Source organism: Hahella sp. CCB-MM4 (genome assembly GCF_002260525.1).
GTDB lineage: Bacteria > Pseudomonadota > Gammaproteobacteria > Pseudomonadales > Oleiphilaceae > Hahella.
The window spans coordinates 1-48,972 of sequence record NZ_MRYI01000028.1; the positions used below are offsets into that span (position 1 = coordinate 1).

The 48,972-nt window shown below is 51.9% G+C and carries 42 protein-coding genes and 1 pseudogene; 23 read left to right on the forward strand and 20 right to left on the reverse strand.

The features are described from left to right. Both BTA51_RS27635 and BTA51_RS27645 read right to left on the reverse strand, forming a co-directional pair. Positions 1-116, reverse strand: a pseudogene (locus BTA51_RS27635) (hypothetical protein); the annotation flags it as partial. 499 nt (positions 117-615) lie between these two features. Then, positions 616-1,740 (reverse strand): hybrid-cluster NAD(P)-dependent oxidoreductase, encoded by a 1,125-nt coding sequence (locus tag BTA51_RS27645; RefSeq protein ID WP_094712324.1) that lies wholly within the window; start codon positions 1,738-1,740, stop codon positions 616-618. 346 nt (positions 1,741-2,086) lie between these two features. Here BTA51_RS27645 and BTA51_RS27650 point away from each other — a divergent pair, with 346 nt between their 5' ends. From BTA51_RS27650 to BTA51_RS27665, 4 genes are all read left to right on the forward strand, one after another. Then, complete coding sequence (locus BTA51_RS27650) at positions 2,087-3,403, forward strand: SRPBCC family protein (protein WP_094712325.1); 1,317 nt, start codon at positions 2,087-2,089, stop codon at positions 3,401-3,403. A 188-nt stretch (positions 3,404-3,591) separates the two neighbouring features. Continuing rightward, on the forward strand, positions 3,592-4,140 hold the full coding sequence (locus BTA51_RS27655; protein WP_094712326.1) for a cysteine hydrolase family protein: 549 nt from the start codon (positions 3,592-3,594) through the stop codon (positions 4,138-4,140). Between the two features lie 175 nt (positions 4,141-4,315). After that, positions 4,316-5,302: a GlxA family transcriptional regulator gene (locus BTA51_RS27660; protein ID WP_246841219.1), complete on the forward strand. Its 987-nt coding sequence runs from the start codon at positions 4,316-4,318 to the stop codon at positions 5,300-5,302. A 110-nt stretch (positions 5,303-5,412) separates the two neighbouring features. After that, positions 5,413-7,167: a GGDEF domain-containing protein gene (locus tag BTA51_RS27665; RefSeq protein WP_168188323.1), complete on the forward strand. Its 1,755-nt coding sequence runs from the start codon at positions 5,413-5,415 to the stop codon at positions 7,165-7,167. An 86-nt stretch (positions 7,168-7,253) separates the two neighbouring features. On the opposite strand, the gene BTA51_RS27670 is transcribed toward BTA51_RS27665, so the two are convergent. The 9 genes from BTA51_RS27670 to BTA51_RS27710 all read right to left on the reverse strand — a co-directional run bounded on the left by BTA51_RS27670 (position 7,254) and on the right by BTA51_RS27710 (position 18,980). Next, positions 7,254-7,496 (reverse strand): hypothetical protein, encoded by a 243-nt coding sequence (locus BTA51_RS27670; RefSeq protein WP_094712328.1) that lies wholly within the window; start codon positions 7,494-7,496, stop codon positions 7,254-7,256. A gap of 93 nt (positions 7,497-7,589) precedes the next feature. Further along, the gene (locus BTA51_RS27675) at positions 7,590-9,191 is read right to left on the reverse strand and encodes a BCCT family transporter (RefSeq protein WP_094712329.1); all 1,602 of its coding nucleotides are present in this window, start codon (positions 9,189-9,191) and stop codon (positions 7,590-7,592) included. 395 nt (positions 9,192-9,586) lie between these two features. Next, entirely contained in the window at positions 9,587-10,393 is an 807-nt protein-coding gene (locus tag BTA51_RS27680; protein WP_094712330.1) for an electron transfer flavoprotein subunit beta, read from the reverse strand. Further along, positions 10,383-11,699 carry an electron transfer flavoprotein subunit alpha/FixB family protein gene (locus BTA51_RS27685; RefSeq protein WP_094712331.1) on the reverse strand — a complete coding sequence of 439 codons (1,317 nt, stop codon included), beginning with the start codon at positions 11,697-11,699 and terminating at the stop codon, positions 10,383-10,385. The genes BTA51_RS27680 and BTA51_RS27685 overlap by 11 nt, the downstream gene beginning before the upstream one ends. Next, positions 11,699-13,594, reverse strand: coding sequence for a (Fe-S)-binding protein (locus BTA51_RS27690; RefSeq protein WP_094712366.1), 1,896 nt, complete (start codon positions 13,592-13,594; stop codon positions 11,699-11,701). The genes BTA51_RS27685 and BTA51_RS27690 overlap by 1 nt, the downstream gene beginning before the upstream one ends. Positions 13,595-13,643: 49 nt before the next feature. After that, a complete protein-coding gene (dgcA, locus tag BTA51_RS27695) occupies positions 13,644-15,707 on the reverse strand; it encodes a dimethylglycine demethylation protein DgcA (protein ID WP_094712332.1) in 2,064 nt (687 codons plus the stop codon). Positions 15,708-15,807: 100 nt separating this feature from the next. Beyond that, the gene (locus tag BTA51_RS27700) at positions 15,808-16,344 is read right to left on the reverse strand and encodes a 4-vinyl reductase (protein WP_094712333.1); all 537 of its coding nucleotides are present in this window, start codon (positions 16,342-16,344) and stop codon (positions 15,808-15,810) included. 60 nt (positions 16,345-16,404) lie between these two features. Then, on the reverse strand, positions 16,405-17,382 hold the full coding sequence (locus BTA51_RS27705; protein WP_094712367.1) for a dipeptidase: 978 nt from the start codon (positions 17,380-17,382) through the stop codon (positions 16,405-16,407). Between the two features lie 407 nt (positions 17,383-17,789). Next, positions 17,790-18,980: a GlxA family transcriptional regulator gene (locus BTA51_RS27710; RefSeq protein WP_094712334.1), complete on the reverse strand. Its 1,191-nt coding sequence runs from the start codon at positions 18,978-18,980 to the stop codon at positions 17,790-17,792. A 741-nt stretch (positions 18,981-19,721) separates the two neighbouring features. Between BTA51_RS27710 and fdhA the strand changes: the two genes are divergently transcribed. From fdhA to BTA51_RS27750, 6 genes are all read left to right on the forward strand, one after another. Beyond that, entirely contained in the window at positions 19,722-20,921 is a 1,200-nt protein-coding gene (fdhA, locus tag BTA51_RS27720; RefSeq protein WP_094712336.1) for a formaldehyde dehydrogenase, glutathione-independent, read from the forward strand. Between the two features lie 156 nt (positions 20,922-21,077). Next, positions 21,078-21,638 carry a formate dehydrogenase subunit gamma gene (locus tag BTA51_RS27730; protein WP_094712338.1) on the forward strand — a complete coding sequence of 187 codons (561 nt, stop codon included), beginning with the start codon at positions 21,078-21,080 and terminating at the stop codon, positions 21,636-21,638. Then, positions 21,635-23,245 (forward strand): NADH-quinone oxidoreductase subunit NuoF, encoded by a 1,611-nt coding sequence (locus BTA51_RS27735; protein WP_094712339.1) that lies wholly within the window; start codon positions 21,635-21,637, stop codon positions 23,243-23,245. The genes BTA51_RS27730 and BTA51_RS27735 overlap by 4 nt, the downstream gene beginning before the upstream one ends. Continuing rightward, positions 23,238-26,123, forward strand: coding sequence for a formate dehydrogenase subunit alpha (fdhF, locus tag BTA51_RS27740; RefSeq protein ID WP_094712340.1), 2,886 nt, complete (start codon positions 23,238-23,240; stop codon positions 26,121-26,123). The genes BTA51_RS27735 and fdhF overlap by 8 nt, the downstream gene beginning before the upstream one ends. A 91-nt stretch (positions 26,124-26,214) precedes the next feature. Beyond that, entirely contained in the window at positions 26,215-27,057 is an 843-nt protein-coding gene (gene fdhD, locus BTA51_RS27745; protein ID WP_094712341.1) for a formate dehydrogenase accessory sulfurtransferase FdhD, read from the forward strand. Positions 27,058-27,127: 70 nt separating this feature from the next. Beyond that, positions 27,128-27,343, forward strand: a complete 216-nt coding sequence (locus tag BTA51_RS27750; protein WP_094712342.1) for a formate dehydrogenase subunit delta — start codon at positions 27,128-27,130, stop codon at positions 27,341-27,343. A 261-nt stretch (positions 27,344-27,604) separates the two neighbouring features. Here BTA51_RS27750 and BTA51_RS27755 read toward each other — a convergent pair whose 3' ends face one another. From BTA51_RS27755 to BTA51_RS27775, 5 genes are all read right to left on the reverse strand, one after another. After that, complete coding sequence (locus tag BTA51_RS27755; protein WP_094712343.1) at positions 27,605-28,855, reverse strand: valine--pyruvate transaminase; 1,251 nt, start codon at positions 28,853-28,855, stop codon at positions 27,605-27,607. A gap of 37 nt (positions 28,856-28,892) precedes the next feature. Beyond that, a complete protein-coding gene (gene lpdA / locus BTA51_RS27760) occupies positions 28,893-30,311 on the reverse strand; it encodes a dihydrolipoyl dehydrogenase (RefSeq protein WP_094712344.1) in 1,419 nt (472 codons plus the stop codon). Between the two features lie 156 nt (positions 30,312-30,467). Further along, positions 30,468-31,817, reverse strand: coding sequence for a dihydrolipoamide acetyltransferase family protein (locus BTA51_RS27765; protein ID WP_094712345.1), 1,350 nt, complete (start codon positions 31,815-31,817; stop codon positions 30,468-30,470). Beyond that, entirely contained in the window at positions 31,817-32,839 is a 1,023-nt protein-coding gene (locus BTA51_RS27770) for an alpha-ketoacid dehydrogenase subunit beta (protein WP_094712346.1), read from the reverse strand. Before BTA51_RS27770 ends, BTA51_RS27765 begins: the two co-directional genes overlap by 1 nt. 3 nt (positions 32,840-32,842) lie before the next feature. Further along, entirely contained in the window at positions 32,843-34,147 is a 1,305-nt protein-coding gene (locus tag BTA51_RS27775; protein WP_094712347.1) for a thiamine pyrophosphate-dependent enzyme, read from the reverse strand. 284 nt (positions 34,148-34,431) lie between these two features. On the opposite strand from BTA51_RS27775, the gene BTA51_RS27780 reads away from it, so the two are divergent. Both BTA51_RS27780 and BTA51_RS27785 read left to right on the forward strand, forming a co-directional pair. After that, the gene (locus tag BTA51_RS27780) at positions 34,432-34,905 is read left to right on the forward strand and encodes an Lrp/AsnC family transcriptional regulator (RefSeq protein WP_094712348.1); all 474 of its coding nucleotides are present in this window, start codon (positions 34,432-34,434) and stop codon (positions 34,903-34,905) included. Positions 34,906-35,016: 111 nt separating this feature from the next. Continuing rightward, a complete protein-coding gene (locus tag BTA51_RS27785; protein ID WP_094712349.1) occupies positions 35,017-35,874 on the forward strand; it encodes a GNAT family N-acetyltransferase in 858 nt (285 codons plus the stop codon). A gap of 123 nt (positions 35,875-35,997) precedes the next feature. Here the strand turns inward: BTA51_RS27785 and rimK are convergent, their stop codons facing one another. Then, positions 35,998-36,909 carry a 30S ribosomal protein S6--L-glutamate ligase gene (gene rimK, locus BTA51_RS27790; RefSeq protein ID WP_094712350.1) on the reverse strand — a complete coding sequence of 304 codons (912 nt, stop codon included), beginning with the start codon at positions 36,907-36,909 and terminating at the stop codon, positions 35,998-36,000. Positions 36,910-37,245: 336 nt separating this feature from the next. Here rimK and BTA51_RS27795 point away from each other — a divergent pair, with 336 nt between their 5' ends. The 11 genes from BTA51_RS27795 (at position 37,246) to BTA51_RS27850 (ending at position 46,550) form a co-directional block, all read left to right on the forward strand. Then, a complete protein-coding gene (locus BTA51_RS27795) occupies positions 37,246-37,746 on the forward strand; it encodes a DUF3750 domain-containing protein (protein ID WP_246841220.1) in 501 nt (166 codons plus the stop codon). 27 nt (positions 37,747-37,773) lie between these two features. After that, on the forward strand, positions 37,774-38,499 hold the full coding sequence (locus tag BTA51_RS27800) for a type 1 glutamine amidotransferase (RefSeq protein ID WP_094712352.1): 726 nt from the start codon (positions 37,774-37,776) through the stop codon (positions 38,497-38,499). A gap of 183 nt (positions 38,500-38,682) precedes the next feature. Then, positions 38,683-39,822 carry a VanZ family protein gene (locus tag BTA51_RS27805; protein WP_094712353.1) on the forward strand — a complete coding sequence of 380 codons (1,140 nt, stop codon included), beginning with the start codon at positions 38,683-38,685 and terminating at the stop codon, positions 39,820-39,822. 399 nt (positions 39,823-40,221) lie between these two features. Then, on the forward strand, positions 40,222-41,598 hold the full coding sequence (gene atpD, locus BTA51_RS27815) for a F0F1 ATP synthase subunit beta (RefSeq protein ID WP_094712355.1): 1,377 nt from the start codon (positions 40,222-40,224) through the stop codon (positions 41,596-41,598). 5 nt (positions 41,599-41,603) lie between these two features. Continuing rightward, a complete protein-coding gene (locus tag BTA51_RS27820) occupies positions 41,604-42,011 on the forward strand; it encodes a hypothetical protein (RefSeq protein ID WP_094712368.1) in 408 nt (135 codons plus the stop codon). A gap of 13 nt (positions 42,012-42,024) precedes the next feature. Beyond that, entirely contained in the window at positions 42,025-42,291 is a 267-nt protein-coding gene (locus BTA51_RS27825) for an AtpZ/AtpI family protein (RefSeq protein ID WP_094712356.1), read from the forward strand. A 3-nt stretch (positions 42,292-42,294) separates the two neighbouring features. Further along, on the forward strand, positions 42,295-42,972 hold the full coding sequence (locus BTA51_RS27830; protein WP_094712357.1) for a F0F1 ATP synthase subunit A: 678 nt from the start codon (positions 42,295-42,297) through the stop codon (positions 42,970-42,972). A gap of 65 nt (positions 42,973-43,037) precedes the next feature. Next, positions 43,038-43,307 (forward strand): ATP synthase F0 subunit C, encoded by a 270-nt coding sequence (gene atpE / locus BTA51_RS27835; protein WP_094712358.1) that lies wholly within the window; start codon positions 43,038-43,040, stop codon positions 43,305-43,307. 144 nt (positions 43,308-43,451) lie between these two features. After that, on the forward strand, positions 43,452-44,207 hold the full coding sequence (locus BTA51_RS27840) for a F0F1 ATP synthase subunit delta (protein WP_094712359.1): 756 nt from the start codon (positions 43,452-43,454) through the stop codon (positions 44,205-44,207). Between the two features lie 11 nt (positions 44,208-44,218). After that, complete coding sequence (locus BTA51_RS27845) at positions 44,219-45,742, forward strand: F0F1 ATP synthase subunit alpha (RefSeq protein WP_094712360.1); 1,524 nt, start codon at positions 44,219-44,221, stop codon at positions 45,740-45,742. Continuing rightward, on the forward strand, positions 45,735-46,550 hold the full coding sequence (locus BTA51_RS27850; RefSeq protein ID WP_094712361.1) for a FoF1 ATP synthase subunit gamma: 816 nt from the start codon (positions 45,735-45,737) through the stop codon (positions 46,548-46,550). Before BTA51_RS27845 ends, BTA51_RS27850 begins: the two co-directional genes overlap by 8 nt. A 96-nt stretch (positions 46,551-46,646) precedes the next feature. On the opposite strand, the gene BTA51_RS27855 is transcribed toward BTA51_RS27850, so the two are convergent. The 3 genes from BTA51_RS27855 to BTA51_RS27865 all read right to left on the reverse strand — a co-directional run bounded on the left by BTA51_RS27855 (position 46,647) and on the right by BTA51_RS27865 (position 48,704). Further along, on the reverse strand, positions 46,647-47,219 hold the full coding sequence (locus BTA51_RS27855; protein ID WP_246841221.1) for an NnrU family protein: 573 nt from the start codon (positions 47,217-47,219) through the stop codon (positions 46,647-46,649). 342 nt (positions 47,220-47,561) lie between these two features. Next, positions 47,562-47,873 (reverse strand): hypothetical protein, encoded by a 312-nt coding sequence (locus BTA51_RS27860; protein WP_094712363.1) that lies wholly within the window; start codon positions 47,871-47,873, stop codon positions 47,562-47,564. 57 nt (positions 47,874-47,930) lie between these two features. Next, on the reverse strand, positions 47,931-48,704 hold the full coding sequence (locus tag BTA51_RS27865; RefSeq protein ID WP_094712364.1) for a DUF6602 domain-containing protein: 774 nt from the start codon (positions 48,702-48,704) through the stop codon (positions 47,931-47,933). Between the last annotated feature and the right edge of the window lie 268 nt (positions 48,705-48,972).

The window sequence follows — 48,972 nt, forward strand, 5'->3', positions numbered from 1 at the left end:
GCATGATTTTCCACGACCACGGTGAAACCCAGTTTTATCAACTCCTTGACCGAATCGGGACTGGCCGCGACTCGTTTTTCGTGAGGTTTATGTTCCTTGGGGATACCGATTTGCATAATCGCTCCTCGTTGTTGTTATTGCACGCTCCATTTCATTGAACCATTTCCGATTGGCGGTTACTTTATCATTAGCGTCCAAATTAACCGGAAAAGGGGCAATAGACGAATTTTGCGTATGATGTTTTTAGATGTTGAGGATATATACTGCGCTCAAAAAGGCAACAGTTCGATAGGACAAAAGCACGGTGATGGAGGGCAGGACTTATGCTTTCGTATAAACCAGACGTTATGTCTTCATATATATGAGGTCAGAATATATATGAGCGTAGAGTGTTTATCGGGTATGAGGTGTAAACAAGGAGGCAGCACTTTCGATAGGGAGATGATGTTGGCCGGGGCACTAATATTGGATAGGAAGCTTATATTGGATAGGACGCTTATATTGGATAAGTACTAATGTGGCAATGCTTTGTTGCCGGATAAAACAGGAAGATTAAAAAGGGCAGACCTGATTGTCTGCCCGGTGAGAATTAGACGGTGGATAATAGATGAGCGGTCAGCTTTCCACCGACACATTTGTGCGGGGGATGCTGCAACAGGAAAGAATATAGCCTTCCTCGATGTCCTCATCGGTAATCCCGCCGTTATGTTGCATTTCCACTTCACCGGAGGTTTTCATCACTTTACAGGTGCCGCAGATACCCACGCCGCAGGCCTTGGGAATGTTAAGACCGAGCCGGGATGCCGCCGCGTGAACCGTTTCCCCCGGTGTCGCCTGAATACTCATGCCGGAAGACAGAAACTCCACGGTGTACATATCGGCATCTTTGATCTCTTCGGCTTCCTTGACGGCAATTTCCGCCTGTTCCAGAGCATCCTGGGTAATTTGATCCGGAGTTGCACCAAAGGATTCCTCGTGATATCTGCTCATGTCATAGCCGTTGGCTTTGAGCAGTTCCCTGACCGCCCGCATGTAGGGAGTGGGGCCACAGCAGAAAATACGTCTGGTCAGGAAGTCGGGCACAATCATGTCAAGTTTGGATTGATCCAGATAGCCTCGATAACCCGGCCAGGCATGCCCGATTTCAGTTCTTTCACAGATCACATGAAGGGCGAAGTTAGGTACCCGGGAGGACATATGCCAGAGTTCGCGTTCAAAGATAATGTCCTTGGGTGACCGGGCACTGTGGACAAAGACCATGTCCACATCCGCGTTGGTATCAAAATACCAGCGGGCCATGGACATCACCGGTGTAACCCCGACACCGCCGGAAAGGAACAGAACTTTCTCATCTGGAAAGTCAATACAGTTAAAGTTGCCCACAGGGCCGTGCACAGCCAGTTCGTCCTGAACTTTGAGATTGTCGTGCAACCAGTTGGATACCCGTCCTCCCGGAACCCGCTTTACAGTAATGGAAAAGCTGTATGGAACGGAGGGAGAACTGGATATGGTGTAGGAACGCATCACCTGTTCGCCTTCAATATCCAGTTCTAGAGTCACGAACTGGCCGGGCTTGAAGAAGAACATGACGGACTGTTCGGCATTGAAGCAGAAGGTTTTGACATCCCAGGTTTCCTGGATCACCCGCACACAGCGGACGACGTGGCGCCCATTGGCCCAGACCCGAGTGTTAACGTCATTAAAGTATTGGGTATGGCTGTCTTGTATTTCACTGCTCATGAGTGTCTCCAGGGTGTTCAAAGCTTCATTAGAAGCTGGGAAAATAGATATCCATAGAATCTTTGAGATTTGTCGCCATTTTTGGCCAAAAAACGTCGATTAAATTAGCCATTTGCGACATGAACTTGTTCGTCTTATCCAATGCCAGTGCTGACGAGGGCTTAGAGAGCCATTTTAGTCGAAAAATTATCCGGCTTTGTCGTATTTGGATAACCGTTCACGACAAACCTCTTCGAAAATAGACTCACAGTTGCCGTCCTGGAGAGATTGGATCACCAAGGGAGCAGGCTGCAACCTACAACAATATAGTGAATACAGAGATATCGGCCTGTTTTGAGGAAATATGATGAACGAAAACGATTTGCTCAACTTGAAATATAACTCATACGAGCAAGCCCGGTTGGAAATGACTCGTTTGTTAAAAGAGAGACCCCGTAACTATTCGTTGCCCCAGGCTCTCTATAACGATCCATTCATGTTCCGTGTGGATATGGAAGAGGTCTTTCAGAAAGAATGGCTGTTTGTGGCAATGACCTGTGAGGTTCCCTCTAAAGGTGACTATATCACCGTGGAAATCGGTCAGAACCCGGTGTTGATCGTTCGGGACGGGGAAGGGAATATCAATGCCTACCATAATGTCTGCCGTCATCGCGGTTCGCGCATCTGTACCAAACATCGGGGCAAGGTGGCCAACCTGACTTGCCCATATCACCAGTGGACCTACGACCTGAAAGGAAATCTGCTGTTTGCCGGCACGGAAATGGGGGATTCGTTTGATAAATCCGCACATGGCCTGAAAAAAGCGCACTGCAAAAACGCCGGGGGCTTCATTTTCGTTAGTCTGGCCGCGGACGAACCGACCAATATTGATCCGTTCCTGGACGATCTGGCGCGCTACATGGAACCGTACGATATGGAAAATACCAAGGTGGCGGCAGAGTCCACCCTGGAAGAAAACGCCAACTGGAAACTGGTTATCGAAAACAACCGTGAGTGTTACCACTGCGCAGGCTCTCACCCTGAGCTGTTGAGAACGCTTCTGGAATGGGATGATACCAATGATCCGCGGGCAACCCCGGAGTTTCTGGAGCACTATGCCCAGCAGGCAGCGGCCTGGGATGCCGAAGGCATTCCCCACGAGCATGTGTCCCACGGCTACAGGAACCGTATCGTTCGTATGCCACTGAAAAAAGGCACCGAAGTGATGACCATGGACGGAAAGAACGGCTGCTCCAAAACCATGGGTCGTATTCAGAACCGTGAATTGGGCTCCATGCGGATTCTGCATCTGCCTAACTCCTGGAACCATATGCAGAGCGACCACGTGATCGTGTTCCGGGTATTGCCGATCTCTGCGCAGAAAACCCTGGTGACCACCAAATGGCTGGTACACAAGGATGCCGTGGAAGGTCAGGATTACGATCCCAAGCGCCTGTCTGAGGTCTGGGATGCCACCAACCGGCAGGATCGGGATCTGGCCGAGCAGAACCAGTTGGGTATCAATTCGGTGGGTTATGAACCGGGCCCGTATTCCGAAACCTTTGAATTCGGCGTTATCAACTTCCTGGACTGGTACTCGGATACCGTACTGAATAACACCAATCAGTTGGAAGCGATGAATAACTCCTACGATGATGACAACGCGGCTGTTGTCGCTGAGTAAATCTCATTTGTAACCCAGGGACATTTCCGGCCATGGACGGCTTTAACTCCTGAACGCACTGCAACACCATTCCCTTTTGCTGGTTCATGATGTCCTGATCTGTCCTGTTTGTGTCCTCGTCTTACCTTATTCTCTTGCCCTCCACGTCATAAAGTAACTCCTGTCTTAAACACACACGGGAGATAAACATGAGCAAGACAGCTTTGATCGTTATCGATGTCCAGGAATCATTCAAGCATGCTCCATACTGGGACGATACGGAATTCGCCGGCTACGCTGAAAGGCAGAATAAGTTGATAAGCGCAGCCAGAAGCAAAGGCTGGCCAGTCGTTTTCATTCTGCATAATGCGAAATCGGGTGTATTCTCTCCAGAGTCCGGATATGTCCGTTTAATGGACTTTGTTGACGCCAGAGAGGATGATCCAGTCTTTAACAAGTGGGCACATAATGCAGTTCTCAAAACTGGTTTGCAGGAATGGCTGCAGGAACAGGGGATTGAAAAGATCGTGGTCAGCGGCATCAGGACTGAGCAATGCTGTGAGAGCACCACGCGGCTGGCCAGTGATCTGGGGTATAAAATGGAATTTGTATTGGATGCCACGCTGACGTTCCCTATGGTACACCCTTTAACAGGAGAGACGGTGTCACCCGAGCAGATCAGGAAACATACCGCTTTGGTATTGGAGAAACGTTTTGCCTCAATAAAATTTGTTGAAGACTATTTAGTTAAGAGCTAATTCGGAAATCGAATGGCGTTACCCCGGATATCGGGGTAATTCCCGTTTTTCAGACTCAATAGCGGCGGCTGTTAATCAATTAGTGGTTGTGAATCAATAAGCGGCTTTAATCAATAAGCCGCTCTTAATCAACAAATAGATGACCTATGACTAGCTCACCAATTAAAAGCAAACAATGATCGATGAAATCATGAATACACCGGTTCAGATTTATATGTTGGTTTTGCCCCGGGTTCATTTATTGGACCTGGCTGCGCCCGCACAGATTTTTGCCCATGAAGCGCTACAGGGGCAGGCAGAGCTGCATTACATATCTCCATCGGAACAGCAGGGTTCCCATCAGGGCCTGAAACTGGCCGACCTGGAACCTCTTCCTGAGCAACTCCCGGAGAACAGCTGGCTTCTGTTGATCGGGACCAGCCGGCTTTCCCAGCATATTTCGGAGCCGGAATACCAGAAGGCGATTTCCTGGTTACACCGGACAGGAGAAAGTGCCGCTCTGGTGGCGGGGATCTGCTCAGGAACCCTGTTGGCCGCCAGGGCCGGGTTGTTGGAGGGCAAGCGTTGCACCACGCATCATGAACTGATTGAAATTCTCCGGGAGATGGCACCTAGAGCAAAGGTGCAGGAAGACTGTATCTTTATTCGGGATGAGAGGGTCTGGTCCAGCGCCGGGATCACGACAGGCCTGGATTTGTGCCTGCAATTGGTCTCGGATTTCTGGGGGCATGACAAGGCTCTGTCCATTGCCCGGGGGTTGGTTCTTTACCAACGCCGGTCAGGTCATGAACAGCAGCTGAGCTTCTGGCTTAACCACCGAAACCATATCCACTCCAGGGTTCATAAAGTGCAGGATATGATCATGTCTGCCCCGGGACACACCTGGACTTTGAGCGAACTCGCAGCGAAGGTGCACCTGAGTGAGCGCCACCTGAGCAGACTGTTTTCCCAGGCCACAGGCCATAATCTCCAGGACTACCTGCAGCAGGCAAGGGTGGAGCTGGCACGTCAGTTACTTGAACAGACCCGGCTGAGCCTGGATGAAATTGCAGAACGTTGCGGATTTCAGGCAGAGCGAAGCTTAAGACGGACCTGGTCCCGATGGATGCCGGACACACCTTCGACCTATAGGAGAAGCAATATGGACGCCGCCATTCAATAGGGCGGGCGTCCATAGGGTGACTGGTTGTCACAAAAGTGTAGTAATAGTCCGCTTTAATAAAGAATCTGTTATTTCACGAGACTCTTTGTCAATCACCCATGTCATCCCTGATGGTTCAGTCCATACAAACGGAATTGGATGGAATCATTACGCAGAAAGGTATCCGCACTGTCTTCCAGCCCATTATCGACTTTAACGCCGGTAAGGTATGGGGTTATGAAGCCTTATCCAGGGGGCCTGCCGACAGTTGTCTGCAGTCACCGTTAGCATTATTTGATCTGGCAGCTCAGTCAGGGCGTCTATGGGATCTGGAGCGCCTGTGTGCAAAAGCGGCAGCTAGCAACTTTTCACGCCAGCGTCTTCCCGGGCGACTCTTCGTCAATGTCTCCTATGAAAGCCTGCTGAAGGCGGTGTCGATCAACGGACGTTTACTGGCGGCCTTGCAGGACTTTAACCTGAAGCCCCAGGATGTGGTGATTGAAATAACCGAGCGATCCCCGACGCCGGATCTGAATGCCCTGATCGAAGCATCTCGTTATCTACATAAGCAGGGATTTTCCATTGCCATTGATGATCTTGGGGCAGGGTATTCAACATTGCGTTTATGGTCTGAGCTGAAGCCGGATTATGTGAAGATCGACCGCCATTTCATTAGCGACATTGACACCGATAACATCAAATCGGAATTTGTCCGCTCCATTATCGAAATCGCCCGCTCCATGGACTCCAAGGTCATCGCCGAAGGTATTGAAACCATTGGTGAGAAAAAGCTGATCAGCGCCATGGGGATTCATTTGATGCAGGGGTACTACTTTCAGAGACCCCAGGCAGAGCCTCCGAGTCTGGACATCACTCCCATTGTTCGATCAGGATCGGATAAAGAGCAATATTTGGCACGGAATCTGGTCAGTACCAACGACTGTGTGGTCCCGGATGAGCCTATTACCAAGGTTGCCAAACGATTCCAGAGCAACAGCTCGGTCAACTCCATTGCTGTGGTGGAAAATGGTAAGGCGATAGGTATCGTGCATCGCAAAACCTTGTTGGCAACACTCAGCAAACCATTTGCACTGGATCTGTATGCCAGAAAGCCCATCGTATCGCTGATTGACGAAAACGTCTTGAAGGTCGATGTGAAGCTGCGACTTGAGCAGGTGAGCCGTATGGTGACTCACCGGGCGAGGTTCAAGGCGGAAGAAGACTTTATTATCTCGGAAGACGGTCAGTTTGTCGGTATCGGGCAGGTCATTGATCTGCTCCGGCAAATTACTGAACTGCAGGTCAAAACCGCCCGCCATGCCAATCCTCTGACCATGCTTCCCGGAAATGTGCCCATTGGTGATTGTGTTGATGATCTGCTCTGCAGTGGTCAGGCGTTTACCATCGTGTATTTTGATCTGGATAACTTCAAACCCTTTAACGACATGTATGGATATGCCAAGGGAGATGAGGTTCTGGTCTGGTTTTCCGGACTTCTGAAAAAATATTGTGGCTCAGGTAATAACTTTATCGGGCATGTGGGCGGGGACGATTTTATTGCCGTTGTTTCCGACGCCAGCTATAGGGAAATCCTGAAGCCTCTTCTGGTGGAGTTCGATCAGCAGATTGAACAGTTTTATAACCCGGAGGATATAGAGGCTGGGGGCATTGAGACGGAAGACCGACTAGGCGAGCGTCGCTTCTTTAACCTGATGAGCCTATCGGGCGGGGCGCTATACGTGAGGCCGGGGGACTATCTCCACTTCAAGGAAGTGTCGTACCAGCTGGGTAAAGTAAAAAAACAGGCAAAGAGCTTCGATAAGACAGCCATCGTCTTTGATACGGGTGAAACCCTGTTTATCGAAGATCTCAGCAGACAAGGCTGATGATCTTTCCTTCGTTACCTGCTATCAGTGTCTATTAAAAGTACTGATGACAAGTGCCAGGATGATTGCTTATGTCTCCGGGTGGATCACCTGCGCGTTAACAGACTCTCAAGGGCCGATTTCACCGCCGGTAACAGAAGTTCCGGTTTACTCATCAGCTGTTGTGCCATCCGGTCAACATCGCGGCGTTTATCGGCTGGTTGAGTCTGTAACCAGCTCAGCGTGGTTTCAACCGCCTGACGCGGGTCGGAGCCTTGGGCAATGGGGGCTCCAATTTGAAGAAGGTAGTTGCACAGATCTTCCTGGTCTACAAGGTCAGCTATCATCATATCGTCGGTTCCTACCTGAAAAGCCGGCCCCAAAGGGACCGGCTTTAAACTACATCATCGTTTCAGAATATACGGATATATTCAGGAGGCCGATCAGGCTCCCTGATACACCGGTATTGTACGGTAATCCTTGTGGAGGCCTTTATACAGGCCTACGCACATTACCAATAGTACTATCGTGAAAGGCAAGCCAACGGTAACGGCTCCGGCCTGCAGTGCTCCCAAAGCATCAGCACCGCCGCCGAACAGCAGGGTACCGGCGATAACGCCTTCCATTACAGCCCAGAACACGCGCTGTGGAACCGGGGCATCTTCCTTGCCGCCGGCAGTAATACCGTCAATAACCAGGGACCCTGAGTCTGAAGAAGTAACAAAGAAAACCAGAACCAGAATGATGGCCATTGTGGACATAAAGCCCGACAGAGGCAGATTTTCCAGCATGTGGAACATAGTCAGGGATACATCACCAACGCCTTTGGTCAGCTCGCCGACATTTGCTTGAATCTGATCAAGCGCATTACCGCCGAAGGCTGCCATCCAGATACCACAGATCAGGGTAGGGATCAGCAGAACCGCAATCATGAATTCCCTGACAGTACGGCCTTTGGACACTCTCGCGATGAACATGCCCACGAATGGCGACCAGGAGATCCACCATGCCCAGTAGAACACAGTCCAGCCGTGGTACCAGGTTTCGTCTTCGCGGCCGATCCAGTTACTCAACGGAATGATATTCTCAACGTAGGATCCCAGCAGTGTGGCAAAGTTGGAAAGGAAACCGGTCAGTGAGCCGGCCAGAATCACGAATGCCAGAACGATAATGGCGATGGCCATGTTGATGTTGCTGAGCACTTTCACCCCGCCGTCGAGCCCGCGTACCACTGAAATCAGGGCAACGGAGGTGACCAGGATGATGATGGCAATCTGCAGGCTGATGCCTGATTCAAAGCCGTAGAGGAAGCTTAGTCCACTTGATGCCTGTTGTGCGCCGAAGCCCAGTGAAGTCGCCAGACCGAAAATAGTCGCAACAACAGCCACGATATCGATCACATGACCGATCGGTCCCCACACGCGATTACCCAGAATAGGGAAGAATGCGGAACGGATGGTCAGCGGCAGACCTTTGTTGTAGGTGAAGAAGGCCAGGGCCAGAGCGACAACTCCGTACATTGCCCAGGGGTGGAGCCCCCAGTGGAACATGGTGGCTCCCAAAGCCAGGGACTTGCCTTCAGGCGTATTGGCCGCCACATTCAGGGGAGTGCCGTACCAGTTGGTGTAATAGGCCACTGGCTCTGCAACACTCCAGAACATCAGGCCAATTCCCATGCCGGCTGCAAATAACATGGCAAACCAGGAGGCACGGGAGAACTCTGGTTTGGCATCCTGCCCGCCAAGTCTGATTTTTCCAACGGGGAGGAAAATTAATGCGAAACAAAAGATCACGAAAATATTACCGGCAATCATGAACAGCCAGTCGAAGTTATCAATAGACCAGGTTCTTGCACCCGTCAGCATTTCCTTGGCTTCTGCCGGAAACATCAGGGTTCCGATGACAAACAGTAATATTAGGAGGGCACTTATCCCAAAAACGGGATTGTGAACATCCAACCCCATAATCTGAACGTTATCCTGACCGGCTTTATAATCGATGTCGTATTCATCGATCCCGGCAGATAACCGTGGATTCTCATTCATCTAATCATTCCTCGCAGAGTTGTTTGATTGTGAATTTTCTTGTAATTGCACGGTTTCCAGGGCCGTCGGGTGAAATGACAGCCCCTTAGAGCCTGTTGACCCTAAAATCCAGTATCCGGTAGATAAGATGATAGTGTTTCTCTGCAAACGACATGTGGTCATGAAAAGCTATCTCTAAGCGTCACTTGTCATAAGGCGACGGAAAAGTCGTTTAAAGGCAATAGGCCTATAAAATACATTAAGTAGTAATTCTAATATATTGAAAATAAAGAATAAAAAAAGCCGGATTAAAATCCGGCTAATGGGGACTTGAGGGTTGTACCTTTATCGTAAGGTCATTCTCAAGTGCGAAGTCGAGTGGCTGCAGCAATGGGCGGACCAGGTGAACTGCCTGACTATTTAATAACGCCCTCGCTGACCAGCAGATCAAGGATTGCCTGGGCTTTTTCCCGGTCACTTTCGTCTTTCAGGATTCGGCCGCCTTCTCCCTGGGGTTTGGCGGTGGCTGCCTTAAACCGGTCGGCAGCCGTTTTCGCTTTCTTGATATTCAGCCGTTTGGGCCGTTTCCGGGCAGGGGATTCCTCCCAGGCCGCTTTCTCCTCATCCTGTTGCTCAACTGATGCCTCTAAATCGAGACTACCCCGTCGGCTGGGGCCAAATGCAATCTGGCGTGGAGCCTGGGCGGCTTGATCGACGGTTGCAATAAATGGCACGGTGACTTTCAGTTTCCTTCTCTGGCCACGTGGTAGCGCCTGTAAGACTTCCGCTTCTCTTTCATTAATGCTGAGAACCTCGGCAACAGCCGGTACCAGCGGCAGACCAAGACGGTCGGCCAGCAGGTAGGGCAACATGCCGGACGCTTCACCGCTTTCCGCCCGCATGCCAGCCAGGATGATGTCGGCACTGTGGTCTCTGAAATGACTCACCAGGGCAGGCAGGGCGTCTGATCCTGTCGGCTGTCTGAGGACGGTCATGGATGTCATTCCCATGCCGAGGTACTGTCTGAGAGCCTGTTCCAGATCTTCCTGGGAACCGGTTTCGCCGGCGTGAACCAGATTCAGTTTGTTACCGCAAAGACCGATACCCATTTCGACGGCACGGGCGTCCTGATCGGCTCGCCTGGCACGGCCTGATTTGGGATGCTGGCCAATGGAGACCAAGGCGGCAACTTTAAGGTTGGCAGATACGGCTTCAGGCAACACAGCGGGCCTCCTTGTCTTGCTTCTCTTGATTGGAAACAGAGTCAGGTTCTTTGGTCTGCGATAGGGTGGATGATCCGGTCTGGCGAGCTTTGTATAGCTGGAGAAGTTCGCCCAGGATATCCTGGCTGCGGCCGATGACCGTCAGGTCGGCACGTTTGACCATGTCACAACCCGGATCGGTATTGATGGCAACGACTTTTTCGCATTGACCGATGCCTTGCAGGTGCTGGATAGCTCCGGAGATTCCCACGGCAATATAAACGCGGGCCGTGACCCAGGTACCAGTGGCACCGACCTGTCGGAAGCGCGGCATAAAGCCGTCGTCCACCGCCACCCGGCTGGCCCCTTCGGTTGCGCCGAGAGAGGTCGCGACCTCATGAAACTGATCCCAGTCTCTGACCCCGTTACCGGCAGAAAGAATAAATTCGGCTTCCGCCAACGGTATCTGTGAAGGATCGACGTCCACTGCACCAAGGTCCTGAATGCGGCTCTCGGCTTGTGTGATCAGCTCTATTTCCAGCGACAGAACTTCATGGCGGGTTTCGTCTATCGGCATGGCACATTCTTCTGCCAACAGAATGAGTCTTGGAGTATTGCGACGAATATCAATTCGGTCGGAACCTCCACGGCAGACAGTATTGTCTTTATCGACCTGCCAGGCATGGTTGGCAGGGCGTTCACCGATCCTGGCAGACAGGCGGCAACCGAGGTCTGTGCCCCCGTGAATGCTGTCAGGAAACAGCCAGTACAGGGGAGACAGCGCTGATTCAACACTTTGCAGTGCCGCCAGTTTTAACTCTGGGCAATAACCCTGGTAGCTGAGAGTGTCGTCACCGTTAAAGTGAATCAGGCGGTCAACACCGGCTTTATCAAAACCTTCCTCGCGGTGGTCTCCAAATACCACCGCAACCACGGCGGCTTCGGAAGAGGCGGATTTCGCCAGCAGATGAGCCTGCCCGAGCACATCTTTGTCATGACTGGTCAGACGGCCACCCACCATATCCAGTACACAGACGATAAAGTGTGCAGGGCTCTCCACTTTATGGAGCGGCAGTAACGGTTCGGAGGCTGTCGCTCCGGAAGCTCCTCGTTGCAGGCGCGCCGCACCGGGAGCGTTATTACCAGTCCGGTCCTTACGTTTGAGGCCGTTAGGGCCCATGAAATAGCCGGCACGGGGGTCCTTCCGCAACAGTCCGGTGGGGCCGCGTTGTTCAGTCGACCCGCCGACCAGGGATTGATGCAGCGGATGCAACCGGTTCCTGGCGATGCGTTCTATCCTGGGGTCTCTTCTGATCAGGCTCGACATCAGTGTACCTCCTCAATCAGGACTTCTGACACCAACTCGGCGATATCCTTGATCTCCGGCCTGGGTTCCACGACACCTTCGAGCATGGCGGTACATTGCTGGCAGCCGACAGCGACCACTTCCGCACCAACCGCCTTGGCATCTTCCATCCGCATATCGGCGATACGGCGTTCACCGGGAATATCGGTAATCGGAGCACCGCCTCCGCCACCGCAGCAGCGAGACCGGAAACCGGAGCGTTCCATTTCTTTCAATTCAATGCCCAGAACCTTGAGCAGTTCCCGTGGGGAGTCGTATTCACCATTATATCTACCCAGGTAGCAGGGGTCGTGATAGGTCACATTGCTGCCTTTGAACTGGTCCAGACGCAACTTGCCCTGTTTTACCAGTTCATTGATAAACGTGGTGTGGTGAAGCACTTCATAGCGGCCGCCGAAATCACCGTATTCATTTTTAAGAACATGGAAGGCATGGGGGTCTGTGGTGACAATGCGTTTGAACTTGTATTGGCTTAACACGCTGATATTGTGTTTGGCCAATGCCTGAAAGGTGGCATCGTCTCCAAGACGCCGCGCGACATCGCCGGAATCTCTTTCTTCGTCACCCAGGACGGCAAAATTGACGTTAGCCGCTTTCAGTATTTTGACGAAGGCTCTCAAGATACGCTGACTACGCATGTCGAAGGCGCCGTCACTGACCCAGAACAAGACTTCTGCTTCCTTCACCTCGGCCATGGCCGGTAGATTCTGGTCGGCTGCCCAGTTCATCCGGCTTTGCGGATCAAACCCGTTAGGGTTGTCGGTGGCAATCAGGTTTTCCAGTACTTCGGCGCCTTTGTTCGGTGTTTCGCCTTTTTCCAGGGTGAGAAAGCGACGCATGTCGACAATGGCATCCACATGCTCAATCATCATCGGACATTCTTCAACGCAGGCACGGCAGGTGGTACATGACCACAGCGTATCCGCTTTCACTAGACCATCGGTGATGATTTTTCCAGGAGCGCCCTGAGCCTGTCCAACGTCGATACCCGGATAAGGGGAACCGGCATATTTGGCATCTGTCCCACCGGCAAGTCCAACCACCATGTCCTGAATCAGTTTCTTCGGATTCAGTGGCTGACCGGCAGCAAATGCCGGGCACACAGCTTCACAACGACCGCACTGAACGCAGGCGTCGAAGCCCAGTAACTGGTTCCACTTGAAGTCAGCGGGTTTCGCCACTCCCAGTGAATCAGTCGCAAGGTTTACGGGTTTCAAGCCGGTTGAACGACCGCCGTTGAAACGTTCAGGGCGACGGTGGAACGCCAGGTGAAGGGCACCGGCAAAGGCGTGCTTCATAGGGCCGCCCCAGGTCATTCCGAACACCATTTCTCCCAACCCGTAAATGATGCCGGCTGTCAGCAGTATGGCCAGAACCCAGCCGCCAAAGTTCTCCGGCAGGATACCGGCGGCGGGCAGGGTAATAATGAAAAATGTCGCGGCAAATACCAGCAGACTCTTCGGCAGGCGCATCCAGGGGCCTTTGGAGAGCCTTGCAGGAGGTTGGGTGCGGCGTTTGAAAACAAACAATGCACCGGTGAACATGAGTGCCGTTGCTGCCAGCAATGCCCAGGAAAGAATCTGGTGGTGCAGGCCGAACAGGTGAACCAGCACAATCAAAACCAGGGACAATACGAATCCACCCGCTGTGGCGACGTGGGTATTGGACATATACTTGTCCCTTGCCACCACATGGTGAAGATCGACCAGGTAGCGTCGGGGCATGGCCATCAGGCCCGCAAAAATATTTACGGGCGCGGCCTGGCCGGCGCGCCAAAGGCTGATTCGCCTCAGTGCGCCTATGGCCATCAGTCCCAGCGCGATGGCCAGGAGTAGGGGGAGTAACCAGTCAAGGATCATGTCTGTTCCTTCCGCTCGGTTGTCGCAGTCATCTTATTCGTTGGCTTCACAGATCCTTGCACAGACGCATGGCGTCATAGATCGCGGCGTGAGTGTTGCGCTGGGATACGCAGTCCCCCAGGCGCCACAGAATCATGCCGTTGCCAGCTTCGGAAAGAATGGGCTGCGGTTTACAGTCGAACAGGGCTTCCACATCTATCTGGCCTTTGTTGACGGATTCCGCCTTCAGCTCATAGTAGAGTGCTTCATTGGGACGCGTGCCGTTTTCCACCACGATCTGGTCAACCACACGCTCCTCTTTCTGGCCGGTATATTCGTTCTCAAGCACGGCGACCACTTTGTCACCCTCGCGATAGACCTTCTCCAGCATGAAGTCGGACGTCATGATGACGTCTTTTTCGTACAGGCTCCGGTAGTAGGTGGGGAAGGTGGTTCCGCCAATACCGACGCCGGGTTTGATATCGTCAGTCACCAGTTCAACCAGTGAGCCTTTGGAGGCCAGGTAGTCTGCTGCAGACATACCGGAGAACTCACAGATGGTGTCATAGATCAGTACATTCTTGCCTGGTTCCACCGTGCCGTTGAGGATGTCCCAGGAGGATACGACCAGACCTTCTTCAGCACCCCATTCAGGATTCTGCTCCATGAAGGGTTGTCCGCCGGTGGCCAGGATACAGACATCCGGACGAATATCGCGGATCATATCCGCATTGGCGGCTGTTCCCAGGCGTAATTCAACGCCCAGGCGTGCCAGTTCCAATGCAAACCAGCGGGTAATACCGGCAATCTGGTCGCGCTGGGGAGCTTTCGCAGCGATGGTTATCTGCCCGCCCAGTTCTTCAGCCTTTTCCACCAGGATGACTTCATGCCCACGCTCGGCGGCGACACGTGCGGCCTCCATTCCTCCAGGGCCTCCACCGATCACCAGGACCTTGCGCTTGGGACCTTCGGTCTTCTCAATGATATGAGGGATGCCCATATATTCGCGGGATGTGGCGGCATTCTGAATACACAGAACGTCCAGTCCCTGATACTGGCGGTCAATACAATAGTTGGCTCCGACGCACTGGCGGATCTGATCCACCTGATTCATCTTGATCTTGGCAATAATGTGGGGATCAGCGATGTGCGCACGGGTCATGCCCACGAAATCGACGTAACCGGCTTCCAGAATACGCTGGGCCTGGTTGGGGTCTTTAATGTTCTGGGCGTGAATCACCGGAACATCCACCACTTCCTTGATTCCCGCAGCCAGGTGCAGGAACGGCTCAGGCGGATAGGTCATGTTGGGTATAACGTTGGCCAGAGTGTTATGGGTGTCACAGCCGGAGCCGACCACGCCGAAAAAGTCCACCATGCCGGTATCGTTGTAGTATTTAGCGATTTGCTTCATATCGTCATGTGACAGGCCGTCCGGGTGGAATTCGTCACCACAGATACGCATGCCCACGACAAAATCGGGGCCGACTTCTTCGCGGACAGCCTTGAGCACTTCCATTCCGAAGCGCATACGGTTCTCGAAGGTGCCGCCCCATTCATCCGTACGCTTATTGACGCGGGGAGACCAGAACTGGTCAATCATGTGCTGGTGAACGGCTGACAGTTCAACACCGTCAAGCCCGCCGGCTTTGGCCCGTGCCGCTGCCTTGGCGAAGTCACCGATAACACGCCAGATTTCTTCTTCCTCGATGGTTTTACAGGTCGCACGGTGCACCGGCTCACGAATGCCGGAAGGCGACATCAGGTTCGGCCAGTTCTCACCATCCCAACGGGAGCGGCGCCCCATATGGGTGATCTGGATCATGATTTTTCCGCCATGCTTGTGCACGGCATCTGCAAGATTCTGGAAGTGGGGAATAATCCTGTCGGTGGACAGATTTACCGATTTCCACCAGCTCTGAGGACTATCGATAGCCACCACACTGGAGCCGCCACAGATACACAGACCACAGCCGCCCTTGGCCTTTTCTTCGTAGTATTTGACATAGCGATCCGTTGTCATGCCTCCATCGGTGGCATAGACCTCGGCATGAGCGGTACTGACCACACGGTTACGAATCGTCAGCTTGTTGATATTGAGAGGGCGGAAGAGTGCTTCAAATTGGGACATGTGTTACCCCATCCATTCTTATCTTGCGTTTACCTGTGACGTGATGTTCACGCCGGCCATCTATCGAGTTCGGGCGGACATTCGAGCCCGCCCCAAGGTGTTATGCCGTTATTGGCGCGACTTCGAATACTCCGTATTCCACACCTTCTTCAGCAGCGCACTGGGTCTGTTCTGCTTTGGTCTTTACCGAATAACCGAGTGATTCGGCTATCTGGTCCATGGCACCGGCAAACCAGCCGGTGAACATGTAGTCGACCTTGCGATTGACCTTGCCATACTGGTAAACAAACGCTGAATGATCCAGGCGAACCCGGGCATAGCCCTCGCGAATGTTCAGGTTCTCAATAGTAAAAATGCCCCAGCCGCGCTGGGAAAGGCGTTTCATGTAATGTTCAAATACAGCATCACCGCTTAGACCGTGGGCTTCCGCTTCTTTTTCACACCAATACCAGGCAGATTTGTATCCCGCCTTGTAGAGGATTTCAGCGTAACGATCCGCCCCCAGTTCTTCTTCAATGGCCATGTGGTTATTGACGAAAAAGTGTCTGGGCACGTAAAGCATCGGCAGTGCATCAGTCATCCAGACGCCGGTGTTGTCGTCTACCAGGATCGGCATTTCAGGAGCATGACTTCCCATCTTGTTATTCACCTATCTTATTTATTTTGTACTTGAATCTTTTTCAGCAGGTTGCCCGGGTTATTCGCCCCAGACGTCCCCCAATACCCTTAACCAGTTCTCGCCCATGATTTTGCGTACCGCTGTCTCAGAGAAACCGCGTCTTAGCAGGGCTTCGGTCAGGTTAGGGAACTCGCCTACGGTACGGATTCCTTCAGGGTTGATGATCTTGCCGAAGCTGGTCAGTCGGCGGGCGTAGCCTTTATCGTGAGTCAGCCACTCGAAAAATTGTTTATCGTGACCCTGGGTGAAATCAGTACCGATACCCACCTGATCCTCACCGGCGATATTCACGATGTATTCGATGGCTTCCACATAGTCCTCAATAGAGGAGTTGATGCCGTTTTTCAGGAATGGGGCGAACATGGTGACGCCGATGAAGCCGCCGTGATCGGCAATGAATTTCAGCTCTTCATCGGATTTATTACGTGGATGATCCTTCAGGCCGGAAGGCAGGCAGTGGGAATAGCAAACAGGCTTTTTGGATTCCAGAATCACTTCTTCTGACGTTTTGCTGCCGACATGGGACAGGTCACACATCACTCCGACACGGTTCATTTCGGCTACGATTTCACGGCCGAATCCGGACAAGCCGCCGTCGCGTTCATAACAGCCGGTGCCAATCAGGTTCTGGGTGTTGTAGCACATCTGCACCACACCAACGCCCAGGTCTTTGAAGACTTGCACGTAGCCAAGCTGGTCTTCGTAGGCATGTGCATTCTGGAAGCCCATCATGATGCCTGTTTTGCCTTCAGCTTTGGCCCGACGAATATCAGCAGTGGTATGGACTTTGGTCACCAGATCGCTGTTGGCTTCGATCAGGTTGTTCATTTCCACGATGTTATTGACCGTGTTCTGAAAGCCTTCCCAAACAGAGACGGTACAGTTTGCCGCTGTGAGTCCGCCTTTCTTCATATCTTCAAACAGCTCCCGGTTCCATTTGGCGATAATCAATCCATCGATCACTATGGCGTCCTGGTGCAACTCTGCTGCGTTCATCTGCTCACCTTTACCTGTTAATCCGCGTTCATTCATGAAAATGAAAGCTTTTGGCATTCATTAATGAGGTGAGTATATCGGGCATGTTTTTGCCTAAATTCACTGGAAACGACAGCACCGATACCAAAATCGGCAAGAATCGAATAGTTTTGGCAAATGTTCGAAACATCCCGGATATAAAGGCGGGAAGCGGAAGACGAAAGGAAGAAAAGCGCTTTGAAAAAACAAAAAAAAGCGGGCTGTTAAGCCCGCACTTATAAGGGAACGATCATTCGGTTACATGGCTGTTTAGTTGAATCGCTATTTGGTTGTATAGATTCAATTTCACAGCTATCGGGTTATGCAGCGTTGAACTACTGCATGCTTCTTGTGAATTACTGTTCTTGTAAATCACGGTTACTAGTGAATCATGGTTGCTCGGTCAGCACCGCCACATCGGCCGTAATCACGGTCGTGGTGGGAGGTGTATAGCGCAGCGGGGCAGCCATGAAATTGACGGCGCCGTAGCTTGGTTCCGCTTTTGCGGCCCGTAGTGCCATGGATGATCTTGAAGGCGATGCCGGATTGACATCGTATCCGCTCATATTCGCTGCGGCGGTATCCACCTGCTTCAGTGACCATACGGCTGCCCGCTCTTCTTTCGGGGAAATGCCGATATATTTGCGATAGCAGCGACTGAAATGGGGTGGAGACACAAAGCCGCACATGGCGGAAATTTCGATAATGGATCGGGTGGTCTGCTTTAGCAGCTGGCGTGCCCGGTCCAGTCTCAGTTTCAGATAATACCTGGAAGGAGTGCAGCCGAGATGCTTGAGGAAAAGCCGCTCAAGTTGCCGCCTGGAAACGCCGACAAATGTGGCCAGCTCTTCAAGCTCGATGGGCTCTTCGATATTGTTTTCCATCAGCTCGGTGATTTCGGCCAGTTTGGGTTGAGCCGGGGTCAGCAATCGACGCAGAGGAACTCTTTGCTGCTCACTGTCGGAGCGCACTCTGTCGCATACGAACATGTCGCAGATTGCGCCGGTGAGGGCTTTGCCGTGTTGGCGCGTGACCATGCTCAGCATCATATCCAGCGGAGCTCCGCCACCGGTACAGGTCATGCGGTCCCGGTCCAGGGTATAGAGGCGATTGGTGCAGTTCACCTTCGGAAATTGTTCCTGCAGAGCAGCAAGGCACTCCCAGTGAGCGCTGCAGGAATAGCCGTTCAGCAGGCCGGCACTGGCCAGAACATAGGCACCGGTACAGACCGCACCGAGCATGACATGTCTGCGTGCCTGGGACTGTAGCCAGTTGACCTCTTTCTGGTTAAAGCTGCGGGTGATGTCGACACCGCCGACAACGATCACCACATCATAGTTTTCCTTGGTGGTGATGGCGGCATCTGCGCCGATGGAGATGCCGTCGCTGGCGCTGACGGGGTTGCCGTCGGCTGAAAGCAGCTGCCAGGTGTACAGTTCGTTTCCGGAAAGCTGATTGGCCATTCTGAGTGGCTCAATGGCGGAAGCCAGGGCAATCAGGGTAAAGTTGTCGATCAGTAGGAATCCAATGCGATAGGGCTTGGGACCATCTTGTCTGGTGTGAGAAGAATATTCATTCATGGATACTAACTCCTCCGCCTTATTTCTAAGGCTGCATAACAGGCTTAATGAATTAAGCTACGCTGTTCGCCAATGGAGGGGGCTTTGCACGATCAGACCATATACATATAGATCACATACATATATGGTAAGACACAGCATCGTTACCCCAGTTTATTTTTGTTTTCTCTCGGTATCCTTCATATAGAGAATCACAAATATGTTGTCAGCTGCCTTTTCCCACTAGGTTTACTACGTTGTCAGACGCGATATACCGTGTCCCTAAAAGGCCCCTGCGACATACTCTCTATCGATGAATCGTCATGAGGTGATGTGATATTACAACTCGCCCTATTTGCAGAATTGTCTGAAAACGACATCTGTTACCTCAAATCCGGTCCGATAACGACCATAATATCCACGATGCGACATTGGTAAAACCCTAAAATTGTATCAAAAGGATATTTTCCCTTCGCTGATAGCTGAATCTGCCTAAAGCCTTGCTGGTTAAAGAAAAAATCGACCAATTTGATTAGGGTTCTAAGTATTTTTAGGGGGGTGTTTTGCTCCGATGTGAACAATAAATGATCAGATGTTGCGTGGCGACCCCTTGTCGTCGACAGGTTCATATTGAGGTTGAACATGTCGCTATCAAGCATGTTGGTGTGGATGGCTACCGATAGAGTAGAAATACGGTTTATCTGATGTTCTAGGGACATCTTTTAAGCAGCAAACCCACAGACAAAATAAAAAGGAAAAGGTATGAGCAGCCATCATTCCAATCGCGGGGTCGTCTACCAGGGGCCCGGTCAAGTCGCTGTAGAGTCCATTGATTTTCCAAAACTGGCGCTGGGTAATCGCAAATGCGACCACGGCGTTATCCTTCGAGTGATCAGTACGAATATTTGCGGCTCCGACCAGCACATGGTGCGGGGGCGTACAACAGCACCTCAGGGGCTTGTTCTGGGGCATGAAATCACCGGCCAGATTATCGAATGCGGGCGGGATGTGGAATTCCTGAAGCCGGGCGATGTGGTCTCGGTTCCTTTCAACATTGCTTGCGGACGCTGTCGCAACTGTAAGGAAGGGAAAACCGGTATTTGCCTTAATGTGAATCCGGCTCGCCCTGGTGCCGCGTATGGATATGTAGATATGGGCGGATGGGTCGGTGGTCAGGCCGAGTATGTCATGGTGCCTTATGCCGATTTCAACCTGTTGAAGTTCCCGGATCCGGATCAGGCCATTGAGAAGATCAGGGATCTGACTCTGTTGTCGGATATCTTCCCAACCGGCTTCCACGGATGTGTTACCGCCGGAGTCGGACCCGGAACCACGGTGTATATCGCCGGTGCAGGCCCTGTAGGTCTGGCTGCTGCGGCTTCTGCTCATTTGTTGGGGGCAGCCTGCGTGATCGTGGGTGACATGATTCCAGAACGTCTGGATCAGGCACGAAGCTTTGGCTGCGAAACAATTGACCTCCGTGACGAGGGAGAATTGTCTGAAAGAATTGCACAGATCGTCGGTGAACCGGAAGTGGATTGCTTTGTCGACTGTGTCGGCTTTGAAGCCCGTTGTCATGGTTGTCACCACGATGTGGAGCAGCCGGCAGTGGTGTTGAACTCAGCCATGCAATTGACTCGTGCCGGCGGTCAGATCGGTATTCCGGGTCTTTACGTGACAGAAGATCCCGGTGCCGTGGATGATGCGGCCAAAGTCGGAGCGCTAAGCATGAGGTTCGGTCTGGGTTGGGCGAAATCCCACTCTTTCCACACCGGTCAGTGTCCGGTCATGAAGTACCACAGGCAACTGATGCAGGCGATTCTGTTCGACAAAATCCAGATCGCCAAAGCCGTCAACGTGCAGTTGATTACTTTGGACCAGGCTCCTGGTGGCTATGCTGATTTTGATGGAGGCGCGGCGAAGAAATTCGTCATTGATCCACATGGAATGGTGGCTGCATAAGCTATATAAGCGATCCGCTTTCGAAACCATTGATGGTTTCATCTCTACAGGGAAATGTTTTCGCCACCGCCCGGTATCGGGTGGTGGCGTTGTGTCCCTGGCGGTAAAAAAGAAGTTGGTAAAAAAGAAGTTTATTGTCATCCCTGGAATCACGCCATGACCAAGCTTTCCACCTCATCAAAAGCCCGGGAACCGGATTTTTTCAAGCCAGGCATATCGGACTCCGCTGAGATCATTACCGGGATCCTGATGAAGCTCAAACATAAACCCGGTGCCTTGTTACCCATATTGCACGCCATCCAGGATCAGCTTGGTTACATACCGGCGGAATCAGTTCCCCAGATTGCCGAGGCATTGGGGCAGACTCGCGCGGAAATACACGGTGTCATCAGTTTTTATCATGAATTTCGTTCAAAGCCCGGAGGGACACATCACGTCCAGATATGCCGGGCAGAAGCCTGCCAGGCTCGTGGAAGTCGCGAGCTGGAGGCACATGCCAAGAAAGTGCTTGGCGTTGAGTACCACAACACCACAGCAGACCAGGAAATCACCCTTGAGCCGGTGTACTGCCTGGGGAACTGTGCCTGTGGACCGAGTGTCCGGGTGGACAACAAAATATTCGGCAGAGTCACCCCGGCAAGGTTTGACCGTATGGTGGATGAGCTGACGACTTCCGCCGTCAATATTGTCGGGCTGGAAAAGGCGGGGGGCTCATGATGAGCAAAGTGTTTATTCCCAGAGATACCACCTCCCTGTCGTTGGGAGCTGAAGATGTGGTATTGGCTTTGAACCATGCTCTGCAAGAGCGGGGAGAAGAGGCAGAGATTGTCAGAAATGGTTCCCGGGGCATGTTTTGGCTGGAGCCGATGATCGAAGTGGAAACCGATCAAGGGCGTGTTGCCTATGGCCCTGTACAGCCGGAAGACATCGAATCGCTGCTGGAGAGTGGGTTGCTGCAGGGAAATGCCGGGCACCCGCTATATCTCGGTAAGACAGAAGAGATACCGTATCTGAAAAAACAGCAGAGACTGACTTTTGCCAGGGTGGGGGTGACCGACCCGGTGTCCATTGAGGACTATCTGAAGCTTGATGGATTCGAGGGCCTGAGGAAAGCCCTGGCATTGTCATCCCAGAACATCGTTGACGAGATTAAAGCTTCGGGTCTGCGTGGACGCGGCGGGGCTGCATTCCCGGCGGGCATCAAATGGCAGACGGTGTTGGATGCCAGCCGGGATAATCCCGGCAATCGCTACAGTGGCGAGAAATATATTGTCTGTAACGCCGACGAAGGCGACTCCGGAACCTTTGCCGACCGCATGGTGATGGAAGCCGATCCCTACATGTTGATAGAAGGGATGGTGATCGCCGGACTGGCGGTGGGGGCCGAGACTGGATTTATCTATCTCCGGTCAGAATATCCGGTGGCCCACCAGATCCTTGATGAAGCGATTACCCGTGCTATGAATGCCGGTTATCTGGGGAACGACATTTTAGGTTCCGGAAAGAATTTTCAACTGGAAGTACGCTTGGGGGCTGGCGCCTACATTTGCGGCGAAGAGACGTCACTTCTTGACAGTCTCGAAGGCAAGCGGGGCATGGTGCGGGCGAAACCGCCATTGCCTGCGATTAAAGGACTGTTTGGCCAGCCCACCATTGTGAACAACGTACTCACCCTGGCGGCAGTCCCTTTTATTCTTGATAAAGGGGCACAGGCTTATGCTGACTATGGAATGGGAAGGTCCCGAGGGACATTGCCGTTTCAGTTGGCGGGTAACATTCAGCAAGGCGGCCTGGTGGAGCTGGCCTTTGGTCCGACGTTACGACAGTTATTGGAAGAGTTTGGTCAGGGCACGGCCAATGGGCGTCCCATGAAAGCGGTTCAGGTGGGAGGTCCGTTGGGTGCCTACATGCCAGAAGCGCAATGGGATACACCGCTGGATTACGAAGCTTTTGCAGAAGTGGGAGCGGTACTTGGACACGGTGGTATTGTCGTATTTGATGATCAGGTGGACATGGCCGAGCAGGCCAGATTTGCCATGGAATTCTGTGTCGAGGAATCCTGTGGCAAATGTACACCCTGCCGTATTGGTTCTACCCGAGGCGTGGAAGTAATCGATCGAATCGTGTCTGACGAAAATCGTGAAGCAAATATGCAATTGCTGGAAGAACTATGCGACACCATGGAACTCGGATCACTTTGTGCCATGGGGGGAATGACTCCCAATCCGGTTCGCAGCGCGGTCAAGTTTTTCCCGGAAGACTTTCATAACCGGAAGACTTTCATAAACAGCCCGGGCGCAGTTGAGGGGACGAAAAATGATTGAGTATTATCAGCCTCAAGCCGGTCAGAACCCGGTCTTTGCGGATTTGGACCTGGGGACCCCGGCAGTCGACAGTGACACAAATGTGACCATGTCCATTGATGGTATTGAGGTTTCCGTTCCTGCAGGCACCTCGGTTCTACGTGCTGCCGCACTGGCAGGGATCAGGATTCCCAAACTCTGCGCCAGTGACAATCTGGAATCCTTCGGTTCATGCCGTCTTTGTGCGGTTCAGATAGAAGGGCGTCGTGGTCTTCCCGCCTCCTGTACCACACCGGCAGAAGAAGGGATGAAAGTCACCACCCAGAACACGAAGCTGGCCACGCTTCGCCGTAATATCATGGAGTTGTACATTTCCGATCATCCCCTGGACTGTCTGACCTGTCCCGCCAACGGTAACTGCGAATTGCAGGATATGGCCGGCGTGGTAGGCCTTCGGGAGGTTCGTTACGGTTTTACCGGCGATAATCATCTTGAGGCGGAAAAAGACCACAGCAATCCATATTTCAGTTTTGATCCCAGTAAGTGCATCGTTTGTTCCCGGTGTGTCAGGGCATGTGAAGAAGTGCAGGGAACTTTCGCATTGACGATCCAGGGCCGCGGATTCGAGTCAAAAGTCTCGGCTGGTCAGGATGAAGGTTTTCTGGATTCAGAATGTGTTTCCTGTGGCGCCTGTGTTCAGACCTGTCCTACCTCGACGCTCATGGAGAAGAGCATTATTGACGAAGGACAACCGGATCACAGTGTGGTGACCACCTGTGCCTACTGCGGTGTCGGCTGTTCCTTCAAGGCCGAGATGAAAGGCAATCAACTGGTGCGCATGACGCCTTATAAAGGTGGTGCGGCCAACCACGGACATTCCTGCGTCAAAGGGCGCTTTGCTTTCGGTTATGCGACACATAAAGACCGCCTGACCACGCCGATGATTCGTGACAGCATCGACCAGCCCTGGCAGCAGGTCAGTTGGGACGAAGCCATTCAGTTTGCGGCAAAAAGAATCAAAGAAATCCAGGCCAAGTACGGCAAAGACAGTGTGGGAGGTATCACATCGTCACGCTGTACCAACGAAGAATCCTATCTGGTACAGAAACTGGTCAGAACGGCGTTTGGTAACAACAATACCGATACCTGTGCCAGAGTCTGTCACTCGCCAACCGGTTACGGCCTGAAAACCACGCTGGGCGAGTCTGCCGGTACCCAGACGTTTGATTCGGTGATGCAGTCAGATGTGATCATGGTCATCGGAGCCAACCCGACTGATGCTCACCCGGTCTTCGGATCCCTGGTTCGGAAGCGTTTGCGTCAGGGAGCCAAGCTGATTGTGGCGGATCCCCGTTATATTGATCTGCTGAAAACCCCTCACTTGGGTGAATCGATACACCTGCCGCTGCGGCCGGGAACCAACGTAGCTCTGATTAACGCGATGGCGCACGTGATCATCACCGAGAATCTTGAGAACCAGGAGTTTATCCGTCAGCGCTGTGACACTGACATGTATGCCAAATGGCGGGAATTCATTGCCCAGGAGAAGAACTCTCCGGAAGCTTCAGCCGATATCACCGGAGTGTCTGCCGATCTGGTGAGAAAAGCCGCCAGAACCTATGCTCGGGAAGGAAATTCAGCCATCTATTATGGGTTGGGAGTCACTGAGCACAGCCAGGGCTCTACCATGGTGATGGGCATTGCCAATCTGGCCATGGCAACCGGCAACATCGGCCGGGATGGGGTGGGTGTCAACCCGCTCAGGGGACAGAACAATGTTCAGGGGTCCTGTGATATGGGATCGTTCCCCCATGAGCTGCCCGGATACCAGCATGTGGCCGTGGATGAGTTCAGAAAGAACTTTGAGTCCGCCTGGGGTGTGAGCATCGATAGCGAACCCGGACTACGTATCCCCAATATGTTTGACGCTGCAATCGAAGGGGCGTTCAAAGGGTTGTATGTGCAGGGTGAGGATATTGCTCAGTCAGATCCTAACACCCAACATGTGCAGCAGGCATTAAAATCGCTTGAGTGTCTGATAGTTCAGGACCTGTTCCTGAACGAGACGGCAAAGTATGCTCATGTTCTGTTGCCGGGCTCTTCTTTCCTGGAAAAAGACGGCACCTTTACCAATGCAGAGCGTCGTATAAACCGGGTTCGTAAGGTGATGCCACCTGTGGCTGGGAAACAGGATTGGGAGGTCACCCAGGATTTATCCAATGCGCTCGGATATCCCATGAACTATCGACATCCCTCAGAGATCATGGAAGAAATTTCCAGTCTGACGCCGACTTTTACCGGCGTTAACTATGAGCGTCTCGAGCAGCTTGGCAGCATCCAGTGGCCTTGTAATGATATGCATCCGGAAGGTACGCCCATCATGCATGTGGAAGACTTCCCGATTGGTAAAGGTCGGTTTGTATTGACTGAATACGTACCCACTGAAGAGCGTTCCAATCGACGTTTTCCATTATTGTTGACCACGGGCAGGATTCTCAGTCAGTACAATGTGGGCGCGCAAACCAGACGTACCGATAACCAGGTTTGGCATGATGAGGACGTCCTGGAGCTCCACCCCCATGATGCAGAGGAGAGGGGCGTTTGCGATGGCGACTGGGTGGGTATCACCAGCCGTGCCGGAGACACGGTCATGCGGGCGGTGGTCAGTTCTCGCATGCAACCGGGTGTGGTTTATACGACTTTCCACCATCCCGGCAGTGGGGCTAATGTCATCACCACTGATAACTCGGACTGGGCAACGAATTGTCCTGAATATAAAGTCACGGCGGTACAGGTGGAAAAAGTCACCCAGCCGTCAAACTGGCAGCAACGTCATAAGGCATTCGATGAAAAGCAAAGGGGATTCCTGACAGGCGTTGCCGAACAAAGCGAAGGTTGATTTTCCCCGGAGATTTCAAGAGCAGGCAGAGTCTGCGAAACCAGATACAGGGAGGAAGTAACGAAGCAGAATCCAGAAGGTGAGACGGTACATGAATACGAAGGATGTTCAAAGAAGCTCGATTGATCATCGACAGGACCAGCAGGAAGCGGGTTTTTTGTCGACAGGGGTAAGTGTCGCCCTGCAATCGGGTGAATCCTGGGAGACCGAGGAACTGATGGATTTTGTGGTTGAAGAAAGGCCGGTCGCCCTGGTCTATAACGGCATATCCCATGCCGTGATGATGGCGACCCCAACCGACCTGGAAGACTTTGCGCTTGGATTCAGCCTTTCTGAAAACATCATCCAGCACCAGTATGAGATGTTCAGTTGCGAGCTGGAAGGGGACAGTGGTAGTGGTCTGCAGCTGCAAATGCATATTCACGGTGAAAGACTACAATCGCTTAAGTCCCGTCACCGCGCCATGGCCGGCCCGACCGGTTGCGGTCTCTGTGGGAAACGGTCACTGGAAGAAACCCAGAGAAAACTACCCGTTCTTCATCGCCGGGGGAGGCCCACGCCTTCGGTGATTCAACACGCCATTCAAAGTATTGGAAACGGACAGCGCATCCAGCTGATGACCGGGGCCTGTCACGCCGCAGCCTGGATGGACGGGCAGGGTAATCTGCTTTTGATCCGGGAAGATGTTGGTCGGCATAACGCGCTGGATAAGCTCATCGGCGCATTGGTGCAGCAAAAGGTATCACTTGATGAAGGCTTCCTGCTGGTCACCAGCCGGGCCAGTTATGAAATGGTGTACAAAGCGGTCACCGTGGGGATTACCTCAATGGTGGCGGTGTCCGGGGCGACGGGAATGGCTGTGGATACGGCTCGACATTCCGGAATGAATTTAATCGGCTTTGCCCGGCAAGGTCGACAGGTTGTGTATTGTTAATACGGCTAAAAATGTCTGGTTTCTTTTGTTGTAAACAGGCTTGCCGCATCTATCAGCAGGAGAGAAGTTGATGGCTCATGATAAAAACCAACAACTGGTTAAGATGATCAACCAGATTGCACTGAACAATGCCTATGATGACGATGTGGACAGGGCAGCAGATGCAGTGGCTTCCCATGTCAGGAAGTTTTGGGCTAAGTCCATGAAACAGGATATTCAGGCACTGGCAGACGCTGGCGGTGAGGGTTTGAATGAGATCGCCAGGGCAGCCGTTATTAGGATATAAAGCCAGGATATAGAGCCAGATATAAAGCGGGGATATAAAACGAGGATATATAGCCAGAATTTAACGTCAGGATATAACCTGATTATCTGGCGGATCTGCTCGTCTAATGCCGGTTAGGTCATTCTGGCGATGTTGCGAAAAAAAAGGGCGGTTTTACCCGCCCGCGAATGAGAAACCACCGGAGTTTCTTTTTAAAAAACCACCGTATTTATTCTTCTTCTGTTTATTATTCTTTTCCTGTTTTTGCCCCGATATGTCTCTTTACTCGTAAGCCTTGCGAACTTCTTCGGCAATAATCTCCACGCCTCTTTTAACGGTTGCTTCATCCTGGGCGTAGGACACACGAATACACTGGTGTTTATGTGCCCATTCATCTTCAATACCGACAAAGAAATTCTGTCCCGGCACGACCAATACTCCGCGTTTTTTCAAACGTTCGTAGAGTTCCTGACTGCTGATGGGCAGGTCTTCGAACCATAGCCACAGGAAAATGGCGCCTTCCGGTTTATGAATCCGATAGGGAAGATTCCCCATATTTTGTCCGAACCATTTCACCACTTGATGGGATCTCTCCCGGTAGAACGGCAGTATGTGATCACGGCTTAGTGACGTGATTTGTCCACTGCGAAACAGCTGTTTGGCTATGGCCGGCCCCATGGTCCCGCAGGCGAGGCTGGTGACCGTATTGGTCCGGGTAAACGCTTGAATAATCTCTTCATTGGCTACGACGATTCCCGTCCGTGCGCCAGGCAATCCAAGCTTGGAGAGGCTCAGGACCAGAATGGTGTTGTCATTCCAGAAGGGGGTGACCTCGGTAAAGATGATGCTCGGGAACGGCAGACCATAGGCTCCGTCGATAATGAGTGGAATATCCCGGGCTTTGGCCAGTTCATCCAACAATTCAATTTCGTTATCGGTGAGCACGTTTCCGGTAGGGTTGGTCGGACGCGAAACGCACATGGCTGCTGTATTTTCATCGACCTGCAGGTTGGAGAAATCGATATGGTACTTGAACAGGTGCTCATCGAGATGTCCGATCTTCGGACGTGTGGCAGTGAAGAATGGCGAAGAAAGACCCACGTCCCTGTAACCCAGGTATTCCGGGGACAGGGGCAGGTGGATAGAGCGCTTCGACCCGTCCGCCATGGTGCCGCCCAACATATTGTAGAGCATGAAAAATGCGGACTGGCTGCCGTTCGACAAGGCAATGTTGCGCGAGCTTAGATTCCAGCCGAACTGCTTGTTCAGATATGCGGCAACCTCGCTGCGAAACTCCTTTTCACCCTGGGGTGACTGATAGATTCCGAACAGGCTGTGACGCTGCTGGGAATCCTCCAGAATGGTTTCCATGCAGTCCTTGAAAACCTGTTCGACCTCCGGGAGCCTGCCGGGATTGCCGCCACCCATGAAAATCATGTCCGGGTTCTCAATCAATGCGGTGGACAAGTCGTCCATCAATTCCACAATGCCGGAATCACCTGCAAATTTTTCGCCGAATGCGGAAAGTTTCATATTGGCCTCGTTATTCTTGTACTGACTTCTGGAATCGCTATTTTTGGCTCGCGTGGATTGCTTTACCCAATCCAGCCAGGGCGGATTCCATCGTTGCTTCGCTCAGGCTGGGATGTACGTGGATCGTATGGGCCAGATCTTCCAGCCTTGCTCCCATTTCCAGCGCCAGGGCAAATTCACCGCTGAGTTCTGCTACGTGTGCGCCTACCGCCTGAATGCCCAGAATCACATGGTCCGATTTGCGCGCGGTAATGCGGACAAACCCACCATCCTGACCGGCTTCCATGGTGAGGGCCTTGCCGATCGCGGCAAACGGGAACTTGCCTGTGACAATCTCATGGCCGGCGTCCCGGGCTTCATCCGGTGACAGGCCTACACTGACGATTTCCGGATCGGTGAAACAGACCGCAGGGATCGCAACAGGGTCGAATTCACGGCGATGTCCGGCAATGATTTCGGCGACCATTTCACCCTGAGCTGAAGCCTTGTGTGCGAGCATGGGCTCACCCACCAGATCACCGATCGCCCAGACGTTTTTCATTGCGGTACGGCATTGTTTATCCACTTTGACAAAGCGTCCGTCCATATCCAGACACATATTTTCGATGCCCCAACCTTGGGTGTTGGGTTTGCGTCCTACGGTGACCAGTACCTTGTCGGCAGTGACTTTTTGGGATTGGCCCTGTTTATCCGTAAATGAAAGCACCGGTTTACCATCAATCATGTCGACTGAATCGGCTTTGGCATTCAGGTGGCAGTCAACATTGTGCTTCTTCATCCACTGTTCGATGGGGCGGGTCATTTCCTTGTCGTACAGCGCCAGGATTCTGTCTTGACCTTCTACAAAGGTGACTTTGGCGCCGAGTTTTCGATAGGCAATGCCAAGCTCCAGGCCGATATAGCCCGCCCCGATCACCACCAGATGGCCGGGAACAGAGGTTTGGGCCAACGCTTCCGTTGAAGACAGAACATGTTCACTGAAAGGAATATGGGGGAGTTCGGTGGCAACAGACCCATTGGCAAGAATCACATGCTCTGCCTGAAGGTCGAAATCACCGTCCTGGGTTTTGACAACACAGTGTTTTGCGTCTGAAAAACTCGCCCAACCTTTAATGATGGTGACACCGGCTTTCTTGAGCAGTCCTTCGACGCCCTGGCTTAAACGATCAACAATGCCGTCTTTCCACCCCATCATGCCGCCCAGGTTCAATTCCGGTGCGGAGGTCAGGGAAATGCCCAGTTTTCCAGTGCCGGAATGGGAAAGCAGTTCTTCAAAACAGCTGGCGCCGTGAATCAATGCCTTTGAAGGAATACAGCCACGGATCAGGCAGGTACCGCCAGCTCTGTCCGCTTCCACCAGGATAGTATCGAGACCCAGTTGGCCGGCGCGGATGGCTGCCACATAACCTCCGGGGCCGCCACCAATCACCAGTACTATGCAGGATTTTGTTGTCATGATTTTTTCCTAACTCAATTCTTGTTCAGAAGGCTATTGAATCGCCTTCATCAAACATCCTTCCCTATATGGCGTTCATCCTGAGCTTGTCGAATAGGAGCAAGTGCTCCTGAAAACCTCGACAAGCCAGTTCGAATGGGTGACCGGGACGTCGGGTTAAACAAATATGGCGCCTGGATTTTCAAGAAGCCGTTTCAGCGCCTGAATCAATTGAGCCCCGTCATATCCATCAACAATACGATGATCAAAGGAGGCAGACAGATTCATCATGGTACGGACCACAATAGCGCCGTCCCTGACCATGGCTCTTTCCTGCAATTTATTCACACCGATAATGGCGGTTTCAGGTGCGTTGATAATGGGGGTGGATGCAATACCCCCGATAGCACCCAGGCTGGTGATCGTGATGCTTGAGCCGCTCAGCTCCTCGGCTTTTGCTGTTCCGTTGCGGGCGGCGTCAGCGACACGGCTGATTTCAGCGGCGGACTGCCATAGATCCATGGTTTCACTATGTTTAATGACCGGTACCATCAGACCGCCAGGGGTCATGGTGGCAATGCCCATATGAACCGCATCGAACTGAGTCAGCATGCTGCTCTCATCGTCATAATGGGCATTACAGTGCGGAAACTTAGGCAACACTTTTGCCAGTGCCTGCATCAGGAACGGCAAAAGGGTTAATTTGGGTTGGTGAGCTTCTCTGTTTTCATTGAGATGACGACGAAGCTCTTCCAATGCGGTGACATCCACTTCTTCAATATAAGAGTAATGGGGGATGTTCCGCTTTGTCTGCAGCATTTTCTGGGCGATAACCCGGCGCAGACCTTTGATTTTGACTTGTGTCTGCCCGTCTTTACGAGGTCTCAGTCCGGTCGGTGATGCCAGTTGCCCGCCTGCAGCGATAAAAGCATCAAGATCCTTATGGCCGACCCGTCCTGCCGGGCCACTGCCTGGAACGTCGGCGAGTCTGATATTTTCATCCCTGGCGCGCTGCCTGACAGAAGGGGATGCCAGGACAGCGCCGGAATGAAAAACGGGTGCCGATGTTGCTGAAGCATGTGAAGGTGATTCTGTAGAGGTTGCACTTGATTCTGTAGAAAGTGAGGCCAGGTTATCGGTTGCCGATTTTTTCGCTTCAACCGGAGAGGTTGCGGATGGCGCAATTGCCGCTACAGATGGCTGTTCCTTGGTTGTCACTGCCTTCGGTGCGGATGCCTTTGAGGCATCTGTAGCCGTTGAAACTTTAGGCTTTTGGTCGGCAGTGGCTTCCGTATCGAAGCGAATCATTTCTTTGCCAACCGCCAGCATTTCTCCTGCTTCGCAGGCAATTGCCGTCACTACGCCGCTAACCGGCGCCGTGACTTCCACCACGGCTTTGTCTGTCATGACGTCGGCAATATGCTGGTCTTCTTCTACGAAATCGCCGGATTTTACGTACCATTCAACGATTTCGGATTCTACGATGCCTTCCCCAAGGTCAGGCAATTTAAAACTAAAGCTTGCCATCAGTCAGCCTCCAGGGTTCGTTGCATGGCTTCGATAATGCGGTCATGTTCCGGGAAGTACTCCCACTCATAAGCATGAGGGTAAGGAGTGTCCCAACCTGTCACCCGCTCGATGGGGGCTTTCAGGTGCCAGAAGCATTCTTCCTGAACTTCCGCGACCAGTTCTGCGCCAAAGCCGCTGGTGCGGGTCGCCTCATGAATAATGACGCAGCGCCCTGTCTTCTGTACTGAAGCGGTAATGGTTTCTAGGTCCAGTGGAAGCAGGGTGCGCAGGTCGATCAGTTCGGCGTCGATACCGCTGATATTGATCGCCGCTTCCGCCACATGCACCATGGTGCCGTAGGTCAATATGGTGATATCGCTTCCTTCCCGGACCGTCGCAGCTTTGCCCAGAGGAATTTTATAGTGTCCTTCCGGCACTTCACCGGCTGGATGAGCGCTCCAGGTGGTCGCCACATTGGCCTGGACATCGTGCCCATAAAATGGCCCGTTGTAGATACGTTTCGGTTCGAAGAAAATCACTGGATCATCGTCCTCAATGGCGCTGATCAAAAGACCTTTAGCGTCATAAGGATTCGATGGCATTACCGTCTTAAGACCGCACACATGGGTAAAGATACCTTCCGGACTCTGTGAATGGGTCTGGCCACCACGGATGCCGCCGCCACATGGCGCACGAACGGTGACCGGGGAGAAGAACTCACCACCACTGCGGTGTCTCAGTCTTGCCAGTTCGCTGACGATCTGGTCAAAACCCGGATAGATATAATCTGCAAACTGAATCTCCACGACCGGACGTAATCCGTTGACACCCATGCCGATCGCAGCGGCGATGATTCCGCCCTCGGCAATCGGAGTATCCAACGCCCGATGCGCGCCATATTTCTGATACAGTCCTTCCGTACAACGGAATACCCCACCGAAATACCCCACGTCTTCACCCATGACCATGACATTGGAGTCGCGTTCCATAGTGCAATCCAACGCAGAGTTGATGGCTTGAATCATTGTCATCTTGGCCATTGATTACACCCCCATCTTCTGACGTTGTTTACGTAAATGTGCCGGCATTTCTTTGTAGACATCTTCAAACATGGTACTGACCGGCCAATGTGGACCTTCTTCCAGAGTTCCGTAGGTTACGGCTTCTTTCCAGGTTTGCAGAATGGATTGCTTGAGTTCTTCAGTCAGCGCATCGTGCTGCTCATCACTCCATTCACCCATTTGAATCAGGTGTTGTTTAAGGCGCTCAATCGGGTCTCCCAGAGGCCAAGCCTGGGCTTCATTCTTGGCGCGGTAACCGTCTGGATTATCACTGGTGGAGTGACCTTCGCTACGGTAGGTAAACAGCTCGATAAATGTGGCGCCGTGTCCTGCCCGGGCGCGGTCAGCGGCCCATTTGGTGGCGGCATAGACGGCCAGGAAATCGTTACCGTCCACACGAATACTCGGCAGATTGAATCCCAGTCCCCGCGCGGCGAAAGTGGTACCGGCAGAGGCAAATGATTGGGGTGTGGAAATGGCCCACTGATTATTCACCACGTTGAGAATAACCGGCGCGCGATAAGTCGAAGCAAACAGCAGAGCATGGTAAACGTCGGCTTCAGCAGTACTACCGTCACCCACCCAGGCCGAAGCCAAGTGATCTTCTCCTTTATAGGCAGAGGCCATGCCCCAGCCAACCGCCTGGCTGAACTGGGTTGCCAGGTTGCCTGAAATACTGAAGAAATTGTCGTCCTTCCAGCCGTAAAGAACCGGCAGCTGACGACCTTTAAGATTGTCTTTGGAATTGGAGAGACACTGGCACATCATGTCCAGCACAGGACGCCCGCGAACAAACAGAAGACCTTGCTGACGGTAAGTGGGGAAGAGCATATCCCCATGTTCAAGTGCCATGCCCTGGGCAACGGCAATGGCTTCTTCGCCGGTACACTTCATATAGAAAGACAGTTTGCCCTGACGTTGCATACGGAACATGCGATCGTCGTAAGCCCGCACGTGCATCATATGCCGGAGACCCTGGCGTAGCTGGTCTGCATTGAGTTGTGGATCCCAGTCACCCAGCGCTTTTCCGTCATCGTCAAGCACACGGACCAGGCCATAGGCAAGGCTCTGTATATCCAGTGCGTTGGCATCAATTTCTGGCTTGGGGGTGATTCCGGCAGGGGGAATGTCGAGGTTGCTGAAGTCGGCCGTCTGGCCTGGGCGGGAAGAAGCTTCAGGGACATGCAGTTTTGAGACCGGCCCCTTGGATTGAGTGCCGACGAGACCCTCTGCGTCGACATTAACATCACCGGCAAAATGCCCGGCAGGCTTTCGCGATAGCGCCATAAATCTTCTCCTTTATTCTCACCCGCGGCTTATTTCTGGTGAGGGAGTATTGTTTTTGTTAGCTCTCTTTTGGAGAGCAATCCCTTCATTGCCGACAGTCGATAACTGTCGCTTTCGACGTGGGAAGGATCTCTTCCGAGTCGACATAGTTACTTACTATACTCCTGGCTTCAGGATTGATTTATTCTATTTCATAGTCAAAATGAAGAATGTGGGTATATTTAATTCTTAAAATAGAAATATTGGTATTATCTATACCTGAATATTTGAGCAGGAGTCAGATGATGGATGTTAAGCTGGATAAGACTGATCGTCATATTCTTGAGTTGATACAGTCAGACGCAAGTCTGTCTGCATCGGAAATTGCTGAACGGGTAAACCTTTCACAGCCTCCCTGCTGGAGGCGCATCAAGCGTCTGGAAGATGAGGGATATATTGACCGCAGGGTAGGCATGCTGAACCGTAAACGTCTCGGTCTGGACGTGGTGATCTACACTGAAGTAAAACTGACAGCCAATGGGCGTCAGGCGGTGGGAGATTTCGAGGAGCGCATCCGGTCCTATCCAGAGGTCACAGAGTGCTACACCATGATGGGGAGGACGGATTTTTTACTGAGGATCGTGACCAAGGATGTTTCCACCTATGAGAAATTCTTTAGGGACCACCTATCCCAGATCCCGGGGGTATTGGACATAAACTCAAGCGTTGCCCTGAGCGAGGTGAAGTACACGACTGAGCTCCCACTGGAGCTGGTGTAATTCAGGTCTCATCTTAGTCAATGTCAATGAGATACACGATAAATGAGACACTCTATAAATGAGGGGCATGATAAACAATGCGCATGATAAGACCACGCCATGGAGGTACAAATGACCAGCTCAAATAGCCGTCTGACTATCAGAAAAGCTGCTTTGGATGATGTGAAACTGATGGCGGACTGGGCCGCCGCTGAGGGATGGAACCCCGGACTGTTCGATGCCGGGGTGTTTTATTCCGCAGACACGGATGGTTTTCTCATCGGTGAACTTGATCAGCAGCCCGTGTCCTGTATCTCTGTCGTGAAGTATAACGACGACTTCGGTTTTTTAGGGTTCTATATCGTGAAGCCCGAATTCAGAGGAAAGGGGTTTGGCATTCAGACATGGAAAGCCGGGCTTGATTACCTGAGCGGATGCAACATCGGTCTGGATGGTGTGGTGGAGCAACAGGATAATTACAAGACATCCGGGTTTACTCTGGCTTACCGTAATATTCGCTATGAAGGGGCTGGAGGCGGTGAGGTTGCCGACATGAAGGATGTTGTGGATCTTTCCGATTTTCCGGAAGAAGCGCTTAGTCAGTACGACCGCAAGTTTTTTCCTGCGGACAGGTCGACATTCCTTCATCATTGGTTAAGGCAGCCTAACGCTCATACGGCTGGCTTGGTGAGGGAAAATCGCCTTTGTGGCTACGGGGTCATTCGAGAATGCCGATCGGGATATAAAATCGGACCTTTGTTTGCGGATACACCGGAGATTGCCGAGCGGTTGTTCCTGGTCCTCAAGTCTCATGCCACAGAGAAGGACAAGATTTACCTGGATATTCCCGCTCCGAACCCTGCCGCTTTGGCGCTGGTGGAAAAATACGCGATGTCGCCAGTGTTTGAAACAGCCAGGATGTACACCAAAGCTGCGCCGGAAATCTCCGTGGACCGCCTCTATGGTGTGACATCCTTCGAACTGGGATAGCTAGCAGCTATATAGCATTTATAGCCAGCACTTATAGATTGCTCTTACAGATAGCTCTTATAAACAGGTCTTAAAATAGTCCTTATAAATAGCTCTTATAAGCAGCAGACTAGGGCAGAGCCGTTAGCCCTTGCCCTTGGTACGCGTGGTTGCCTTGCGTTCCTCTATCTGCTTTTCGATGAAGGCATAGATCAGGCCCGCCACGTCCTTGCCGGTGGCTGCTTCAATTCCTTCAAGACCGGGAGAGGAGTTAACCTCCATGATTTTAGGGCCGCTACTGGAACGCAACAGGTCGACACCCGCGACATTCAAGCCCATGACTTTGGCTGCCTTGACCGCAGTCTGGCGTTCCTTCGGTGTGATTTTTATCAGGGATGCGGTACCGCCACGATGCAGGTTGGAGCGGAATTCACCCGGTTGGGCCTGACGCTTCATGGCTGCAACCACCCGGTCACCCACCACAAAACAACGGATATCTGAACCACCGGCTTCCTTGACGTATTCCTGCACCAGAATGTCAGCGTTCAGACCTAAAAAGGCTTCAATAACACTTTCTGCCGCCTTTTTAGTTTCGGCCAGCACAACTCCGATCCCTTGTGTGCCCTGAAGCAGTTTGATCACCAGGGGAGCGCCACCGACCATTCTGATCAGGTCCTGAACATCATCAGGCGAGTTAGCGAAGCCGGTGACCGGCATGCCGATGCCTCGTCTCGACAGGAGTTGCAGGGAGCGTAGCTTGTCCCTCGAGCGGGTGATGGCCACGGACTCATTAAGCGGGAATACGCCCAGCATTTCAAACTGGCGCAACACCGCTGTGCCATAGAACGTCACAGAGGCCCCGATACGTGGAATAACCGCATCGAAACCTTCCAGAATTTCCCCTCGATAGTGAATCGTAGGATTATCTGTTGCCATGTTCATGTAGCAGCGTAAGGTGTCGACCACCTTTACTTCGTGACCACGCTTCAAGCCGGCTTCTACCAGTCGGCGAGTGGAATAGAGTTTTGGGTTGCGAGAGAGAATCGCAATTTTCATGGTGCCCCTCAGAGAAACGAATTGACCAGTACTTCCTCGCTTATTGTTTCCATTGAAAGCGAAACGATCCCCGATTTCAAATTATTCAGGGAATCTGGTGCGGCAAGGTTGTGGAAAATCAGAAAATAAAGCACCTGGGAACCGGTGCCTGGACGAGCCGACGGAAGTATACGCGCAATTATTAAATTTCATTAGCTTTTCTTGCTCAAATTTCCTTTCTCTGTATCTTAGGAATAAGTGGCAGTTGTACAGGTGGCAGGTGAGATGAGCTGTCTTATCAATAATGTACCGCGAAACCGGTTGCGAAACGCTCAAAGGTTAGTAGTTGTACTTATTATGGCGCTACTGCTGAGCGCCTGCAGCAGCGATAACTGGCGTTCTGCCAGCAGAGCCTCGGCAAGGCTGGCTCCTGATCCATTAACGACGCCGGAACCGGTGATTCAAGTCTACGGCGCAGACGCCTGGGGCTGGAGAGGCTGGTTTGCCATCCACACCTGGATTGCCGTCAAACCCGAAAACGCCCTCGACTACACCGTCTATGAGGTGGTCGGCTGGCGCGAAAGGCGAGGATTGCCGGTGCTGAGAATTGAGCAGGATGTTCCTGACCGCTACTGGTATGGCGCAAAGCCACAACTTATACTGGACCGGCGCGGAGACGGAGTGGGTGAGCTGATCGACAAGATCGCCACCAAAGCGGACGAATATCCCTGGAAAGACAGTTATCGGGTATTTCCAGGGCCCAATAGTAATACGTTTCCCGCCTGGATAGCCCAGGAGGTTCCTGAACTCGAACTGGAGCTTCCATTCAGTGCCATTGGCAGTGGATGGGCGGATTAAACAAACCATGAATACTTGTGACTTTCAATGAAAAAACTGGGAATACTGCTTTGCGATGAACATCGTCCGGAACTGATTGAAAAGTACGGAACCTACGATCAGGACTTCATCCAGATGCTGGAAGCTCTTGCCCCGGGAAGATTTGAATATCAGGCCTGGAGATGTCATGAAAATGAGTTTCCAGAGTCATTGGACTGTGCAGATGCCTGGATTATCAGCGGGAGCAAGTGGGGCGCTTATGATCCTGATCCCTGGATTGGAGAGTTAAAAGCTTTCATCGAGCAGTTGGACAGAGAACAAATGCCAACGCTCGGCGTATGTTTTGGGCATCAGGTGATCCACTCCGCACTGGGCGGGCATGTCGCAAAATCCGAAAAAGGCTGGGGTTTGGGAGCTTATCCCGTCACCGTGAGGCAATCTTTCGGCAACTTTTCTGAAGGCGAGTCCATCAGAGTGCTCTCGATGCACCAGGATCAGGTACAAACACCGGCTCCCGGCTTTGACCCGATTGCCCACTCGGAGTTTTGTCCTTACCCCATTACTTTTAAAAACGGGCATATCCTGACTTTTCAGTCCCATCCGGAATTTGTGGATGAGCTTTTTATAGACCTGTGCCATAAAATCCGTGAGAAGGCAGGTCATGAGTTGATTGAGCAAACCCTGGCCGGTGTAGGCCAGGAAGATGATCGTCATCAGGTGAGAAGACTTGTCGTGGACTTCCTTCTTGGCGATGATCAGCAGGAAAACCGGTAACAGGGGCCTATTCGCCAGACAGAAATACCCGTCAGGTAGAACGCAACTGTTGAGCAGAATACAGATCGATAGAAAGTAAAGGTCGGTCGAAAGTAAAGATTGATCGAAAGTACAGATCGATAGAAAGTAAAGATTGATCGAAAGTACAAGTAAAGACGTGTAGAAAGCGGGCAAGCGAAGTTTATGAAGCGTGTTTGGGGTGTTGTCATACTTTTGACCATTTACGGATCTCTGTATCCGTTTAACTTCACGCTGGAAAATTTCCCCGAACACTTGCTGTCTCACTTCGCCGGTACCTGGAATGATCGGGTGATTCAGGGCGATCTGCTCGCCAATATCATTATTTTTATTCCCTATGGGTTGGTTGGATGGTATGTCTTCAACCACTCACCAAGACTGCGTCTATTGGTTATTCTGGGGTCCGGGTTTGCCTTGGGGATGGGTTTGCAGATACTGCAATATTACCTGCCCAGCAGATACCCCAGCATCGTTGACGGATGGTCCAATACTTTTGGGGTGCTCCTCGGATGCCTGTTTGCCTGGGGGGTGAGTTCCTGGCAGAGCGCCCGCGATGTTCCCCTGAATCTTAGCCTGATAGCGCCAATTACCTTGTTACTGTTCTGGTTCGGTGTTCGCTTGATGCCGTTTATTCCATTCTTCAGATGGAAACAGATTGAGATTAGCTTGCGGCCCATTTACCAGAATCCCCAAATCAATCCTTTAACCTTCCTGTCAGGGGTGGTGGCCTGGAGCGCGGTGTTCTACATTCTCGACAAACTGTTTAATGGGCTGCGTAAGCGAACAATGTTTTATATTGTGTTCGGCTGTTTCATGCTCGAGACGCTGATCATCTATAACTATCTGCATCTGAGTGACGTACTGGGCGCATTGGGCGGGATCGGTGCCTGGCTACTGATTAAACGCAGTCAGAAACCCGAGTCGGTCATATTTGTGACAATGGTGACCTATATCATCATCAATGGACTCAGCCCCTTTAAACTGGCGATAGTACAGCAAGACTTTCATTGGATACCGTTTACCGGATTTATCGCGGGATCGGTGTTTTTCAATATCGTCACGTTTTTCGGTAAATTTTTCTTTTACGGAAGTGCCGTCTGGTTTGGGGTTCAGTCCGGCATGCGCTGGAGAAATGTGACGCTCACTATTGCTGCGATTACCATGCTGATTGAACTGGCGCAAATTTATCTGGTTCAACACGTACCCGAAGTAACCGATCCTTTGCTGGTTGTCCTGATCAGTTGGGTGCTTCATGAAACCGGCCGGACCCGTTTAGGGTTTTCCAGGCCTCAGGCAGTCGCCTAGCTCGCGTACTATTATTTGTAGAGCCATTCTTTGTAGAGCCATGGCGTTGTAGTGACTTCTCATACTGACGCCTTCTCATTGCGGCGTCTTCTTATTCTAGCGCCTTGGCATTGCCGTTGAGGCTCTGCGTTGTCATTGAGAAATTACCGTCATTGGGCTTTTGCTATTGTATAGTTTGCCATCATATCGAAAGATACGGTTAAAGTGCGCTGAATCAAGCTGACTACTGAATACGTCGCATAAGCTATTCTTTTATTCGTAGTCCTGATTAAAACTGTAGTTCTGTTTAAGACCAAGTCCTGATTAAGACCGAAGTCCTGATTAAGACCGAAGTCCTGATTAAGACTGTAGCCCTGACTAAAAGAATGAGACGTCAACGTCCCTGATGGAAATTCTTTCATGCAGAATGACGGCGAGCCAATTGGTGAAATCATTGAAGTCCACGGTCCTGTGGCAATTATCCGTTGCCAGCAGCTGCCTGCGTTACGCCGTGCCGTGTATACAAAGTTGGATGAAGATACCTGCATTTTTGAAGTGCATCGGCATATCAGTCCCCATGAACTCCAGGCGGTTACCCTTCACAGCACTCAGGGATTGTGGAGAGGCATGCCGGTATACGACAGCGGCTCACCGCTCCATGTGCCGGTAGCAGAAAGCTGCCTGGGACGTCTGCTGAACATATTCGGTGAACCGCTTGATGGTGGTCCCGAAATAGACACCCAACAGTACCGAAACATCCATCACCCCCCAACACCTCTGAATGAACTGTCGGGGCAGGGCGAGCTTCTGCCGACGGGGATCAAGGTAGTGGACCTGTTATGTCCGTTTATCCGCGGTGGCAAAGCTGGCTTATTTGGTGGTGCCGGCGTCGGTAAAACCGTCCTCATCATGGAATTCATGCACGCCATTGCCCACCTTCACCAGGGTGTTTCGGTGTTCTCCGGTATTGGTGAAAGAATTCGTGAGGCCCATGAACTTTGGCACGACATGCAGGAAGCCGGGGTCATGGAGAAAGCACTGCTGGTGTTCGGCCAGATGGATGAATCTCCGGGGGTCAGGTTCCGGGTGAGTCTGTCGGCGCTGGCTTATGCCGAGTATTTCCGGGACAGCCTGCACCGGGATGTTCTGTTGGTCATGGACAATGTTTTCAGATTCGTCCAGGCCGGAGCAGAAGTCTCCAGCCTGTTGGGGCGAATGCCGGCCACCGTCGGATACCAGCCGACCCTGGGCAGTGAAGTGGCAGAATTGGAAGACCGGATTACGTCGTCACTGCAGGGAGCCATTACTTCCGTACAGGCCGTGTACGTTCCCGCAGATGATATGACGGACCCGGCGGTCACCACCATCCTCAGTCATTTGGATACCAGTGTCATTCTTTCCCGCACCCAGGCTGCCAAAGGTATTTATCCGGCCGTAGATCCCTTGCTTTCCGGCAGCAAAGTGCTTGACCGGCATACCCTGGGCGAGCGGCATTACACCATTGCCGAAGCAGTCAGGGGTCACCTGGCCCGTTATAAGGAACTGGAGGACATTATTGCCATGCTCGGCGTGGAGGAGCTGTCAGCCCAGGACCAGTTGATCGTCGCCCGGGCACGAAAGCTCCAACGCTACCTGACTCAGCCGTTTGTGGTGACCGCAGCCCATACGGGAATGGCCGGTGTTTCCGTTGATCTGAAACAAACCCTGAAGGACTGCGATGGATTGTTGGCCGGGCACTATGACGATATGAGCGAAGACAAGTTCTACATGCGCGGAAGTCTGGACGGAATAGGGTGATGGACATGGAAGCCGTAACGGTATTTAGCGGAATACTGAGGGACAGCCAACAGGAAATCGAGATCACCGATCTGGTGTCGTTTCGAAGTCATGATGCCAGTGGAAGTTTTTCACTTCAGGCCCGTCATTTGGACTTCCTGACCCAGACGGAGTCCGGTCTCAGTCAGTTGAGCCAGAAAGACGGTGTTCTCTACATGGCTGCCACCCCAGGTTTACTGGAAATGGATGGTGGTCGGCTTTACTTCAGTACGAGAAGGATGTTTCTCCACGAGGATCCGGATCTTATCCAGCAGCAACTCACACAGTGGCTGGAGGAAGAACGAATCAACAGAAAGAGTTCGCACGTCCACCTGAAACAATTGGAAAGTGAACTGATGCAGCGCCTGAGCAGGGCGCACGAGCCTTTGCGATAAGGGAGGCCCGGCAATGGAATATAAAAAACTGCAGAAGTCCCTGGAGCGTGATCAGGCCCGCCGTAAAAAAGCCGACCAGGAACGTTCGACCCTGATGCAGGCTGCCAGAATACTCGGTGTCCTGGGTTTTCTGTTTGTGCTGCCGGTGGTGGGCGGCGCTTACCTGGGACATTGGCTGGACAGCCTGAGCAGCGGTTACTCAGTACGCTGGACGGTGGGCTTCATTCTGCTGGGCATCGTCGTCGGCGGTGTCAATGCTTATCTGGCCTTAAGGGAATGAAAAATGAATGAAGGTATCGGTACGCCCGTTTGGTTTCAGATCGGACCCGTCGCCGTTCATGAAACCGTCGTGGCCACCTGGGGCATCATGCTTGTGCTGACCCTGGTGTGCGCATTATCGACCCGTAAAATGTCGATACAACCGGGCAAATGGCAAACCATCGTGGAAGGAATTGTGCTGGCACTGGAAAATACCATCGCCAATGCTGATCCGGTGAATGCCCGTAAATTGCTGCCACTAATCGGGACCTTCTGGATATTCCTGCCGATCGCTAATCTGTTGGGTGTGGTACCCGGATTCCATTCACCCACCCGGGACTTGTCTGTCACTACCGCATTGGCGTTGATCGTATTTGTGTCGGTTCACCTGTATGGCCTGCGCCAGTCCGGTATGGCCTATTTCAGGCACTACATCAAGCCGAGCCCGATACTGCTGCCATTTCATATTATTAGCGAGTTTACCCGAACAATTGCGCTCGCCATCCGATTATTCGGCAACATTATGAGCCTGGAAATGGCGGCGTTGCTGATATTGCTAGTGGCGGGATTTCTCGCGCCGGTACCTATTTTGATGCTGCATATCATCGAAGCTCTGGTGCAGGCGTATATATTTGGAATGCTGGCGCTGATTTATGTTGCAGGTGCCATGCAGCAGGTACCTGCTTCCTCATCACAAACTTGAAGTTCTTCTAACCAGGAGCGCATACATAAAACCAGGAGCCTATACATGAAACCAGGAGCCCAGACATGGACACATTGAACAGCTTTGTTTCGTTTTCTACCGTCGCCGCCGTGTTGGCTATTGCCCTGGGTGCGATGATTCCGGCGCTGGCCATGGGCAAGGCCATCAGCAGTGCTCTGGAAGCACTTGCGAGGCAGCCGGAAGCAGAGAAATCCATTACCCGAACCCTGTTTATCGGGCTGGCCATGATCGAATCGCTGGCGATCTATGTTCTGGTCATTGTGCTGATCGTCCTGTTCCGAAATCCGTTATTGGAGTATCTGTTGCCCAAGTGATGGAAGGGATGGAAGGGGTAGAAGGTATGGAAGTAAGGGAAGTGATGGGTGCGATTCTAAGACCTTCAATGACCGATGGAATGCACTCTATGAGGCATAAACTGTCCAGCATAATTAACCGCCTCGACCGTAGAGGAGAAGCTCGTGGAACTTGACTGGAGCACCGTGGTTCTGGAGATCATCAACTTTATCATTTTGATATGGTTGCTGAAGCGCTTTCTTTATCGTCCGGTGTTGAATGTGGTGGAGAAACGTCAGGCCAGCGTGCGCGAGTCACTGCAACAGGCGGAAGATACCCAGAAACAGGCCGAGGCTTTACAGCAGCAATACCAGGACCGGCTAAAAACCTGGGAACAGGAAAAGAGCGAAGCCCGCAGAGAGTTTGAAGAAGCGTTGAACCAGGACCGAGCCCGCAAATTGGAAACTTTGCAGTCGGAACTGGCCAGGGAAGCGGATAAGGCCAAGGCGGCCGCCGAAAATCAGAATCGACAATGGCGCAGAGAGGTAACCGAACAGGCATTACAGCAGGGGAGTGGTTTTGCAGCCGCGCTGATGAAGCCACTGGCCGACCAGCATCTGGAAGAAAAACTGATTCATCTGTTCTGCGAAACAATGGATCAGTGGCCTCCGAGTACACTGGAGGAGCTGCGAAATGCGGTCAATCACAGACCGCCGAATGTCCCAATTCAATTTGAGATTAGCTCTGCCTTTGAATTGAGTACGGACATTCGCGAGAGACTGCTATCGATATTGGTTAAAGCTCTCGGTGAACAATGTGAAACATCCTTTGCCGTCGATGAAAGTTTGCTTGCCGGTATTCGGATTGCTTCAGGTGGTTGGAGCCTTGGCCTTAATCTGGCAGATGAGTTGCGCGGTTTTGCTGAGGCTCATCATGAGTAGGCGGGCCTGAAATGGATGACTTAACGACACTACTGCCCGAACCCCCTCTAAAGCGGGTGAAGGAATGGCTAGCTGGCTATCGCCCCGAAATCAGAATTCAGGAGCGCGGCAGGTTGATCTCTGTCGGAGACGGTGTGGCGTGGATCAAAGGGCTTCCGTCCGCCCGAATCGAAGAATTGCTGAACTTCGAGGATGGCAGTCTGGGCATGGTTTTCGATCTTTGTGAGGATCAGGTCGGTGCCATCATTCTTAAACAGACTGGTGCACTGGTCGCCGGGCAGGAGGTACACCGAACCCGTCGTCCGTTGGGATTCCTGGCCAGCGACAGCCTGTTGGGATGGGTGATCGATCCTTCCGGGCAACCCCTCGATGGCAGGGCGCCCCTGACAGAAGGTGCCTGGTTGAACCTGAACACACCCACACCATCCATCGTAGAACGGGATACCGTACACGAACCCCTGTATACCGGTATCCGGATGATCGATGCCATGATTCCGATAGGAAGAGGGCAGCGCCAGTTGATTATCGGGGACGAGGGGCTGGGTCGAACCTCCATTGCTTTGAATACGGTACTGAATCAGAAAGGCCGTAATGTCCGCTGTATTTATGTGCTGATTGGCCAGAAGCGATCGGCGGCGGTCAATATCATGCAGGTGTTAAAGCGCCATAACGCCGATGAGTACACCACGCTGATGGTCGCGGATGCCGGTTCTACTCCTGGACTGCAATACCTGGCTCCTTTTGCCGGCAGTGCCCTGGCTTCCCATTGGATGCGGCAGGGTCATCATGTTCTGGTTGTTTACGATGATTTGTCCAGTCACGCGCGAAGTTATCGGGAACTGTCGTTATTGCTACGGAGACCGCCGGGTCGTGAGGCCTATCCTGGCGATGTATTTTCAATCCATGCACGCTTGCTGGAGCAGGCCACTTGTCTATCTCCCGCGGAAGGCGGTGGGAGCCTGACCGCACTTCCCATCGCTGAAACCCAGCAGGGAGAGATAGCCGCCTACATACCCACGAACCTGATATCCATCACCGATGGCCAGATCTATCTTGATCGCAATTTGTTTGCCGCGGGTATTCGTCCTGCCATTGATGTGGGCCGGTCTGTTTCAAGGATAGGCGGCAAAGCCCAGCATTCAGCCATCAAACAGGAAGCCGGAAGGATGAAGCTGGACTATTCGAGGTTTCTTGAGCTGGAAATCTTTACCCGTTTCGGTGCCAAACTTGATCCCGCCATGCAGGCGATTATCCATCGGGGTCAGCTATTGCGCGAGCTATTGAAACAGGACCGCTTCGAGCGGGTTTCACCGGAGCATGAACTCGCCTGGATGATTGCCTTCAACGAGGGCTTATTTGATGAAAGGCCATTGGATAAGGTCCAGGAGATTTTCGAACGGATGAAACGAGCGGGATTATCGCTGACTCTGGACAGCCCCAGGGGAACCTGGGTCAAGGCATTGGAATCGCTATTTGCTACCGCGTCGGAATTAGCTACAGCGTCGAATACACGAGAACCTCCAAGTCATGGTTAGCCAGAGAGAGCTTCATAACCGGAAAGAACTGTATGCCACTCTGCATAAAATTCTGGCGGCGCTCAAGGCGCTGGCGTATGCCGAGACACATAAATTGCAGAGGCAGATTGCACCGCAACAGGCTATCACTGAGCGAATGAGAAAGGCCGTCTCGCGGTTAAGAAATGGATCTGTCGCAGATGAAGAGACCCAGCTGATCATCGTGCTGGGAACAGAAAGAGGGTTCTGCGGGGATATCAATCACCGACTGCTGCAAAGGCTCCAAGAGCTTTCTCTATCCGCAAAAGACGAAGCAATCAGTTGTATTCTTGTTGGAGACCGGTTGATTCAACAAGCCGGGGAACACCTAAATATTCTTGCCAGGATACCCGGCGCTTCTGTCACTGAAGATGTGGAATCGATGGTGGATGCGGTGATGTCAGAAGCACTGAAGCAGCCAGATCGATTTTCCCTTTTCAATATGAAGACGTTGTATTACGACGAACCGAATTCCTGCGAGCTGCTACAGTCGATTTTTCCTGAGCCTGAAGCCCACCAGGATAGTGGAGTGCCCCCGCTGCTTTACCGTTCTCCAGCAGAGCTGTTAAGCGAACTGATCCCCTTGTATTTGTTTACCATGTTGCAGTCCTGTGCCAAGGAGGCATTGCTGGGGGAGAACAAGCGGAGGTTGAGTCACCTTGAAAATGCGACCCGCCATTTGAATGAACGGATGGATGAAATTGCCCTGAAAAGCAATCATGTGAGACAGGAATCCATTATTGAGGAAATAGAGGCCTTGTTGGCCTCGGATATCACCATCGGCATCTGAACCGGCATCTGACTCTTTGTGAAGCTCTGGCTATTCGAAGAGCTCGCTATACAAAGAGCCATGCCAGTCGATGACAATATCCGACTCTGGTTTGCGTTATCTGCTGATAGGGGAAACGCCGATCAACCAGGTATGCCCCCAAAGAACAAACACCACATACACAGCCAGCCCCGCAATCACGGCGATAGCATCATTCATTTTTCCAGGAGGAGCACCGGGAATGGCTCTCTGGGTCCGACGCTTCATGGAGATCCTGTCCACCACCGCCCAGGCAAGAAACCCGCCGAACAGCAAAACATCGGCCAGTGTACCGTTAGCCAGGAGGTGTGCCAGGGCCCAGGTCTTGGTCGCCACCAGCATCGGGTGCTTTAACGTCGCCTTAATCTTGCCGGGGAAATAAGCCGCAAAGATCATCGGAAATACGGGAAGCATCAGCAGCATGGTGACATGTCTTAACCACACCGGCGGCGTATAAATCACTGTCGGGTCCAGTCTCGCCTGACCATAGCCATAAATGATCAGGACAAAGCCGACTAAAGAGGCGAGGGAATAGAGCCCTTTCCACGGCTGTTCACCCAGTTTTGAAACCATGCTGTTACGCCAGGGCTCCGCGAAGATGGACACGGAGTGTATGCCCAGGAAAAGAATTAATCCGAGAACGAGTATCATCAGCCGTATTTCCTTGTTTGAGTTTTTATGTGTTTTGGATTCTGCAACGGGCGAATAGAGCCGTTAGATAGTCGGGGTAACATAGCATGGATGGGGTGGTTTGGAATATGGAGTGGGCGTTTTGTTTTTTGGGAGATGTGCTATCTCTTTAATCAAATGGTGGAAGACTGCTTTCGACACAAAGCGGACATTGTTCCTGTCGCAATTATTGGTTGAATCCGCCCAGAGAAAACTAACGCCCTGCTCACCAGCGCCCAAGCCGGAGAGGTTTTTGTGGTACAGTGGAGCGCAGCGAAACCTACAAAAACCGCTTAGGTTTGGGCGCTTGCGTGGAGCCGTTTGTTATGTGACTACGCCCTCATAGTCTTCGTCCACGTAGTAACTTACTGAAATTTCTTTCGCAACGGCGCCATAAATAGAAAATTCATGGTAACCGTAGTGTTCGGAGAATACCGCCGCCATACGACTCTCTTCGTCTATTACCAAGAAAGCAGAATCGAATTTTATGATAGAACTTTCTGAATAATATATCTCAACGCTTGTCGACGATGAGAAATCATACGCTGACAAACCTCGTTCTTCTATTTCCGTTTCACTTCTTCCGAGCTTTTTACTCAGCAAGTTAGCCCATTTGATTATTAATTCTTTATTCACTCACTATTCCTGATTTCTTGGTAGCACATAACGCCTTGGTTCCCGTGCACCACCTTGTTATGCATATGCCCTAGGATCTGCATTGACGTGCTTCAACTCCTTCACGGAATCCAGCAAATCGCATATGAAAGCCCAAAGAGCGGAATCCCCTTCATACGTCTTACCGGAATAGCGTGCCCCACTAACATAAATTTTCTTTTCAATATTTAGTATCCCGTCAAATTCCGAACTATCTAAATTTTCTTTGTGGGTATCAGTAGTTGCCCAGCCTTTGAACCCGACAACAAAGATCGGAATTCTCAAATCCAGATCTAATGGTTTTCCGCCTATCTCCATACCCTGTGGACCAACTTTTAGTCTGTCGGTTATTATTGCTCCCGTTAGCGTTTGCGAATACCTATTCGAAGCAAATGTGCCACCACCAACGGATTTTTCGTATGCCAAAATGCTCCGTTTTATACCCTTCAATTTTTGGCATGTCGAAAGTGCCTGTTCCCACTGATTAGATAAATCCGATTTAACTTCAATAGCACACGCGACACTTTCAGCCAGATAGAGCCTAAATCTATCGCATCCGGCAATAGGAATGCTCGGCAGGAATGGAAACTCAACCACAATATCGACCTGACCACTACGATTTGACAAATGATCGGTAATATCCCCAGACCCAAACCGGTATTGAGAAGGAAGAACATTTGAAAGAAACAAATCCACTAGAAACTCTCTTTCACTTCCCTTTGTGGCGCTCGTCATAGGAGAGCTAGCTTCATACGCTCCCATCAACTGCTGTTGAATTCCCTTTAATCGAGATAGAACGACGTCATTTGGCATTTCTTCTCCTTTGCATTACGCCAAGCACACCGGCATTTTTGAAGGAGCCCGTTCATGCTATTAAGCGCAAAAGGGAGCGATGCAAAAAATGTCCGGTGGTGCGATTTGTTAGTTTTTACATTCGATGACACCAGCCATGTTGGTAGTGTTCAGAATTCTGTGTCATTTCTTTATCCTATGCAAAAAAGAGATGACTTATGACCACACCTACCTTCGACATGGAAGCCGCACTGCAAGCATTGCGTGAAGGCAAAGACCTGACTGGAAA

Bases quoted from the DNA above. Each gene is read 5' to 3' on its own strand.
- BTA51_RS27845 (WP_094712360.1), top strand. From the start codon at position 44,219: ATGGATGACTTAACGACACTACTGCCCGAACCCCCTCTAAAGCGGGTG.
- BTA51_RS27705 (WP_094712367.1), bottom strand. From the start codon at position 17,382: ATGAACGCAGCAGAGTTGCACCAGGACGCCATAGTGATCGATGGATTG.
- BTA51_RS27750 (WP_094712342.1), top strand. From the start codon at position 27,128: ATGGCTCATGATAAAAACCAACAACTGGTTAAGATGATCAACCAGATT.
- BTA51_RS27670 (WP_094712328.1), bottom strand. From the start codon at position 7,496: ATGATGATAGCTGACCTTGTAGACCAGGAAGATCTGTGCAACTACCTT.
- lpdA (WP_094712344.1), bottom strand. From the start codon at position 30,311: ATGACAACAAAATCCTGCATAGTACTGGTGATTGGTGGCGGCCCCGGA.
- atpE (WP_094712358.1), top strand. From the start codon at position 43,038: ATGGACACATTGAACAGCTTTGTTTCGTTTTCTACCGTCGCCGCCGTG.
- rimK (WP_094712350.1), bottom strand. From the start codon at position 36,909: ATGAAAATTGCGATTCTCTCTCGCAACCCAAAACTCTATTCCACTCGC.
- BTA51_RS27655 (WP_094712326.1), top strand. From the start codon at position 3,592: ATGAGCAAGACAGCTTTGATCGTTATCGATGTCCAGGAATCATTCAAG.
- BTA51_RS27850 (WP_094712361.1), top strand. From the start codon at position 45,735: ATGGTTAGCCAGAGAGAGCTTCATAACCGGAAAGAACTGTATGCCACT.
- BTA51_RS27675 (WP_094712329.1), bottom strand. From the start codon at position 9,191: ATGAATGAGAATCCACGGTTATCTGCCGGGATCGATGAATACGACATC.
- BTA51_RS27825 (WP_094712356.1), top strand. From the start codon at position 42,025: ATGGAATATAAAAAACTGCAGAAGTCCCTGGAGCGTGATCAGGCCCGC.
- BTA51_RS27800 (WP_094712352.1), top strand. From the start codon at position 37,774: ATGAAAAAACTGGGAATACTGCTTTGCGATGAACATCGTCCGGAACTG.
- BTA51_RS27700 (WP_094712333.1), bottom strand. From the start codon at position 16,344: ATGGGAAGTCATGCTCCTGAAATGCCGATCCTGGTAGACGACAACACC.
- BTA51_RS27755 (WP_094712343.1), bottom strand. From the start codon at position 28,855: ATGAAACTTTCCGCATTCGGCGAAAAATTTGCAGGTGATTCCGGCATT.
- BTA51_RS27830 (WP_094712357.1), top strand. From the start codon at position 42,295: ATGAATGAAGGTATCGGTACGCCCGTTTGGTTTCAGATCGGACCCGTC.
- BTA51_RS27665 (WP_168188323.1), top strand. From the start codon at position 5,413: ATGGTTCAGTCCATACAAACGGAATTGGATGGAATCATTACGCAGAAA.
- BTA51_RS27785 (WP_094712349.1), top strand. From the start codon at position 35,017: ATGACCAGCTCAAATAGCCGTCTGACTATCAGAAAAGCTGCTTTGGAT.
- BTA51_RS27645 (WP_094712324.1), bottom strand. From the start codon at position 1,740: ATGAGCAGTGAAATACAAGACAGCCATACCCAATACTTTAATGACGTT.
- BTA51_RS27865 (WP_094712364.1), bottom strand. From the start codon at position 48,704: ATGCCAAATGACGTCGTTCTATCTCGATTAAAGGGAATTCAACAGCAG.
- BTA51_RS27770 (WP_094712346.1), bottom strand. From the start codon at position 32,839: ATGGCCAAGATGACAATGATTCAAGCCATCAACTCTGCGTTGGATTGC.
- BTA51_RS27650 (WP_094712325.1), top strand. From the start codon at position 2,087: ATGAACGAAAACGATTTGCTCAACTTGAAATATAACTCATACGAGCAA.
- BTA51_RS27855 (WP_246841221.1), bottom strand. From the start codon at position 47,219: ATGATACTCGTTCTCGGATTAATTCTTTTCCTGGGCATACACTCCGTG.
- fdhF (WP_094712340.1), top strand. From the start codon at position 23,238: ATGATTGAGTATTATCAGCCTCAAGCCGGTCAGAACCCGGTCTTTGCG.
- atpD (WP_094712355.1), top strand. From the start codon at position 40,222: ATGCAGAATGACGGCGAGCCAATTGGTGAAATCATTGAAGTCCACGGT.
- fdhD (WP_094712341.1), top strand. From the start codon at position 26,215: ATGAATACGAAGGATGTTCAAAGAAGCTCGATTGATCATCGACAGGAC.
- BTA51_RS27660 (WP_246841219.1), top strand. From the start codon at position 4,316: ATGATCGATGAAATCATGAATACACCGGTTCAGATTTATATGTTGGTT.
- BTA51_RS27795 (WP_246841220.1), top strand. From the start codon at position 37,246: ATGGCGCTACTGCTGAGCGCCTGCAGCAGCGATAACTGGCGTTCTGCC.
- BTA51_RS27735 (WP_094712339.1), top strand. From the start codon at position 21,635: ATGATGAGCAAAGTGTTTATTCCCAGAGATACCACCTCCCTGTCGTTG.
- BTA51_RS27685 (WP_094712331.1), bottom strand. From the start codon at position 11,699: ATGTCGAGCCTGATCAGAAGAGACCCCAGGATAGAACGCATCGCCAGG.
- dgcA (WP_094712332.1), bottom strand. From the start codon at position 15,707: ATGTCCCAATTTGAAGCACTCTTCCGCCCTCTCAATATCAACAAGCTG.
- BTA51_RS27765 (WP_094712345.1), bottom strand. From the start codon at position 31,817: ATGGCAAGCTTTAGTTTTAAATTGCCTGACCTTGGGGAAGGCATCGTA.
- BTA51_RS27775 (WP_094712347.1), bottom strand. From the start codon at position 34,147: ATGGCGCTATCGCGAAAGCCTGCCGGGCATTTTGCCGGTGATGTTAAT.
- BTA51_RS27710 (WP_094712334.1), bottom strand. From the start codon at position 18,980: ATGAATGAATATTCTTCTCACACCAGACAAGATGGTCCCAAGCCCTAT.
- BTA51_RS27780 (WP_094712348.1), top strand. From the start codon at position 34,432: ATGGATGTTAAGCTGGATAAGACTGATCGTCATATTCTTGAGTTGATA.
- BTA51_RS27805 (WP_094712353.1), top strand. From the start codon at position 38,683: ATGAAGCGTGTTTGGGGTGTTGTCATACTTTTGACCATTTACGGATCT.
- BTA51_RS27730 (WP_094712338.1), top strand. From the start codon at position 21,078: ATGACCAAGCTTTCCACCTCATCAAAAGCCCGGGAACCGGATTTTTTC.
- BTA51_RS27820 (WP_094712368.1), top strand. From the start codon at position 41,604: ATGGAAGCCGTAACGGTATTTAGCGGAATACTGAGGGACAGCCAACAG.
- fdhA (WP_094712336.1), top strand. From the start codon at position 19,722: ATGAGCAGCCATCATTCCAATCGCGGGGTCGTCTACCAGGGGCCCGGT.